Raw genomic sequence first — 56,448 nt, 5'->3', positions numbered from 1 at the left:
CCGCTCGACGTCGTCCGCTGGGACAAGGCCGGCGAGCTGGTCATGCTCGACGCGGCGAAGCTGGCGCGCCAGCTCCCGGGGTCGCCCCAGATCCTGCTGTACAAGAACAACACCGACAACAAGGGTGCCTCCTACGGCGCCCACGAGAACTACCTGATGCGCCGGTCCACCCCGTTCCAGGACATCGTGCGTCACCTGATCCCGTTCTTCGTCAGCCGTCAGGTCGTCTGCGGCGCCGGCCGGGTCGGCCTGGGCGCCGACGGGCGCGACCACGGCTTCCAGGTGAGTCAGCGGGCCGACTTCTTCGAGGTGGAGGTGGGCCTCGAGACCACGCTCAAGCGGCCGCTCGTCAACACCCGCGACGAGCCCCACGCCGACCCGGAGAAGTACCGGCGGCTGCACGTCATCCTCGGGGACGCCAACCTGGCCGAGATCTCGACCTACCTCAAGGTCGGCACCACCTCGCTGGTCCTGGCGATGATCGAGGACCGCTTCATCACCTCCGACCTGTCGGTGGACAAGTCCGTCGCCTCACTGCGGGCGGTCTCCCACGACCCCTCGCTGACCCACCTCCTCACCCTGGGCGACGGCCGGCGCCTGACCGCCGTCCAGCTCCAGTGGGAGTACCTGGAGCTGGCCCGCAAGTACGTCGAGAGCACCGGCGAGACCGACCCGCAGACCGCCGACGTGCTGGCGCGCTGGGAGTCGGTGCTCGACCGGCTCGAGCGCGACCCCTTCCTGTGCGCCGCCGAGCTCGACTGGGTGGCCAAGCTCAAGCTGCTCACCCAGTACCGCGACCGCGACGGGCTCGACTGGGACGACGCCAAGCTGCAGCTGATCGACCTCCAGTACTCCGACCTCCGGCCCGACAAGGGGCTCTACCAGCGGCTCGTCCGGGCCGGGCGGATCGAGCGCCTCCTCGACGACCGGAGCGTCGAGGCCGCGATGCACGAGCCCCCCACCGACACCCGCGCCTACTTCCGCGGCAGGTGCCTGGAGAAGTACCCCGCCGACGTGGCCGCCGCGTCCTGGGACTCGGTCATCTTCGACATCCCCGGCCGGGAGTCCCTGCAGCGCATCCCCACCATCGACCCCCTGCGGGGCACCCGCGCCCATGTGGGGGCGCTGCTCGACCGGTGCGAGACCGCCGACCAGCTCTTCACCGCCCTGACCACTTAAGCCGCCCGTCAGCACGGGCCCTACCGATAAGGTCGCAGACATGTCCCAGGAGCAGAAGCAGCCCCGGAAGTCCTCCCAGGAGGAGGAGCTCGGAGACGAGGTCGCGGCCGACGAGGTGGCCGAGCGCAAGGACGCCCTCGACGACGACGTCGACGCCATCCTCGACGAGATCGACGACGTCCTGGAGACCAACGCCGAGGACTTCGTGAAGTCCTTCATCCAGAAGGGCGGTCAGTGATGACCGACGCCACGCCGCGCCTGCGCGCGGCCTACCTGCAGCCAGGCTCGTCGTCCTTCGCCGACTTCCTCGCCGACCAGGCCCCCGAGCTGCTGCCGTCGCGGCGCGCCCTGCCGCCGATCGACGCCGCCCACCTCGCCCCGCACGGCACCACCATCGTCGCGGCCACCTTCCCCGGCGGCGTGATGATGGCCGGCGACCGCCGGGCCACCATGGGCAACATCATCGCCCAGCGCGACATCGAGAAGGTGTTCCCGGCCGACGAGTTCTCCTGCGTCGGGATCGCCGGCACGGCCGGTCTCGCGGTCGAGATGGTGCGCCTGTTCCAGACCGAGCTCGAGCACTACGAGAAGATCGAGGGCACCACCCTCTCCATGGACGGCAAGGCCAACCGGCTCGCCGCGCTGATCCGCTCCAACCTCGGCCTGGCGATGCAGGGGCTGGCGGTGGTGCCGCTCTTCGCCGGTTTCGACCTGTCCGCCGGACAGGGACGCATCTTCTCCTACGACGTCACCGGCGGGCGCTACGAGGAGACGGCCTTCCACGCCGTCGGCTCCGGCTCCCTCTTCGCCCGCGGGTCGCTGAAGAAGCTCTACCGCGAAGACCTCGACGCCGAGGGGTGCGTCACCGCGGTCGTCCAGGCGCTCTACGACGCCGCCGACGACGACTCCGCCACCGGCGGCCCCGACCTGGCCCGCCGCATCTTCCCGGTCGTCCACGTGATCACCGCCGAGGGCGGGCGCCGCCTCGCCGACGACGAGGTCGCCGAGATCGCCGACCGCATCCTGGCCGGCCGGATGCTGCGACCCGACGGCCCCGCCGCCTCGCTCACGTGATGCGACCCGCCCCAGCCGCCCCTGCCGTCCAGGAGGACCCGACCCGATGAGCATGCCTTTCTACGTCTCTCCGGAGCAGCAGATGAAGGACCGGGCCGACTTCGCCCGGAAGGGGATCGCGCGTGGTCGCTCGGTGGTCGTCGTCCAGTACGCCGACGGCGTCCTCTTCGTCTCCGAGAACCCCTCCCAGGCGCTGCACAAGGTCTCGGAGATCTACGACCGCATCGCCTTCGCGGCGGTGGGCCGCTACAACGAGTTCGAGAACCTGAGGATCGCCGGGGTGCGCCTGGCCGACGTCCGCGGCTACTCCTACGACCGCCGCGACGTCACCTGCCGCGGGCTGGCCAACGCCTACGCGCAGACGCTCGGCACCATCTTCAGCAGCGGCGGGGAGAAGCCCTACGAGGTGGAGCTCTTCGTCGCCGAGATCGGCGACTCCGCCGACGACGACCAGATCTACCGCCTCACCTACGACGGGCAGGTGGCCGACGAGCACGGCTTCGCCGTGATGGGCGGCGCCGCCGACGTGGTCGCGGCCCACCTCAAGGAGCACTACCGCCCGGGCCTGGACCTGGACGAGGCGATCCGTCTCGCGGTGGCAGCCCTGGGGCACTCCGAGTCGGCCGACCGCGTGATCCCGGTGAGCGACCTCGAGGTCGCGGTGCTCGACCGGAGCCGCACCCAGGTGCGCAAGTTCCACCGTGTCCGCGGCGAGCGGCTGAACGTGGTGCTGGGAGGGCGGGGGGCGACCTCTGGTCCCCAGCAGGAGGAGACCCCGACGGAGGCCGAGCAGCCCGCCTCCGCTCCTGCGACACCGCCGGTCGCGCCGCCGATCGCGCCTCCGGTCACACCCCCGGCGTCCCCACCGACCGCGCCGCAGGACCCGGCATCCTCCCCGGTGCGTCCCCAGGAGGACGAGCCGGGGCCGCGGCCGCCGGTAGACCCCCTGGACCCTCTGGCGTGAGAGGCGCGGGAGGGGCGGCTGCAGTCGCCCTGGCCTGCCTGCTTGCCCTCCCCGCCTGCTCCGATCCATCCGGTCCCGGTGACGCGCCACCACGCGCCGTGGCGCCTCAGCCCCGGTCCTCGACCGAGCCCGAGCACCGCGAGCCGTTGGTGGTGATCGGGCATGCCACCCGTCCGCGACCGCGCCTCGGGCTGGGCCGGGCTCGGCGCCTGGTCATGGCCCGCGACACCTCGCCGCCCAGGGCCGAGCTTCGGCGGGTCCTGGGCGACCCAGGGGCGCTCGGGGTGGTGCCGGCGCGGGTGGTCGACGCACGGGTGCGCACCGCGGTGGTCGCCGGGGTCGACCCGCTCCGCGACCCAGGGGAGTACCCGTTCCAGGTGGCCGCGCCCGAGCCGCCGGGGCGCCCGGTCAGCCTGACGGTGGCGGGGGACGTGATGCTCACCCGCGGGGTCACCGACCCGGCGGCCGCCCTGGCCCCGCTCTCCTCCCGCCTGGCGCGGGCGGACCTGACGGTGGCGAACCTCGAGGGCACCCTGTCCCGGGCCGGCGCACCGACCCAGGGCAGCGACTCCTTCGGTGCCGAGCCGTCCGTGCTGGGGATCCTCGAGGCAGCCGGGGTCGATGCCGTCTCGCTCGCCAACAACCACACCGGTGACTACGGCCCTGACGCACTCCTGGAGACCGTCTCTCGGCTGCGGGACTCCTCGGTGGTCCCCTTCGGTGCGGGCCGGAACCTGCTGCGAGCCGCGGCCCCCGCCTTCCTGGAGCGCGGCGGGGTGCGCTTCGGGCTCCTCGGCTTCAACGCGATCGGGGAGACCCCGGCAGCCACCGGGAAGACCCCCGGAGCCCACTCGGTACGGATGCCACCGCGCACCGGTCCGTTGGTGCGCGCCGATCTCGACCGCGTGCTGGCCGGTGTCCGGGCGCTGGACCGCCGCGTCGACGTCGTCGTGGTGCTCCCGCACTGGGGTACCCAGTACACCCATCGAGCCGAGCCGGTGCAGCGCCAGGTCGGCCGCGAGCTTGTCGCGGCCGGCGCGGACCTGGTGGTGGGCGGTCACCCGCACTGGGTGCAGGGACTCGAGTGGCACCAGGGGCGCCTGCTCGCCCACTCCCTGGGCAACTTCGTCTTCGACATGGACTTCATGATCCAGACCCAGCAGGGCGTGCTGCTGGAGGCGGTCTTCTGGGGCGAGGACCTCAAGGGCGTCGAGCTGCTTCCCTACCGGATGGGCGAGGGCTTCGCCCCCCGGCCGGCGGAGCCGTCGGAGGCCGCGGAGATCCTGGGCGACGTGTGGCGCTCCAGCACCGGCCCCTTCGCCCTCAGCTGAGCCGGCCGAGCCAGGCCAGGACGACGCGCCCCGTGCGCAGCAGCTGCGCGCGGCCAACCACCCCGGGTGTGTCGGCGGCGCTGTGGTAGCCGGCGTACGGGGTGCTCCCCAGGCGTACCCCGGGCAGGCCCGCCCGGACGAACGACCAGTGGTCGCTGGCCCTGTTGTCCCGGCACGGTGTCACGGGCGCTCCTGCGCGCGCCGCCGCTGCCAGGACCTGGGCGCGGAGACGGTCGGGGGCGCCGGCGCTGCAGACGGGGACGCGGAGGCCCACACCGACCCGGTCCAGCGACACCATGCCGCGCAGGGCTCGGCGCTGGAGGGCCGGCATGGTGCGGACGTAGTGCCGCGACCCGTAGTGGTGGTCGTCGTCGCCTGGACCGCGCGGCTCCTCGGCACCGAAGGCGACCAGCACGACCGGGAGCCGGCTGCGGGTCGCGGAGAGCGCCCGCGCCACCGCGACGAGCACCCCCACGCCCGAGGCGTTGTCCTCGGCGCCTGGCGCGACGGGCACCGTGTCGAGGTGGGCGCCCACCAGCAGGTGGGGCTCGCCGGGGTCGAAGCCCGGCATGGTGGCCACCAGGTTGGCCGAGCGACCGGCCGGGACGGGCACGCCCCAGGAGTCTCCTGACGGCACGGCGAACCGGGTCGTCCTGGTCTGCCACCCGGCCTCCTCGAGCTCGCCGGCCACCCAGCGGCCCGCCTGCGCGAAGGCAGCTCCGGTGGCGGGACGCGGTCCGATCCGTCCCGCCAGGTGCCGCACGACGCCCACCGCAGTCCGAGGGTCCAGGTCCCCTGGCCGCACCAGCCGGGACGGGGGCGCCGGCTGGGTGGTCGGCTGCTCGGACGGCGTCGCGGCGGGCGTCGCGCTCCGGACCGGTGCCTCGGTGGTAGGTGGGTCCTGCACGCGCGTGCCGGAGTCCTGGCAGGCCGAGAGCAGGCTCGCCAGGACGAGCGGGACCAGGCGGAGGGCGGCTGCGCGCACGCCCCATGGTCGCACCCTCGGACGCTGTGCGGAGAACGATTGCGGTCCGGGTTCCGGGCAAGGTCTGGTGCCTGCCCCTAGGGTGGATTCATGGACCGTCGGATCTTCGGGATCGAGAACGAGTACGGAGTCACGTGCACGTTCAAGGGTCAGCGCCGCCTCAGCCCCGACGAGGTGGCGCGCTACCTCTTCCGCAAGGTGGTCTCGTGGGGGCGCAGCAGCAACGTCTTCCTGCGCAACGGCTCCCGTCTCTATCTCGACGTCGGCAGCCACCCGGAGTACGCGACGCCCGAGTGCGACGACGTCACCGAGCTGGTCACCCACGACAAGGCGGGTGAACGGATCCTGGAGGGGCTGCTGCTCGACGCCGAGCAGCGCCTGCACGACGAGGGCATCTCCGGCGACATCTACCTCTTCAAGAACAACACCGACTCGGCCGGCAACTCCTACGGCTGCCACGAGAACTACCTGGTGGGACGGGCGGGGGAGTTCAGCCGGCTCGCCGAGGTGCTGATCCCCTTCCTGGTCACCAGGCAGATCCTGGTCGGTGCCGGAAAGGTCAGCCAGACGCCCCGCGGGGCGTCCTACTCGGTCTCGCAGCGCGCCGAGCACATCTGGGAGGGCGTCTCCAGCGCGACCACCCGCAGCCGGCCGATCATCAACACCCGCGACGAGCCGCACGCAGACGCGGAGAAGTACCGCCGGCTGCACGTGATCGTCGGTGACTCCAACATGAGCGAGACCACCACGATGCTCAAGGTCGCCTCCTGCGACCTGGTGCTGCGGATGATCGAGGAGGGCGTGGTGCTGCGCGACCTCACCATGGAGAACCCGATCCGGGCCATCCGGGAGATCTCCCACGACATGACCGGCCGCCGCAAGGTGCGGCTGGCCAACGGCCGCGAGGCGAGCGCGCTGGAGATCCAGGCCGAGTACCTCGGCAAGGCCCGGGAGTTCGTGGACCACCGGGGCATCTCCACCCCGCTCATCGAGCGGACGCTCGACCTCTGGGAGCGGGGCCTCAAGGCGGTGGAGTCCGACGACCTCGGCCTGGTCGACCGCGAGCTCGACTGGGTGATCAAGTGGAAGCTGATCGAGCGCTACCGGCACAAGCACTCCCTGCCCCTGGGCCACGCGCGGATCGCCCAGCTCGACCTCGCCTACCACGACATCCACCGCGGTCGTGGGCTCTACTACCTGCTGGAGAAGCGGGGCGCGGTCGCCCGGGTCACCACCGACCTGAAGATCTTCGAGGCCAAGTCGGTGCCGCCGCAGGGCACGCGGGCCCGGCTGCGCGGGGAGTTCATCCGGACCGCGCAGGAGCGACGCCGGGACTTCACCGTCGACTGGGTCCACCTCAAGCTCAACGACCAGGCCCAGCGGACCGTCCTCTGCAAGGATCCCTTCCGAGCCCACGACGAGCGGGTCCAGCGACTCATCGACGGCATGTGAGTGGGTTCGGCGGTTTCTCAGGTCGCCCGGATATGGTGGCCGCGCTCCTACCACCTTCGCGAAAGTAGAACCCTGTGTCTCGTCGTGTCCTGGCAGCCTCCACCCTCGCTCTGAGCCTCTTCGCGCTCGCCGCCTGCGGCGGCGGCGACTCCGACGACGCCTCGTCCGGCGCCGGCCTGGAGGCGGTGACCATCAAGGCTGAGTCCGGGAAGGCGCCCGAGGTCACCTGGAAGGAGCAGCTCGGACCCGACGAGGTCGAGACCGAGGTGCTCCTGGAGGGCGACGGCGAGAAGACGGAGGAGGGCGACCTGGTCGCGGCCCACATCTGGATCGGCAACGGGTTCGACAAGGTCGAGGCCTACAACTCCCACCAGCAGGGTGGCGTGCCCCAGATGATCACGCTCGACGACACCCTCCTGCCCGGTCTGCGCGCGAGCCTGCTCGGCCAGCAGATCGGCTCGACGGTCGCGGTGGCGGCCTCCGCCGAGGACGCCTACGGCGAGTCCGGCAACGCCCAGCTCGGCATCGGCAACCAGGACGGCGTCCTGTTCGTCACCGAGCTCGTCACCAAGGTGCTCGACAGCCCGCAGGGCGAGGAGCGCGCTCCCGCCAAGTGGGCCCCGGAGCTGGTCGAGAAGGACGGCGTGGTCACCGGCCTCGACTTCGCCGGCAAGCCCGCGCCCAACGACAAGCTGTGGGTCACCAAGACCGTCAAGGGGGACGGCCCGGTGGTCAAGAAGGGCCAGACGGTCATCGCCAACTACCTCGGTCAGGTCTACAAGGGCAAGAAGCCCTTCGACGAGTCCTACTCCAAGGGCGAGCCGGTGCCCTTCGAGATCGGTGTCGGCAAGGTCGTGAAGGGCTGGGACCAGGCGCTGGTCGGAGAGACCGTCGGCTCCCGCGTCATCGTCGCGATCCCGCCCGCCCTGGGCTACGGCAAGAAGGGGCGCCCCGACGCCGGCATCAAGGGGACCGACACCCTCTACTTCGTGGTCGACATCCTCGCCGCGGTCTGACGCAGGGACCTGACGGGGGCGAGGCGGACGGTGACCAACCGGAAGAGCGAACGGCTGCTCAACCTGCTCATCATGCTGCTGGTGCAGCAGCGCTTCGTCCCCAAGTCCCGGATCCGGGAGATCCTCTACCCCGGCCAGGGCGAGGACGCCTTCGAGCGGATGTTCGACCGCGACAAGGAGGAGCTGCGCAGCCTCGGCGTCCCGGTCGAGGTGGGGACCCTGGACGCCTACTTCGACGACGAGGTCGGCTACCGGATCCGTCCCGACGAGCTTGCCCTGCCCGAGATCAGCCTGGACGCCGACGAGGCCGCGGTGGTGGGCCTCGCCGGCAAGGTCTGGCAGCACGCCACGCTGGCGGAGGCCACCACGGAGGCGCTGCGCAAGCTGGCGGCCGCCAACGTGCCGGTCGACGTGGCCGCCCTGGACATCGTGGAGCCTCACATCGGCGCCGACGAGCCGGCGTTCGACACGTTCTGGCAGGCGACGCAGGAGCGGCGCGCGGTGGTCTTCGACTACCGGCGCCCGGGCGAGGGCGCGCCGACCACGCGGCACCTCCAGCCCTGGGGCGTGGTGCGCTACTCGGGTCGCTGGTACGCCGTCGGCTTCGACACCGACCGCGGGGAGGAGCGGGTCTTCCGGCTCTCGCGGATCGTGGGGCCGGCCCGGCTGGCCGGGGCCCCTGGCGGCTACGACGTGCCCGAGGGCACCGACATCCGAGTGGTGACCACGCGCCTGGTCCCGGCGCCCGAGAGCGAGGAGATCACCGTCCTGGTGCGCACCGGGACGGGGCACGGGCTGCGCCGGATGGCCGAGAGCATCGAGCAGGGCGTGGCCGGGCCCGACCGGGAGACGCCGTGGGACCGGGTGCGCCTGGTCGGCAGCCCCGCCGCGGTGGCCGACGAGGTCCTGCCCTACGGCGCCAACGCCTACGTGGAGTCGCCCGAGTCGCTGCGCCGGCAGGTCCGCGACCGGCTCGCGGGCCTCGCCCGGAGCGGGGGTGCCTCATGACGTCGGCCGGCAGCGGGGCCCGCGACCAGGTCGCCCGCCTGCTCACCCTGGTGCCCTTCCTGCACGCCCACGGCTCGGTCCGGCTCGAGGACGCGGCCGAGGCCCTGGGCACCACGACCGCGCAGGTCGTGCGCGACCTCAAGGTGCTACTGATGTGCGGGCTGCCCGGCGGCTACCCCGACGACCTCATCGACGTCGACCTCGACGCGCTGGAGGGGGAGGGCGCCGACGGGGTGATCCGGGTCTCCAACGCCGACTACCTCTCCCGCCCGCTGCGTCTCACCCCCACCGAGGCCACCGCGCTCATCGTCGCCCTGCGCGCGGTGCGCGACAGCTCGCCCGGCCCCACCCGCGAGGTCGTCGACCGGACCCTGGCCAAGCTCGAGCAGGCCGCCGCCGACGGCAGCGCCCACCGGCAGGTCGAGCTGGACCCCACCGACCAGGGGGTGGGAGAGATCCGGGCGTCGCTGGAGCGTGCCCTGGACGAGCAGCGACAGGTGCGCCTGACCTACTGGGTGCCCACCCGGGACGAGGCCGGTGAGCGGGTGGTCGACCCCGTGCGCCTGTGGCGGGCCGAGGGATTCGACTACCTGGAGGGCTGGTGCCGCTCCGCGGAGGGACTCCGCGTCTTCCGCCTCGACCGGATCCACGCGCTGGAGGTGCTCGAGGAGCCCGCGGCGCGCCACGACGACGAGCGCACTGACCTCTCGGACGCCCTCTTCGCCCACGCCCGGGCCGGGCGGCGGGTCACGCTCCTGCTGGGCCCCGGGGCCCACTGGGTGCCGGAGTACTTCCCCGTCGAGGCGGTCCGGCACCGCGAGGACGGGCGGCTGGAGGTCGATCTCCTGGTCGGCGACGAGCGGTGGCTGACGCGGCTGGTGCTCCGGCTGGCCCCGCACGCCGAGGTGCTGGCTCCCGCCGAGCTGGCCGAGACCTGTCGGGCGTCCGCTCGAAAGGCCCTCGCCCTCTACGACACGCCCCCGGCGTAGCATGGGAGCGTCTCACCCGCCCACCCGAGGAACGACATGAACCTGAACGCGCAGATCGCCGGTCTCGGTCCGACCGAGCTGCTCCTGATCCTGGCCGTCATCGTCCTCCTCTTCGGCGCCTCCAAGCTGCCCGAGCTGGCCCGGGGGAGCGGGCGCGCGCTGCGGATCTTCAAGGCCGAGACCAAGGGCCTGATGGACGACGACGACAAGACTCCCGAGCAGCGCGAGATCGAGGCCCGCCAGCTGAACGCCCGACGCGACGAGCCGCGTCGCGACGACACCCTCTGAGCCGCACGATGCTGGGAGGCCTCCTCGCGGTGCTGCGAGGGACCCCGCAGCACCCGGTGGGCCCGGACGGCCGGATGCCCCTGAGCGACCACTTCCGTGAGCTCAGGGCCAGGGTGCTGCGGGCCGCGCTGGTGCTGGTCGTGGTCTTCGTGGTCGCGCTCTTCTTCTACGACGAGCTCCTCGGGCTCGTCCTCGACCCCTACAACAGCGCGCGCACCCAGCTCGACGAGGAGGTGGAGACGCTCGCCTACGTGGAGGGTGCCACCGGCCCGCTGCTGCTCCAGCTGAAGCTCTGCGGGGTCGCGGCGATCGTGGCCTCCAGTCCCTACTGGCTCGCCCAGATCTGGGGCTTCATCCTCCCCGGCCTGCACCGCGACGAGCGGCGCTGGTCGCGGATCTTCGCCATGGTCGCAGGTCCGCTCTTCCTGGCGGGGGTGGCCACCGGCTACTACGTGCTGCCCAAGGGTCTGGAGGTGCTGATCGGCTTCACCCCCGACCAGCTCCAGAGCCTGGTCGAGTTCGGCACCTACTTCTCCTTCCTGACCCGGATGCTGCTGGTCTTCGGCATCGCCTTCGAGATCCCGCTCTTCGTCATCATGCTCAACCTCGCCGGCGTGGTCAGCGGGGCGACCCTGGGGCGCTTCCGGCCGTGGATCATCGTCGGGACCTTCGTCTTCGCGGCGGTCGCCACACCCTCCACCGACCCCTTCTCCATGCTCGCCCTCGCCCTGCCGATGCTGCTGCTCTTCGTGCTGGCCGAGGTGGGGGCACGCACCATCGACCGCGTGCGGGCCCGGCGAACGGCCGCGGAGCCGACCTGGGCCGACGACGAGCCCTCCCCCCTCTGAGAGGGTGGGTGCGTGCATCCTCCCGAGATCGTCGACGTCGACCCCTTCGACCTCCCCGAGTGGCTGGGCACCAGCGAGGTCACCTGGACGCCCGACGAAGGGCTGCGTACCGGCCACCTCGTCCACGGAGAGCTCACCAGCCCGGAGCACGACACCCTCGGCTGCGACCTGCTGGCCGTCGACGAGGCCTACCCCGCGCCGGTGGTGGCGGACCAGCCCAGGGCCCGCGCCCACCAGGCCTGGCAGCACGGCCAGGTGCTGCTGGGCCACCGTGACGGCCGGCTCACCCTGGCGGTGCCGGGCACCCGCTTCGACGCCGACCTCGTCCTGGAGTCCCTCGCCAGGCTGGCCCGTGCCGTCGGCGGCTCGCCGGAGCGGTTCGCCGCCCACCTGCGCATCGGGGCCGAGTCACCGCGACGCGGTTCGCCCGGTCGCTAGGGTCGTGGAGTGACCCGAAGCCTGCGTGAGATCGCGTTCCTCACCGACCCCGCCGCCTGCCGGGGCCGGGGGCGGGACCGCTCCCACCGCACCCGGGCCGTCGCCCGGCTGCGGGACAGCGGCATGGTGGTCCGCGACCTCGTCGGCCGCGACGCCGACGAGACGCTCGACCTGGCCCGGAGCTCCGTCGACGACGGGGTGGACGGGGTGGTGGTCTGCGGGGGTGACGAGATCTTCCACCTCGGGCTCCAGGCGGTCGCGGCGACCGGCGTCCCGATCGGGCTGGTCCCGGCCGCCGGCGGCGAGGTCGCCGGCTACTTCGACCTGCCCCGCCACGACCCCGACGCGGCCGCCGACCGCGTCGTGGCCAACCGGGTCCGCACCGTCGACGTGGGCAGGGCCGCCGGCCGCTACTTCGTGACCGTCCTGGAGGCCGGCTTCGGAGCGGGCGTCGAGGAACGGGCCCGGACCGCGCGAGGGCGCGGCGGCCGGGCGCGGCACGGGCTGGCCACCCTGACCGCGCTCGGCGCCACCCGTCCCGTCGGCTACCGGCTCGACCTGGACGGCGTCGGACGCCGGCTGGACGCCACGCTGGTCACGGTGGCCAACGGTCCCTGGCCCGGCGCACGGCGGACCGGGCCGACCGGGTGGGAGGACGGCACGGCGGACCGTCGACGGGACGGGGAGCACGACCGCCTGAGCGACGGGCTGCTCGACGTGGTGATCGTCGGGTCGAGGAGCCGCGCCGCCCTGGCCCGCACCGTGCCCCGCCTGCTCGGCTCCACCCGCCGCGCCCATCCGCCCTACGAGCACCACCGGGTCCGCAAGGTGACCGTCGCGGCGGCGGGCGTCGTCGCCTACGCCGACGGTGAGCGCCTCGGCCCGCTGCCCCTGACGATCGAGTGCGTCCCCGCGGCGCTGAAGGTGTGGTCATGACCAGTCCGTCCGAGGCGTACGCCGCCTACCGCAAGCAGCGTGAGCACCCCGTCCTCGCCGAGTTCGCCGGCAGCTACCCGTTCGGGCTCGACGACTTCCAGCTGCGCGCCTGCCGGGAGATCGAGGAGGGCCGAGGAGTCCTGGTGGCGGCCCCCACGGGCTCGGGCAAGACGGTGGTCGGCGAGTTCGCCGTCCACCTCGCCCTGGCGGGGGGACGCAAGTGCTTCTACACCACGCCGATCAAGGCCCTCTCCAACCAGAAGTACCACGACCTGGTGGAGCGTCACGGGGCCGAGAACGTCGGTCTGCTGACCGGCGACCACACCCTGAACGGCGAGGCGCCGGTGGTCGTGATGACCACCGAGGTGCTGCGCAACATGCTCTACGCCGGGTCGCACACCCTCGCCGGCCTGGGGTTCGTGGTGATGGACGAGGTGCACTACCTCGCCGACCGCTCCCGCGGTGCGGTCTGGGAGGAGGTGATCATCCACCTGCCCGAGTCGGTCTCGGTGGTCTCGCTCTCGGCCACCGTCTCCAACGCCGAGGAGTTCGGCGAGTGGCTGGCGACCGTGCGCGGCGACACGACCACGATCGTCGAGGAACGGCGTCCGGTCCCGCTCTTCCAGCACGTCATGGTGGGCCGGCGCATCCTCGACCTCTTCGCCAGCTCCGACGTCGACGCCAGCGCCGGCTTCGTCAAGGAGGGGGCGCCGGTCAACGACGAGCTGCTCAAGGTGGCCCGCGACGACTGGGCCAGCAGCCGGCTGATGCGCGACCGCCGGTCCTCGCGCAAGGGTGGCCGCGGCGCCCCGGCCAAGGGACCCCGCAACGTCGGCAACGGCCGACGGGTGTGGATCCCCAGCCGGGTCGACGTGATCGAGCAGCTCGAGCGCCGCGGGATGCTGCCCGCCATCGTCTTCATCTTCAGCCGCGTCGGCTGCGACGCCGCCGTCACCCAGTGCCTCTCCGCGGGGGTCCGGCTGACCTCCCCCGAGGAGCGGGACGAGATCTTCACCTTCGTCGAGGAGCGCTGCCGCCACCTCCCCGACGAGGACCTCCAGGTCCTCGGCTACCACGAGTTCCTCGAGGGGCTCACCCGCGGCGTCGCGTCACACCACGCCGGCATGCTGCCCACCTTCAAGCAGTGCGTGGAGGAGCTCTTCGCCCGCGGGTTGTGCAAGGTGGTCTTCGCCACCGAGACGCTGGCCCTCGGCATCAACATGCCTGCCCGCACCGTGGTCATCGAGAAGCTGTCGAAGTGGAACGGCGAGACCCACGCCGAGATCACGCCGGGGGAGTACACCCAGCTGACGGGTCGCGCGGGCCGGCGCGGCCTCGACGTCGAGGGCCACGCGGTGGTCCTGTGGCAGCCCGGTACCGATCCTCGCGAGCTGGCCGGTCTGGCCTCGACCCGCACCTACCCGCTCCGCTCGTCGTTCCGGCCCTCCTACAACATGGCGGTCAACCTGGTCCACCAGTTCGGCCGTGAGCGCTCCCGGGAGCTGCTGGAGATGTCGTTCGCGCAGTTCCAGGCCGACCGCGCGGTCGTCGGTCTGGCCCGCCAGCTGCACAAGGCGGAGGAGGCGCTCGACGGCTACGCCGAGTCGGCCACCTGCCACCTGGGCGACTTCATGGAGTACGCCGCGTTGCGCCGCCAGATCTCCGACGAGGAGAAGGCGGCGGCCCGGGAGCGCCGGTCGAGCCAGCGCGACGAGGCGCTCGTCTCGCTGCAGAAGCTCAAGCCGGGCGACGTCATCGTGGTGCCGGCCGGGAAGTTCTCCGGTTTCGCCGTGGTGGTCGACCCCGGGCTGGGCAACCCCGACGAGCCGCGGCCCTACGTGGTCACCGCGGAGCGTCAGGCCCGTCGGCTCTCTCCGATCGACTTCCCCTCGCCCGTCGAGCCGGTCACCCGGGTCCGCGTCCCCCGCAGCTTCAACGGCCGCAACCCGCAGATGCGGCGCGACCTGGCCAGTGCGCTGCGCTCCCGCACCCACGACCTCACCCCGCCCCCGCCGCGGCGCCGGTCGGCCGGCGGGCAGGCGCCGGGGCAGAGCGCGGCGGAGCGCAGGATCGACGACCTGCGGCGCCGGCTCAAGGAGCACCCCTGCCACCAGTGCCCGGAGCGCGAGGACCACGCCCGCTGGGCCGAGCGGTGGTTCAAGCTCTCCCGGGACTCCGCCACGCTGCGGCGCCGGGTCGAGCAGCGCACCAACACCGTGGCCCGCGTCTTCGACCGGGTCTGCGAGGTGCTGGTGGCCCTGGACTACCTCGAGGGCGACACCGTGACCGAGCGCGGGGGGAGGCTGCGGCGGATCTACACCGACATGGACCTCGTGGCCGCCGAGTCGCTGCGCCTGGGGCTGTGGGACGGGCTCGACCCCTCGGAGCTGGCCGCCGTGCTCTCCGTGCTGGTCTACGAGACCAGGCGTGCCGACGACGTGACGCCGCCCAGGCTCCCGGCCGGGCCCGCGCGTGACGTGATCGGCGAGATGGTGCGGCTCTGGGCCCAGCTGGACGCGCTGGAGAAGGACCACCGCCTCGACTTCCTCCGCGAGCCCGACCTGGGGTTCGCCTGGGCCGCCTACCGCTGGGCGGAGGGCGACGAGCTGGACGAGGTCCTGGGTGCCGTCGACCTGGCGGCGGGCGACTTCGTGCGCTGGATGAAGCAGCTGCTCGACCTGGCCGGCCAGGTGGCCGACGCGGCGGCCGACACGCCCCTGCGCAAGGTGGCCCGGCAGACCGTGGACCGCCTGCGCAGGGGAGTGGTGGCCTACTCGGCCCTCACCGAGTAGGCGCCTGGGCGACGGCCTCGGCGACCGGGGTGTCCCCGGCGACCAGCTCCCACTGGGCGCCGATCCCGGCGCCGGTGTCCAGGACGGCGGCGATGACCGCGGCGACGTCGCCGCGGGGCACGCTGCCGGGCTCGACCTCGGGGGCCAGCCGCACCCGGCCGGTCGCGGCGTCGTCCACCAGCGCACCCGGTCGCAGGATGGTCCAGTCCAGGTCGCTCTCGCGCAGGGCGGCGTCGGCGTCGCGCTTGGCCTCCACGTAGGCGCGCCACACCGGCGCGGTGTCGGCGGGGACCGGGTCGTCGACCGAGATGGCCGAGACCTGGACGAAGCGGGTGATCCCCGCCTCGCGGGCTCCCTGGATCGACTTGAGCGAGCCCTCGAGGTCCACGGTCCGCTTCCGCTCGATGTTGCCGTCGGGGCCGCCGCCGGCGGCGAAGACCACCGCGTGGCAGCCGTCGAACGCCCGCGCGAAGTCCGAGCCGGAGGCGGACTCGATGTCCAGGAGCCGGACCTCGGCCCCCAGGGCCTCCAGGTCGGCGCGGTACTCCTCCTTGCGGACCAGGGCGACCGGTTGGTGACCCGCCTCCACGAGCAGCGGGTGCAGCAGACGGGCCACGTTTCCGTGACCCCCGACGACGGCGATACGAGTCATGCGCCCCACCCTAGGAACCCGCGCCAAGGGCGCCGGCCGGCCTCAGCGCTCGGCCAGCGCGGTCACGGCACGGGCCAGAGCACCTTCGAGGTTCCAGGTGGCGGCCAGCGCGACGACCGCGTCGGGGTCGGCGGGCGTGCGGGGCAGCTCGGTGTCGATCCTGCCCAGCTCGAGGTCGCGCACCACCGCGACCACCCGGGGCGCGACGTCGAGGTAGTCCGCGGCGTCCTTGATCTTGCGACGGGGTCCGGGGGCCAGGTCGGAGTCGGGGTCCTGCGCCGCGGCCCGGATGCCGGCGATGTCGCCGAAGCGCCCGAGCAGGGTCGCCGCGGTCTTGTCGCCGACCCCGGGCACCCCGGGCAGGCCGTCGGAGGCGTCGCCGCGCAGCGTGGCGAAGTCGGCGTACTGGTGGGCGTCGACGCCGTACTTGTCGCGCACCACCGAGTTGGTCACCCGCTCGTGCTTGCCCACGCCCCGGGCGGTGTAGAGCACCCGGACCTGCGCCTGGTCGTCGATCAGCTGGAAGAGGTCGCGGTCGCCGGTGACGATCTCGACGGGCATCGCGGCGTTGGTGGCCAGGGTGCCGATCACGTCGTCGGCCTCGTGCTCGGGGGCTCCGACGACGCGGATGCCGAGCGCGGCGAGGACGTCGAGGATGATCGGGATCTGCGCCTCCAGCGGGTCCGGGACCTCCTCGACGTCGGGCGACGCCTCGCGCTCGGCCACCACCCGGTGGGCCTTGTAGCCGGGCAGCAGGTCGACACGCCACTGCGGCCGCCAGTCGTCGTCCCAGCAGCAGACCAGGTCGGTGGGGCGGTAGTCGGTGACCAGCCGCGCGATGAAGTCGAGCAGGCCCCGGACGGCGTTGACGTTGGTGCCGTCGGGCGCCTTGATCTCGGGCACCCCGAAGAACGCGCGGAAGTAGAGGGAGGCGGTGTCCAGCAGCATCAGGCGCTTCGAGTCGGTCACCCGGGCGATCCTGCCAGAGTCGCCGCGTGGCCTGCCCGGTGCTGCTGGGCCAGCGCGGCCCACGTGGTGTCGAGGGAGCCCTCGTGGGCGGCGCGGGCCAGGCGGCGGTGCAGCACCCCGCCGGCCGCCAGGCGCAACGCCCCGGTGGCCCCGGCCTCGGCCGCGTCCCCGGCCGGTCCGGGCTCGGCACCGGGGTCGGCAGCGGGGTCCGGGCGCAGGTCGAGGATCTGGTCGACGACCCGGTGGTCGCCCAGCACGCCCGGCACCTGCGCGGACGCGTCGGCGCTCAGCTGCTCCACCAGCACCGGCAGCCCGTCGCGGGAGACCGTGGTGCCGGCGGCCAGGCGACCCGGGCCCTCGCCGGTGCGGCCGAGCACCAGGGTCTCGCGCAGCAGGCACGTGGCGTCCCCCTCGAGGGCGACCGTGGTCCGGCGCGCCACCCGGGCGCCCTGGCTGACCACGAGCTCCGGGGCCTGCCACACCAGGAATCCGCCCGGCCGGACCCGGATGTCGACCTCCCAGGACGCCTCCCCGCCGTCCATGTCGTAGGCGACCGTGCCGGCCGGCTCGGTGATCTCCAGGAGGCACCCGGCGCCGACCTCCACCTCGAGCCGCACGTGGTCGCCGGCCAGCAGCAGGGCGGTGGTCGGGACCAGCGCGACGTGGGCGTGCGCGACGTCGCGAGCCAGCACCTGCACCCGGAAGACGCCGCCGCCCATCCGGACGCAGGCGCGACCCGCCCGGGGGTCGGCGTGCAGCGCCACGCGGGTGCTCAGCGGGGTGAGGGCACCGGGCGGGGCCTCAGGCCTGGTCGACGGCACGGGCCAGGGGGCGCGTCTGGTCGTGCGCGTGCGCGTGGGAGTGCGCCGCCATCGGGCCGGGGTCCTGGGGCTCGAGCAGGCCGGTGCGCAGCACGGCCAGCTGAGCCAGCACCCAGGCGGTCAGCGCCGAGACCGACGCCGCGTCGTGCCGGGAGAGCGCGACGACCGTCCGACCGCCCCGGGCCAGCACCGCGTCGGCGACCATCCGCGGCAGGTCCACCCCCACGTGGGGAGCGAGGTCGGTCTTGTTGACCACCAGCAGGTCGGCGCGCTCGATGCCGGGTCCGCCCTTGCGCGCGACGTCACCGCCGCCGGCGACGTCGAGGACGAAGATCTGGACGTCGACCAGGGCGGGGGAGAAGGTCGCGGTGAGGTTGTCGCCGCCGGACTCGACCAGCACGAGGTCGAGCGGGGCGAACCGCTCCTCCAGGTCCTCCACGGCCGTGAGGTTGGCGCTGACGTCGTCGCGGATCGCGGTGTGCGGGCAGGCGCCCGTCTCGACCCCGACGATCCGGTCGGGGTCGAGCACACCGGCCGAGCGCAGGAAGCGGGCGTCCTCGTCGGTGTAGATGTCGTTGGTGACCACCGCGAGGGCGTGGCTGCCGGCCAGCTCGCGGCAGAGCGTGGCGATCAGGGAGCTCTTGCCCGTGCCCACCGGGCCGCACACGCCGAGTCTCAGGGTCTTGCGGGTCTCAGGCACGGAACAACCTCCTGGTGGTGTGGGAGTGGGCCTGTGCCCACTCCTCGATCTGGGGGGCGCTCAGGCACGGGATGTCGGCGGCCTCGCTCAGGCCGGCCACCGCGTCGGCCAGGGCGTCGACGTCGGGGAGGAGCTCCCACGTCCAGACGACGCTGCGCAGCGGGTCGCCGGGGGAGAGCTTCAGCCCGGCGGAGATCACGGTCTGCACGTCGTCGTAGCCGACCACCCGGGCCAGGTCGGCGGGGGCCACCGCGCCGGCCACGGCCAGCGCCCCCAGCACCAGCGGCCTGGCCGTGGGCAGCGACCACGACGCCAGGGCCTCGTCGGCCGGCCAGACGCGCCGGGCCAGCCGCAGCAGGCCGCGACCGAGCTCCAGCGCCGTGGCCCGCTGGGCCTCGGCCGGCGTGCGCGCGGCCCAGTGGGCGTGCACCGCGGCCAGGTCGCCGCCGTGGCGCACGACGTGGGCGGCGACGACGGCGGTCGCGGCCTCGGTGCGCACCACCGTGGCCAGGCGCGTACGGCAGTAGCCGGGGAGCCCCTCGGGGCTCATCCCGTGACGCAGCGCCGGCTCGAGGCCGCCCGACTGGGTGTGCCCGCCGACCGGGAGCCGGGCGTCGGCGAGCAGCAGGGCCACGGTGGCCGAGGCGGGCGGCGGGGAGAGAGGCACCACGGCTCAGAACAGGGAGTAGAGCTGGGCCAGGGGGAGCTCCTCGGCCGGGGCCGGCAGCACCCGTTCGCCGTCGACGTCGATCGCGAAGGTCTCGGGGTCGATGTCGATCCGGGGGCAGACGTCGTTGTTGACCATGTCGGCCTTGCCGACCCCCCGGGTGCCCGTGGCCGCGACCAGACGGCGGGACAGGCCGAGCCGCGCCTCCAGCCCGTCGTCGAGCGCGGCCGACGACACGAACGTGACCGCGTGGTCGCTGCCGTGGCCGTCGACCAGGGTGGGCCGCAGCAGCACCGGCTGCGGGGTGGGGATGGAGGCGTTCGGGTCGCCCAGGGCGGCCCTGACGAGCGCCCCGCCCTTGATCACCAGCTCGGGCCGGATGCCGAAGAACCGCGGGTCCCACAGGACCAGGTCCGCCATCTTGCCGACCTCGACCGAGCCCACCTCGGCGTCGATCCCGTGGGCGATCGCGGGGTTGATCGTGTACTTCGCGACGTAGCGACGCGCCCGCTCGTTGTCGGCCGGCAGCGACTCGCCCAGCGACCCGCGCCGGTGCTTCATCACGTGGGCCACCTGCCAGGTGCGGGTGACGACCTCGCCGATGCGCCCCATCGCCTGGGCGTCGCTGGAGGTGATCGACATGGCCCCCATGTCGTGCAGGACGTCCTCGGCGGCGATCGTGGTCGCCCGGATCCGTGACTCCGCGAAGGCGAGGTCCTCGGGGACCCGCGGGTTGAGGTGATGGCAGACCATCAACATGTCGAGGTGCTCCGCGACGGTGTTGACGGTGTGGGGCAGCGTCGGGTTGGTCGAGCCGGGGATCACGTGGGGGAGCGAGGCGACCTTCATGATGTCCGGGGCGTGGCCGCCACCCGCGCCCTCGGCGTGGAAGGCGTGGATCCCGCGCCCGCCGATGGCCGCGAGGGTGGACTCCAGGAAGCCCGCCTCGTTGAGGCTGTCGGAGTGGAGGGCGACCTGGAGGCCGTGCTCGTCGGCGGCACGCAGGGCGGCGTCGATCGCGGCCGGGGTCGAGCCCCAGTCCTCGTGGACCTTGTAGGCGGCGGCGCCGCCGAGGGCCTGCTCGCGCAGCCCCTCGGCGCTGACCGTGTTGCCCTTGCCCATCAGCAGCACGTTGACCGGGAGCGGGTCCAGCGCCCGGTGGACCGTGCGCAGGTGCCAGGCGCCGGGGGTGACGGTCGTGGCCTTGGACCCCTCCGAGGGCCCGGTGCCGCCACCCCCGACGGTGGTGGTGCCGGTGGCCAGGGCCTCGTGCACCTGCGAGGTGGACAGGAAGTGGACGTGGACGTCGACCGCGCCCGCGGTCAGGATCCGCCCCTCGCCCGACACGACGTCGGTGGAGGGCCCGATGACCAGGTCGGGGTGCACGCCGTCGGCGATGTCGGGGTTGCCGGCTCGCCCGAGAGCGACGATCCGGCCGTCCCTGATCCCGACGTCGGCCCGCACGATGCCCCAGTGGTCGAGCACGACGACGTTGGTGATCACCGTGTCGGGCACCCCCGCGGCCCGGCTCCGGGTCGACTGCGCCATCGACTCGCGGATCGACTTCCCGCCGCCGAAGACCGCCTCCTCGCCCCCGAAGGTGAGGTCCCGCTCGACCTCGATCCACAGGTCGGTGTCGCCGAGGCGGACCTGGTCGCCGGTGGTGGGGCCGTAGAGGGCGGCGTAGTGGGCCCTGCTGATCTCAACCATCCAGGGCACCGCCGTCCTTGCCCGTCTGGAGGCCCGGCACGACGCGCAGGCCGCGCAGCGCCACCAGGTCGACGGTGCGCGAGGCGCCCGGCTCGAAGCGGCGCGACGTCCCCGAGGCGATGTCGAGCCGGAAGCCGTGGGCCGCGTCGCGGTCGAACTCCAGGGCGGCGTTCGCGTCCGGGAGGTGGAGGTGGGAGCCGATCTGCACCGGCCGGTCGCCCGTGTTGAGCACCACCAGGCGCAGGCGCTCGCCCTCGCCGCGGTCGGCGTTGAGCACGTGCGTCCCGGGCGCGGTGCGCACCGCCCCGGGCCCCTCGGTCGACGACGTCATGGGTCTCCTAGCTGATCGGGTCGTGGATGGTGACGAGCTTGCGGCCGTCGGGGAAGGTCGCCTCGACCTGGACGTCGTGGAGCATCTCGGCGACGCCCGGCATGACCTGGTCCCGGGTGAGGACCTCCCGGCCCGCGGTCATCAGGTCGGTCACCGACCGGCCCTCCCGGGCGCCCTCGAGCACCCAGGTGGCCAGCAGGGCCGTCGCCTCGGGGTGGTTGAGCAGGACTCCGCGGTCGAGGCGGTCGCGGGCGACCATGCCCGCCACGGCCAGCAGCAGCTTCTCGGTGTCGGCAGGGGTCAGGTGCACGGGCTCAGACTGCCATCACTGCGCGCACGTCGTCGGCGGCGGCGAGACCGGCCGATCCGCGGGCGACGACGCGGCCGCTGGCCAGGACGTGGTAGTCCTGGGTGGCGCGCAGCGCGAACCCGACGTGCTGCTCGACCAGGAGGACCGACAGGTCGCCCCGGGCGGTCAGGTCGACGATCACCCGCTCGATCTCGGCGACCACGTTGGGCTGGATGCCCTCGGTGGGCTCGTCGAGGATGAGCATCCGGGGTCTGGTCAGCAGCGTGCGGGCGATCGAGAGCTGCTGGCGCTGTCCGCCGGAGAGCAGGCCGGCGCGCCGGGCCAGCAGGCCGGTGAGGGCGGGGAAGGTGTCGAGCACCTCGTCGATGGCGGCCCGGTCGCGCCCGGCCACCAGCTGCAGGTTCTCCAGGGTCGTCAGCTGGCCGAAGGACTGCTGGCCCTGCGGCACGTAGCCGATGCCGCGGCGTACCCGCTGGTGGGGACGCAGCCGGGTGACGTCCTCCCCGTCGAGGAGGACCTGGCCCGAGCGGACGGGCAGCAGGCCCACCGCCGTCCGCAGCAGCGACGTCTTCCCGGCACCGTTGTGCCCGATCACCGATGCGGCGCCGCCCGCGGGCACGCGCAGCGAGACCCCGTGCAGCACCTCGGTGCGGCCGTAGGCCGCGACCACGTCCTTGAGCTCCAGCATCATGCCGCCCCTTCCACGGTGTGGCCGAGGTAGACACGTTGCACCTCGGGGTTGGCGCGGATCTCCTCGACGGTCCCGTGCGCGAGCACCCGGCCGGCGCTCATCACCGTGACCACGTCGGCGAAGTCGCGCACGAAGTCCATGTCGTGCTCGATCACCACGATCGTGCGCTCCTTGCCGATGCGGTGCAGCAGTGCGCCGGTCTCCTGCCGCTCCTCGGCGGACATGCCGGCCACCGGCTCGTCGAGCAGCATCACCCGCGCGTCCTGGACCAGCAGCATCCCGATCTCGAGCCACTGCTTCTGGCCGTGGGAGAGCACGCCGGCCGGCCGGTCGGCGTGGTCGGTGAGGCCGACCGTCGCCAAGGCGTCGTGCACGAAGTCCGGGACGCCGCGGCGGCGCCCCAGCAGCGCGCGGGCGCGCCGGTGCACCCCGCCCGCGATGTCCAGGTTCTGCAGGACGGTGAGCTCCTCGAAGACGGTGGCCGTCTGGAAGGTCCGCCCGACCCCGAGCCGGACGATCGCGTGGGACGGCTTGTCGAGCAGGTTCTGGTTGTCGTAGGAGGCCAGCCCGGTGGCCTTGACCAGCCCGGTCAGCGCGTCCACGACCGTGGTCTTCCCGGCGCCGTTGGGGCCGATCAGGAAGTGCACCTGTCCCTGGAGCAGGGTCAGGTCGACCCCGTCGACGGCCACGAAGCCGTCGAACTCGACCCGGATGCCGCGGACCTCCAGGTAGTCGCGCTTGCCCGTGCTCATGCGTTGACCTCCTGTGCTGCCTCGTCGGTGCTGTCCGGCTTCCGGTCCGCGGCCGCCGCGGCGCCCGGCCCGAGCCGGCGCCGGCCCGGCGAGCGGGACGACCCGGTGCGCTCCCGGAGGGAGCCGACCTTGGAGACGAGCTGGGCCAGGCCGCCGGGGAGCAGCAGCACCACGAAGATGAAGAGCCCGCCCTGGAAGTAGGACCAGGACCCGGGGAACGACTCCGAGAGCGTGGTCTCGGCGTACCCGACGAGCAGGGCGCCCAGGGCCGGCCCCATCAACGAGGCCCGCCCGCCGAGCGCCGCTCCGGCGACCAGCGCGATGGAGGCGCCGACGCCGACGTCCTCGGGGGAGACGATCCCCACGATCGGGACGAAGAGGGCACCGCCGATGCTGGCCAGGACCGCCGCGACCAGGTAGGCGACCAGCTTGACGTCGGCCGGGTCGTACCCGAGGAACCGGACGCGCTCCTCGGCGTCCCGGGTGGCCACCAGGAGCTCACCGAAGCGGCTGCGGTAGAGGTGGCTCATCAGCGCCACCGCGGCGAGCAGCGTCCCGGCGGCCAGGAAGTAGAGCATCCGCTTGTTGATCGGGTCGTAGAGGGAGTAGCCGAAGAAGCTCTGGAAGTTGTTGAGCCCGTTGAAGCCGCCGGTGGTCTTGACCTGCCCGACGAGCAGGATGGCGAAGGCGGCCGCGAGGGCCTGGGAGAGGATGGCGAAGTAGGCGCCCTTGACCCGGCGCTTGAAGATCGCGGCCCCGAGCAGCCCGGCCACCACGACAGGCAGCAGCACGATGGCCAGCAGGGTCACCACCGGGCTGCGGAACGGCTCCCACCACCACGGCATCTCGCCGCCGGCGTAGAGGAGCATGAAGTCGGGCACGTTGCCCGGCCCGGCGTCGGTCAGCTTCAGGTGCATCGCCATCGCGTAGGCGCCCAGCCCGAAGTAGAGGCCCTGCCCCAGGACGAGCATCCCGCCGCGCCCCCAGGCCAGGCCGATGCCGACCGCCGCGATCGCGTAGCAGCAGTACTTGGCCAGCAGCCCCAGCCGGAAGTCGCTCAGCAGCGCAGGAGCCAGTCCCAGCAGCCCGGCGGCGAGCGCTGCCCAGGCCAGCAGCGTGAACAGTCTCGTGCGGCGACTCATGCCAGGCTCCTGGTCCGGACCGCGAAGATCCCCTGGGGGCGTACCTGGAGGAAGACCACGATCGCCAGGAAGACCACGACCTTGGCGATGCTCCCGGAGGTGGCGTACTCGAGGAACGCCTGGATCACGCCGATCGAGAAGGCGGCGATCACCGTGCCCTTGAGCTGGCCGATGCCGCCCACCACGACGACCAGGAAGGCCTCGACGATGTAGGAGGCCCCGATGGTGGGGCCGGTCGAGCCGAGCAGCGTGAGGGCGACCCCCGCGACCCCGGCCAGCCCGGAGCCGAGGAAGAAGGTGATCCGGTCGGTGCGGCGCGTCGAGATGCCGAGGGTCTCGGCGAGGTCGCGGTTGGAGACCGTGGCCCGGACCTGCCGGCCGAGCGCGGTGTGCTTGAGCACCGCGAGGACGGCGAGCAGGCACCCCACGGCCAGCAGGAGCAGGAAGAGCCGAGTCAGCGGGAAGTCGTAGCCGAGGACCGGCACGGACCCGCCGAGCCAGGAGGGCGAGGGCACGTCCTTGGCGGGGGCGCCGAAGATGTCGCGGGCGACCTGCTGCAGGACCAGGCCCACGCCGTAGGTGACCAGGAGGGTGTCCAGGGGGCGGTGGTACATCCAGCGGATGACACCCGCCTCGAGGACGACCCCGAGGAGACCGCCGACCAGGAAGCCGACCGGGAGGGCGACCAGCAGGCCGAGCCCGGCGTCGCCGATCACCACGTTGATCACGTAGGCCGTGTAGGCGCCGGCCATCAGGAACTCGCCGTGGGCCATGTTGATGACGCCCATCTGGCCGAACGTCAGGGTCAGCCCGACGGCGATGAGCAGCAGGACGGCACCGGCCGAGAGGCCGGTGAAGACCTGGGAAAGGAACACCTCCACGAGACGCACCTCCTCGTCAGGAGCCGGGGCTCCGGTCGTTGGGACGGGTGCCGGGGGCGCGGACCGGTGTGGTCCGCGCCCCCGGGGGAGATCAGCGGCTCACTCGCCGTCCCACCAGGAGTAGCCCTCCAGGAACGGGTCCGGATCGATCGGACCGTCGGAGCTCCACACCGTCTCGATCAGCCCGTCCTTGCGGATCTGGCCGACCAGGGCGGTCTTGGCGATGTGGTGGTTGTCCCCGTTGACCGTGACGGTGCCCTCGGGCGCCTCGTAGGTCACGCCGCCGGCGGCCTCGACGACGTCGTCGACCGTGAAGGAGTCGGCCTTCTCGACCATGCCCTTCCAGAGGTGGAGCGAGGTGTAGGCGGCCTCCATCGGGTCGGAGGTCACGGCCTTGGCGCCGTTGGCCTCCTTGAACGCCGCGACGAACTCCTCGTTCACCGGGGTGTCGATGGTCTGGTAGTAGTTCCACGCGGTGTACTGGCCGACCAGGTTGTCGACGCCGACGCCCGGGACCTCCTCCTCCGCGATCGAGACCGAGACGACCGGCATCGCCTCCGCGGTCAGGCCCTTGCCCTTGTACTCCTTGAAGAACGCCACGTTGGAGTCGCCGTTGAGGGTGTTGAAGACGGCGTCCGCGCCGGCCGACTTCACCTTGTCGACCACCGTGCCGAAGCTGGTCGAGCCGAGCGGCTGGTACTCCTCACCGAGGACCTCGATGTCGTGCTCCTCGGCGTACGCCTTGATGATGGCGTTCGCCGTCCTCGGGAAGACGTAGTCGGATCCGACCAGGAAGATGGACTTGATCCCCTTCTCGTCCTTGAGGTAGTCCAGCGCCGGGATGATCTGCTGGTTGGTCGTGGCCCCGGTGTAGAAGATGTTCTTCGACGCCTCGAGGCCCTCGTACTGCACGGGGTAGAAGAGCAGCGCGTTCTTGCCCTCGAAGACCGGGAGCATGGCCTTGCGCGAGCTCGAGGTCCACCCGCCGAAGACCGCTGCCACGCAGTCCTGGTCGATCAGCTTGGTCGCCTTCTCGGCGAAGACCGTCGGCTCGGACTGTCCGTCCTCGCTGACGATCTCCAGCTTCTTGCCCAGGACGCCACCGTCGGCGTTGATCTCGTCGGCGGCCATCGAGAGCGACTTGAAGACCGTGGTCTCGCTGATCGCCATGGTGCCGGAGAGCGAGTTGAGGAACCCGATCTTGATGCTGTCGCCGTCGGTCTGGACACAGGAGTCACTGGCCTCGGACGTCTCGCCGGCCTTGGCGCCACAGCCGGCCAGGGCGCCGGCCAGGGCGACCGCGCCGAGCGCGGCGGTGATGGTGCGGGGGGTTGTGGAGTTCACGGCGTACGACCCTCTCGTCGGACTGCCCGGCGCTGACCGCGGGCGTGGATCCGGAGGCACCAGTCGCCCCCGGAAGGTCTGTCCCTGGGGACGCCTCGAGTTTCACGAGGGCGTGTTTCCGCTGCGGGCGTCCTCCCGTGTCACGGGTGTAACAGCGGGTTTCGGGTTGAGGTCACGTCGCCGGCGGGTGGAACGGCGCCCGCCGCCCCGACCCGGTGCGGTAGAGGCGGCCACGTGCTGAACACCGGCCGCGGACGGGTGCGGTTCCCCTAGGGTCGGCGGGTGAACAACTCGGAGGTCGAGTCCACCGACCGCAAGATCCTCGGTCTGCTGGCGGCGGACGGCCGGATGTCCTACACCGATCTGGGCAAGGCGACCGGCCTGTCCACCTCGGCCGTCCACCAACGGGTCAAGCGGCTCGAGCAGCGCGGCCTCATCCTGGGGTACGGCGCCACGGTCGACCACCAGCAGCTGGGCCGTCCGCTCACCGCGTTCATCTCCGTCACGCCGCTCGATCCCTCCCAGCCCGACGACTACCCCGAGCGGCTGGCCGGGATCGGCGAGGTCGAGTCGTGCTGGTCGGTGGCCGGCGACGAGTCCTACATCCTCAAGGTGCGCGTGGGCACTCCCGCCGACCTCGAGGAGCTGCTCGGCCGCGTCCGCGCCGCCGCCAACGTCAGCACCCGCACCACCATCGTGCTCTCCACCCCGTACGAGAACCGCCCCCTCACCGGGGAGTAGCCCGAAAGGGCGCCCCTCAGTGGGCCTGGAGGGCCGCGGTGCGGCGCGACGCCTCGGCGGCCTCCGCCGCCCGCAGGCTGCTCTCGTCGAGGCGGCCGTGCTCCTCCCACCACTGCTGCCCCGCGGCCGGGAGCGTGTGGATCGGGTCGTAGTACTCGTAGTGCCGGGAGAGCGCCTCGGGGTCGGAGGCCTCGATCGACGTCCGGTAGTTCTTCGTCCAGTAGGAGATGCCGCGCTCGGTGTCGTAGTCGGCGAGCTGGTGGACCCAGCGCTTGCCCACGAAGGGGACGTCACAGACGATCCGCGGGGTGGCGAAGCCGGGCAGGTAGCCCATCAGGTGGTGCTGGAGGCGCTGGGCGTCGGCGACCGAGACCCGCCAGTGCTCCGAGAACGGGATCATGTCGCACAGGTAGAAGTAGTACGGCGTGACCTGGGCCCCGTCGAGCAGCCGGAAGCAGAGGTCCAGCAGGGTGTGCGGGTCGGCGTTGACACCGTTGAGGAGCACACCCTGGTTGCGCACGTCGCGCAAGCCCGCCTCGAGCATGGCGCGCGAGGCGTCGGCCACCAGTGGGGTGATCGAGTGCGCGTGGTTCGCGTGCGTGTGCATCGCCAGCGAGACCCCTCGTGACCGTGCCAGCCCCGCCACCCGGGCGACGCCCTCGACCACGGTGGGCTGGAGCCAGTGCTGGGGGAGGCCGATGAGCGCCTTGGTGGCCAGCCGGACGTCCCGGATGTTCTCGATCTCCAGGAGCTGGACCAGGAACGCCTCGAGCCGCGGCCAGGGCATGTTGGCCACGTCGCCGCCGGAGACCACGACGTCGCGCACCTGCGGGGTCCGCCGCAGGTAGTCGAGCATGTCCTCGAGGCGGTCGTGCGGCCGGGCCGCGAACTTGAGCTTGTCGACGACGGGGGTGGAGTTGCCGACCAGGTCCATCCGGGTGCAGTGCCCGCAGTACTGCGGACAGGTGGGCAGCAGCTCGGCGAGCACCTTGGTGGGGTAGCGGTGGGTCAGCCCCTCGCTGGCCCACATGTCGTGCTCGTGCAGCGAGTCCCGGGTGGCGTGCGGGTGGGAGGGCCAGTCGGTGCGCCGGTCGGAGAAGACCGGGAGCATGTAGCGGCGCAGCGGATCCGCGTAGAAGGCCTCGGTGAGCGAGCCCGCGCCGGCCGGCGTCGTGTCGGGCACCATCGTGTTCATCATCTGCGGCGGGACGAGCATCGACATCGTGGCGCGCTCGGCCTGGTCACGCTCGAGGTCGGCGTAGAACCGGTCGTCGAGCAGGCCGCCCATCAGCTCCCGGAGCTGGCGCGCGCTCTTGACGCAGTGGGCGCGCTGCCACTGCACCGAGCGCCACTCCTCCGCGCTCACCGAGGACCAGCCGGGGAAGCGGGTCCAGTCCGGCTCGGTCAGCTCCACCCGGCGGTAGGCGTAGGGCTGACCGGCGGGGTGGTCGACCGAGGTCGCGATGCTCATGGCCCTCCTGCTGGAGCGACGTGGCGGACCTGAGGTGGTTGTGACCTACGTCGCATTTCTGCCACAGTAGAAGCACGACCTGCGGCCTGTCTAGCGACTAGCAGCAGGATTTCCTGCTCCGCGTGGGCCCAAAGACAGGACTTACTGTTGATTGCTTCGACCTCGCAGGCCAGCGATCCCATCGGCCTGCACCGGGTGCTGGACGAGCCGCGGGTGCTGCCGCAGGCGGCGCGGCGCCTCGACGCCCGCGCCGAGCTCTGGCCCGACGAGGTCCGGGTGCGGGTGGAGCGGCTCAACCTCGACGCGGCCTCCTTCCGTCAGCTCGAGCGCAAGCACGGCGGGGACGGTGCCGCGATCCGGGCCGAGGTGCTCTCGATCATCTCCGCCCGCGGCAAGATGCAGAACCCGGAGACCGGGTCCGGCGGCATGCTGGTCGGGGTCGTCGAGGAGGTCGGCGAGCGCTCCCCCCTGGGCCTGCGGGTGGGGGACCGGGTCGCGACGCTGGTCTCGCTGACCCTGACCCCGCTGGTCGTCACCGACGGCCTGGCCCGCTGGGCCGGCACCGGCGAGCAGGTCCCGTGCGAGGGCCACGCCATCCTCTTCGGGCGCTCGATCGCCGCGGTGCTTCCCGACGACCTGCCCGTCGAGCTCAGCCTCGCGGTGATGGACGTGTGCGGGGCGTCCGCGCTGACCCGCCGCGTGGTCTCGGGGTACGACGACCCCGTGGTCGTCGTGATCGGTGCGGCCGGCAAGTCCGGCAGCCTCAGCCTCGCCGCGGCACGCGAGTCCGGCGCCGCGCGCACGCTGGGGGTGGTGCCCCACGAGGCCGAGGCCCAGGCGCTGCGCCGTGCCGGCCTGGCCGACGCGGTGGTGGTCGCCGACGCCCGCGACCCGGTGGCCCTGCGGGAGGCCGTGCTCGCCGAGGGGGGACCGGCCGACGTCACGGTGGTCTGCGTCGACGTCCCCGGGTGCGAGGGCGCCGCGGTGCTCGCCACCGCCGCTCGGGGCACGGTCGTCTTCTTCTCGATGGCCACCTCCTTCTCGGCGGCCGCGCTGGGGGCCGAGGGGCTGGCCGCCGACGTGACGATGCTGATCGGCAACGGGTACGTGCCCGGTCACGCCGACTACGCGCTCGACCTCGTACGGCGGCACGCCGGTGTCGCCGTCCTCCTGGAGAGCAGGCTGCGATGACGACCCGGACGAACCCCGAGACCCACCCCCAGGTGCAGGCACAGGAACCCGGGAGGCGCGCGTCCCGGCTGGCGCTCCCGGCCGAGGACGTCGCCCGGGCCCGCGCGCTGGCCGCCAGGGCCGGCGCCCCGATCGTCGACCTGGCCCGCCGCCACACCACGGTCTCGGTGGAGCGGGCCACCCTGCGGCTCGCCGGCCTGGCGGGTGCCGACCCCGACGGGATCCCCTGGGTCAACCGGCTCGTCGACGCGGTCCGCGCCGACCTGGACGACGAGGGGGGACTGGCCCACGGGGTGAGCCTGCCGGTCTGGGACGCCCTGGCGCGGGGGGCGGCGCCCGACCTGGCGGGCCTCGCCCGGCTGGCCGGGACCGGCGCCGTCCGCTTCCGGCTGCCGGTCGCCGAGGACGCGCTGAGCGCCCGGCGCGCCGCCCACGACGCGGTCGGCCGCGGCGTACGCCGGCTGGACGCCGCCCGCACCGAGCGCGAGCGCCTCGTCGCGGAGGTGGGCGACGCGCCCCGCAAGCCGTGGATCTACCTCATCGTGGCCACCGGCGACATCCACGAGGACATCCCCCAGGCCCAGGCGGCTGCCCGGGCCGGCGCCGACGTGATCGCGGTCATCCGCAGCACCGGGCAGTCGCTGCTGGACTACGTGCCGGAGGGTGCGACCCGTGAGGGCTTCGCCGGCACCTACGCCACCCAGGAGAACTTCCGCCTGATGCGCGCCGCCCTCGACGAGACGAGCCGCGAGCTGGGTCGCTACGTCCGGCTGACCAACTACGCCTCGGGGCTCTGCATGCCGGAGATCGCTACCCTGGCCGGCCTGGAGCGGCTCGACATGATGCTCAACGACTCGATGTACGGGATCCTCTTCCGCGACATCAACCCGGTCCGCACCTTCGTGGACCAGCGTTTCAGCCGCCAGGTGCACGCCCGCGCCGGCATCATCATCAACACCGGCGAGGACAACTACCTGACCACCGCCGACGCCGTGGAGGCCGCCCACACGGTGACCACCAGCCAGCTCCTCAACGAGTTCTTCGCCAAGGAGGCGGGCCTGGCCGACTGGCAGCTGGGGCTGGGTCACGCCTTCGAGATCGACCCGGAGGTGCCCGACTCCTTCCGCCTCGAGCTGGCCCACGCCCTGCTGGCACGCGAGCTCTTCCCGGAGGCGCCGCTGAAGTGGATGCCACCGACCAGGCACATGACCGGCGACGTGTTCCGCGGGCACCTCCTGGACGGGTTCTTCAACCTCGCCGGCGCCCTCACCGGCCAGGGCATCCTGCTGGTCGGCATGATGACCGAGGGTGTCGTCACCCCCTGGCTCTCCGACCGCGACCTGGCGCTGCAGAACGTCCGCTACGTGATGGGGGCGGCCGGCAACCTGCACGAGGACTTCGCGCCCGCCCCGGACGGCTTCATCGCCCGCCGGGCCCGGCAGGTGCTGGGGGAGTCCCTGGCGCTCCTCGAGCGGATCGTCGGGGAGGACGCCGCTCAGGACACCGGCCAGGGCCACCCCCGTGGACTGCTCGACGCCATCGCCGACGGCACGTTCGGCCTGATGCGGCGTCCCGCCGACCAGGGCCGCGGGCTCGAGGGAGTGGCGGCCAAGTCCGACTCCTACTACAACCCGGCCACCGAGATCCTCCAGGAGTGCCCGTGATCGTCAGGCCCTACGGCGACACCACCGGCGACGGCATGGTGCAGCTCTCCTTCACGTTGCCGCTCGCCCACTCCAAGCTGGCCGAGGGGGCGGCCGAGCAGCTCGCCCACCGGATGGGGATGAAGCCCGCCATGGTGGTGCACGCCCGTCCCGTGGGCGAGGGGTTCACCTTCTTCGTCGTCTACGGACGGGTCGCCCACCTGGTCGACACCGACCAGGTCGAGGTCGTGGCCCGGGACTACCCGCTGCTCGCCCCGGCCGAGGTCGACGCCCAGATCCGCCGGGCGCTGCGCCGTCGGCTCGTGGTGGTGGGGGCCTGCATCGGCACCGACGCGCACACGGTGGGGATCGACGCCATCCTCAACATCAAGGGGTTCGCAGGCGAGAAGGGGCTGGAGTACCACCGTGAGCTGGAGGTGGTGAACCTCGGTGCCCAGGTCTCGGTGCCGGACCTGGTCGCGGCGGCCAGCGCCCGGCGGGCCGACGCCGTCCTGGTCTCCCAGGTCGTCACCCAGCGCGACGCCCACCTGATCAACACCCGGGCGATGTCGGCCGCCTTCCACGAGGCGTTCCCCGCGCACCGGCGCCCCCTGCTGGTCGTGGGTGGCCCCCGGTTCGACGAGAAGACGGCCCAGGAGCTGGGGGTGGACCGCGTCTTCTCGCGTGGCACCACCCCGGGGGAGGTGGCCTCGTTCCTCGTGCACCGCCTGGCCCCGACCGCCCCCACCGCCGAGGCCGACCCCACCGCCGTGGCCGCCGAGGCCCGGCCATGACCGGGGCAGGCGGCGCGCGTCCCCTGCCGGGGGAGTGGGTGGGCCGGCGGGTGGTCCACCGCCGCTACGTGCCCTCCGCGCACGCCCACTACGCCGGCGGCCTGGTCGAGGGGGCCTACGGCCTCGGTCTCTTCGGCGACGCCGCCACCGAGATGTGCATCCGCACCGATGGCGACGAGGGCCTGTTCGCCTCCTACTCCGACGTGCAGTTCCGCGCGCCGGTGCGGGGCGGCGACGTGGTGGAGGTCCACTGCCTGCTGGTCCGGGCCGGCTCCCGGTCGCGGGAGATGGGGTTCGAGCTGTGGGTCGTGGCGCGCGGCGCACCCACCCCGGCGGCCCCCGGTGCCAGCCGGTGGCTCGAGGAGCCGGTGCTCGCCACCACCGCCACCGGCACCGTGGTCGTGCCGCCCCAGGAGGCTTGACCGACCGGCTGCCCGGCGTGCCGCACGGACCGCTGGACGGCGTGTCGCGGCGCTCCCCGGCGTGTCCCGCACAATCGCGCTGAACCGGTTGACAGGGACCCCGGATCCGCCACAGAGTGCGGTGTCCGCCTGTGCAGATCGTGTGCGGCGGACCGACGTCCGGGTGAGCGGGTTGGCGGGTGGGGCACCACCATCCGACCCACCTGGTTCACGGAGGTCGGTCCCGCCGTTGCGAAGGTGGGCACGGGAGGGACGGCAGTTCCTTAGACAACTTCGCGGCGTTCATCTCCAGTGGTCGTCGCGTCGGTCCGAAGCGCTGTCGTCCCTTCCGTCCTCCTGCAGCGGGCCCGCCGCCCGTGTGGCGGCACCCGGTAGGTTGAGGGCGTGCTGCGCCGTTCGATCCTCGCCGGTGGAGCCGGGCTCCTCCTGGCGCTGGCCTCTGAGCCCGTCGGGCTGGCACTCCTGGCCCCCCTCGCCGTCGCCGGCCTGGTGCTCGCGGTCCGTGGCATGTCAGCCAGGACGGCGTGGATCCCCGGCCTGGCCTTCGGCGTGGCCTACTTCTTCGTCCTGCTGTGGTGGATGCGGGCGGTCGGGTGGGACGCCTGGCTCGCCCTCTCGGCCGCCCAGGCCGTGGTCACCGCACCGCTGGGCAGCGCGCTCGCGCTCGTGGGCCGGCTGCGCTTCTGGCCTCTGGCCTCGGCCCTGTGCTGGGTCGCGGTGGAGACGATCCGCGGCGCCTGGCCGCTCGGCGGGCTGCCCTGGGGGCGGCTGTCCTACGTCGTGGCCGACACCTGGTGGGCCGCGAACCTGCCGTGGCTCGGGTTCACCGGGGTGAGCCTGCTGCTGGCCGGCATCGGGAGCGCGCTGGCCTGGTGCTGGGTCGCCCGGCCGCAGCTGGTCCGCGCGGTGCCGGTCGCGCTGACACTCGCGGCCCTCTCGGTGTGGGGGCTGGTCATGCCCTGGGAGCCCGCCTCCGAGGAGTCGATCCGGGTGGCCGTGGTCCAGGGGGACGTGCCCGGGAGCGGGGACGACCTGGTCTCGGTGCACCGCGAGGTCACGCGCAACCACGTCGAGGCGACCGTCGGGCTGGGGGAGCGGATCGACGAAGGGTCCCAGGAGCGCCCCGACCTGGTGCTCTGGCCGGAGAACTCGACCGCGGTCGACCCGTTCCGCGACGACGAGGTCCGGACGGGGATCGAGCGCGCCGTCGAGGCGGTGGGCGTGCCGGTGCTGGTCGGTGCGATGACCGACGCCGCGGCCCCCGACGCCGTCCTCAACCAGGGCATCGTCTGGTCGCCCGGGACCGGCGGCGGCGACAGGTACACCAAGCGCCACCCGGTGCCCTTCGGGGAGTACATCCCGTGGCGCGACACCGTCTTCACCCAGAACTTCGGCAAGCTGCGCCTGGTCGCCCGCGACATGATGAGCGGCAGCCGCGACACCCCGCTGACGGTGGGGGAGACCACGGTGGCCGACGCCATCTGCTTCGACATCGCCTACGACGACGCGATCCACGCCCAGCTGCGCCACGGGGCCGGCCTGCTGGTGGTCCAGAGCAGCAACGCGATGTTCATCCGGACCCACCAGATCGAGCAGCAGTTCGAGATCACCCGGCTCCGGGCCCAGGAGACCGGACGCGCGGTCGCCGTCGCGGCCACCAACGGACTGAGCGGCATCATCGCCCCCGACGGCGAGGTGGTGGACGAGGCCGCCCCCCGGACCACCAGCGTGCTGGTCCAGGAGGTGCCCCTGATCGAGGCGACGACCCCCGCGGTCGCGATGGGTCCGTGGCCCGGACGGGCCGCCGTGCTGCTGTCCGCGGTGGGGTGCTTGATCGGTGCCAGGCGGAGGCCAGATGCCCTATGCTCGCCCGGGCGCTCTGCCGAGCCTTCCGCCAGCTGAGGAGATCCGAGTGAACCCGTCCCGTCTCGGTCGCACCGTGATGGTCGTCCCGACCTACAACGAGGCGGCCAACATCGAGTGGATCATCGAGCGCCTCCGGAAGGCTCAGCCGGACGTCCACGTCCTGGTGGTGGACGACGGGTCCCCGGACGGCACCGGCCGGATCGTCGACGACCTGGTCGGCCGCGACGACCACGTGCACGTCCTGCACCGCACCGAGAAGGCCGGTCTCGGGGCGGCCTACCTGCACGGCTTCCGGGTCGCCCTCGACATGGGCTTCGAGGTGATCGGCGAGATGGACGCCGACGGCTCGCACCAGCCCGAGCAGCTCCAGCGTCTCATCGACGCCCTCGCCGACGGCGCGGACCTGGTGATCGGCTCCCGGTGGATCCCGGGGGGCTCGATCGTCAACTGGTCGCGCGGCCGCGAGGTGCTCTCCCGGGCGGGCAACCTCTACACGCGCATCCTCCTCGGCATGCCGGTGCGGGACGCCACCGCCGGCTACCGCCTCTTCCGGCGCGAGACCCTGGAGGCCATCGACCTCGACACGGTCCGCTCCACCGGCTACGTCTTCCAGACCGACATGGCCTACCGGACCATGCGCCGCGGCCTCAAGGTGGTCGAGGTGCCGATCGAGTTCGTGGAGCGGGAGCGGGGCGACTCCAAGATGAGCCGGTCGGTCGCCACCGAGTCGCTGCGCCGGATCACCTTGTGGGGTCTGGAGGAGCGCCGGGCCCAGCTCCGGGCCCGTCTTGGGCACCGTTCGTCATGATGGAGACATGAGCTCAGGTCGACGTGTCCCGGTAGCGGTCCTCTTCGTCCTCCTGGTCGTCCTCCCGCTGGCCGAGCTGTGGACGCTCATCCAGGTGGGACGGGTGATCGGCGCCTGGTGGACGATCGCGCTACTGCTCCTGATGGGCGTGTTCGGGAGCTGGCTGATCAAGCGCGAGGGACTGCGTGCCTGGCGTGCCCTCACCACGTCGGTCGCCTCCGGCCGGATGCCCGGCACCGAGCTCGCCGACGCCGCGCTCATCGTGCTGGGCGGGGCGCTGATGGTCGCTCCCGGCTTCGTCACCGACGCGATCGGGCTCCTGCTCATCCTCCCGGTGACCCGGCCCGTGGCGCGTCGGCTGCTGGTCGCGGCGCTGGGGCGCCGCGTCGTGGTGAGCCCGATGGTCGGCTTCGGCAGGACGGCGGGCGGACGCCCGGACGCACCACACCCCGGAGCGGGGCCCGAGGGCCCCGTCGTCCGGGGTGAGGTGATCGATCCCTGAGGTGCGCGACCGGCGTACGGCGCGCACCGCGTCAGGCTGAGCGGACGCGCTTCTTGGCGTTGGCGCGGTGGAGGTGGGCCGGGCCGATCTCCCCGCCGCGCAGGAGGTCGAGGCGCTCCTTGAGGATCTCCTCCAGCTCCTTCTCCGAGCGGCGCTCCAGGAGCATGTCCCAGTGGGTGCGCGCGGGCTTCTCGACCTTCTCCTCCGGCACGATCCCCGAGGTGCTCAGCGCCTCGGCACCACAGCGAGGGCACTCCCAGCTCGCCGGGATCTCGGCCTCGTCGGACATGGTGATCTCGAACTCGTGACCGTGCTGGCACCGGTAGCCGACCTGCTGACGGGCCGCGAACTCGATCCCGCGCTCGTCCTCGAAACTCTGACCACCCAGTCGCGCGCCCCGCAACGTGCGCTCCGCCATTGAGCCACCTCCACAAAAGTTCTTCGGTTCACCCGTGGTTGACGGGCAGGGGACGGCCCGAGCCAGGCTCTGCGACGCACAAGGGGAGGGCGCCGGCCGTCGTTTCTTCTTCAACGGTAACGAGACCCAGAAGATTCCACGCCCGCAACATACCCAATGTGGGGCATGGCGCGCGAAAGTGGCTGGCGTCTCAGGTCGGCGGGGCCTGGGTCACCAGGCTCGAGTCCCGGCGCAGCCCGCCCTGGACCGGGAGGAGCAGGGCCAGGCCGGTGCCGAGCACCGCGAGGATGCCGAGGATGCCCCAGTGCATCGCGTCGTCCGAGTCGGTCACCCCGGTGAGTGCGGCGCCGAGGGCGATCGCCAGCGACCAGGCCATCGGTGCCATGAAGCTCACCGCGCGGCCGGTGGTGGCGTAGAGGCCGAAGATCTCGCCCTCCTCCCCCGCGGGGATCAGCCGCGCCAGGAAGGTGCGGGAGGCCGACTGGGCCGGACCGACGAAGATGCAGAGCGTCAGGCCGAAGATCCAGAAGACCGGGGTGCCGCCCTCCTGGAGGGCGAAGACCAGCGAGCCCGCGACCAGCATGCAGCTCAGCGAGATCACGATCACCCGCTTGGGCCCCAGCCGGTCGTCGAGGGCCCCGAAGGCGATGGTGGCGACGCCGGCGACCACGTTGGCCGCCACCCCGAAGATGATGACGTCGCCCGGGGAGAAGCCGAAGGCTCCCGCCGCGAGGACGCCGCCGAAGGTGAAGACGCCCGCCAGGCCGTCGCGGAAGACGGCGGAGGCGATCAGGAAGCGCGCCGTGGTGCGGTCGTCGCGCCACAGGTCGCGGACCGTGCGCAGGATGTGCCGGTAGGAGTCGAGCACGCCCACCCGCTCGGCACCGGTCTGCTCGGCGGGGTCGTCGCGCAGCGTGAAGATCACCGGCAGGCTGAAGAGCACCGTCCACGCGGCGCAGAACAGCATGGCGACCCGCACGTCCATGCCGTCCTCGCCGGTGATCCCGAAGAGGCCGACGTCGGGGTCGATCAGCCCGAAGTAGACGACCAGCAGGAGCACGATCCCGCCGATGTAGCCCAGGCCCCAGCCGAGGCCGGAGACCCGGCCCACCGTCCGGGGCGTGGAGATCTGGTTGAGCATGGCGTTGTAGTTGACCTGTGCGAGCTCGAAGAAGACGTTGCCCGCCGCGAGCAGCAGCAGACCGAGCCACAGGTAGTCAGGGGTGGGTCTCACGAAGAACAGGCCCAGGGAGGCGAGCACGACCAGACCGGTGTTGACCGCGAGCCAGAACGTCCGGCGCCCCGAGCGGTCGGCGCGCTGCCCGCTGACGGGCGCCAGCAGCGCGATCAGGATGCCGGAGAGGGCCATCGCCCAGCCGAACTTGCCGCTCGCCCCGTCCCCGAAGGAGTCCGAGGTGATGTAGACGCTGAAGACGAACGTGGTGATCACGGCGTTGAACGCCGCCGACCCCCAGTCCCACAGGCTCCAGGCGACCACCGGCCACGTCAGCCGCCGCTCGTTGGCCACGGTCGCGGTCGCGCCGTCGTATGACATCTAGCTCTCCCTCCACAGCCCGCGGTGCCGCAGGACGTCCCTGAGTATGTCCGTGCGGTCGGTCATCAGCCCGTCGACCCCACGATCGAGCAGCAGAGCCATCTCCTCGGGGTCGTCGATCGTCCACACGTGGACGTGGAGGCCAGCGGCATGGGCCCGGCGCACCAGCCCGGGCGTGACCACGGTGAGACGGCCTCGCGTGTGCGGCACCTGGAGGGCGTGGCACTGCCTGCTCACCAGCCACCGCGCCAGTCGCGCGCTGGGCAGCAGCCGGAAGGCCACCACCTCCGCCGGGTGCGCCGAGGTGGCCACCCGGGGGCCGGCGAGGCGGCGGAAGGCCCGGAGCCGCCGCGCGGAGAACGAGCCGACCAGCACCCTGTCCCAGGCCTGCTCCTGCTCGATGAGCCGCACCAGGGGCTCGACCGCCCCGTCGGCCTTGACGTCGACGTTGAAGCGGCACCGGGGGAAGGCGCGGAGCAGCTCCTCCAGGGTGGGGATGCGTTCGCGCTGGGCGACGAGAGCCGATCTCACCTCCGCGTGGGAGGTCCGGGCGATCTCCCCGGTCCTGTCGGTGACCCGGTCGAGCACGGTGTCGTGGAAGGCCAGCAGGGCGCCGTCCCGGGTGACGTGCACGTCGGTCTCGAGGTAGCGGTACCCGAGGGCCACCGCGTGGCGGAAGGCCGCCATGGTGTTCTCCAGGCCCTCCAGCCCCGGGTGGTAGGAGCCACCACGGTGCGCGAACGCCAGCAACGGCGCGCCCTCGTCGAGGTAGGGCATACCGGTGGGGGGTCCGTTCACCCGTGCAGTATCCACGACACGGGTGGCCGCCCGGGGTCAGATGTCGCGGAAGGGCTCGATGTTGGCTCCGAGCGTGTTGAGACGTTCGGCGAGGTCCTCGTAGCCGCGGTGGATCACGTAGGTCGAGCGCAGCACCGAGGTGCCCTTGGAGGCGAGCATCGCGAGCAGGATCACCACGGCGGGTCGCAGTGCCGGGGGACAGACGATCTCGGTCCCGGAGAACCGGGTCGGGCCCTCGATCATCACCCGGTGCGGGTCCAGCAGCTTCACGTCGGCCCCGAGCTTGTTGAGCTCGGTGAGGTAGATGGCCCGGTTCTCGTAGACCCAGTCGTGCAGCAGCGTCTGGCCCTGGGCCACGGCGCCGATGACCGCGAAGAACGGGAGGTTGTCGATGTTGAGCCCCGGGAACGGCATCGGGTGCACCTTGTCCAGGGGCGCCCGCAGCTCCGACTTCCGGGTGGTGAGGTCGACGAGCCGGGTACGGCCGTTGTTGGCGACGTACTCGGGGGAGCGGGAGTACTGGAAGCCCATCTCCTCCAGCAGCGCGAGCTCGATCTCCAGGAACTCGATGGGCACCCGGGTGATGGTGATCTCGGAGCTGGTGACGATGGCGGCCGCCAGCAGCGACATCGCCTCGATGGGATCCTCGCTCGGGGAGTAGTCGACGTCGACGTCGATCGACTGCACCCCGGTGACGGTCAGCGTCGTGGTGCCGACGCCCTCGACCCCGACGCCGAGCTTCTGCAGGTAGAAGCAGAGGTCCTGGACCATGTAGTTGGAGGAGGCGTTGCGGATCACGGTCCGGCCGGGGTGGAGCGCCGCGGCCATCAGCGCGTTCTCGGTGACGGTGTCGCCCCGCTCGGTGAGCACGATCGGCCGTTCCGGGGTGATGGCCCGGTTGACCTGGGCGTGGTAGGCGCCGTCGCTGGCCTTGACCTCGAGCCCGAACGGACGCAGCGCGGACATGTGGGGCTCCACCGTGCGGGTGCCGAGGTTGCATCCTCCGGCGTAGGGCAGGTCGAAGGAGGTCGCCTGGTGGAGCAGCGGGCCGAGGAACATGATGACCGAGCGCGTGCGCCGGGCCGCCTCCTCGTCGATCGCGCTCAGGTCGAGCTCGGCCGGAGGGACGATCTCGAGGTCGTTCTCGTCGTTGAGCCAGCGGGTCTGCACCCCGAGGGACTCCAGGACCTCCAGCAACCGGTTGACCTCCTCGATCCGTGCCACCTTGCGCAGGGTGGTGCGGCCCTTGTTGAGCAGCGAGGCGCACAACAGCGCCACGCCGGCGTTCTTGGAGGTCTTGACGTCGATCTGGCCGGACAGGGTGGTGGGCCCGGTGACCCGGAGGTGCGTCGGCCCCGCGCCGACGGCGACGATCTCGGAGTCGAGGGCGCTGCCGATGCGAGCGAGCATCTCCAGGGAGAGGTTCTGGTGGCCCTTCTCGATCCGGTTGATCGCGCTCTGGCTGGTGCCGAGGGTCTCCGCGAGCTGTTGCTGCGTGAGGCCACGGTGCTTGCGGGCGTCGCGGATGATGTTCCCGATGCGTCCCAGGTAGTCCTGCGTCATGTCACTCACGTTATCTCAGATATGAGATAACCCAAGTCGGGGGCGCGCCTCGTCGCCGCCCGTTCCGCTCGCCCGCGTCTCGTGACCAAAGGCCCGTGGCGGGGGTCTTTCGCCCGTGGCAGGCCGCTGACCAGCAGAACTACCTTCGATCCGGGCATCCCGGACGTACCCCTCGGCGGTGCCGGTCCGACGACGAGGCAGGAGCACGACGTGGCAACACTCACAGCATGGAAGTTCGACACTCCCGACGGCGCCCAGCGGGCCGAGGACGCGCTGATCGGGCTGCAGAAGCAGGAGCTGATCAAGGTGCTGGACGCCGCGACGGTGTCGTGGCCCGAGGACAAGAAGAAGCCGAAGACGCGGCAGGCCAACGACCTGCTGGCGCCGGGCATCCTCGGCGGCATGTTCTGGGGCCTGCTGTTCGGGGTGATCTTCTTCGTCCCGCTGATCGGGCTGGTGGTGGGCGCCGCTTCCGGCGCCCTGGTCGGCGCCCTGACCGACATCGGGATCGACGACGACTTCATCGACTCGGTGCGCGAGAAGGTCGTGCCCGGGACCTCGGCCCTCTTCGTGCTGACCACCGGAGCGGTGGTCGACCGGGTCCACGAGTCGCTGCGGGAGCAGGGGATCAGCGGAGAGCTCATCGAGACCAACCTCTCCGCAGAGGACGAGGCCAACCTGCGCTCCATGCTCGAGGAGTCCGACTGAGCGTGCGAGGTGGCCGGCCGGTGTGCACCACCGGCACCCGGCCGGCTCCGCCCGTCAGGCCTCGTGCGCCGCGGCGGCGGCGGGGGAGGGGCGGTCCCCCTCGAACAGGTCGGGGGAGATGTCGCCGAGCAGCGTGACCGCCGTCTGGTTGATGTGCTCGAGCAGGCTCACCACCTCCTGGACCTCCGGCGGGTAGACGCCCTCGGCGTCCTCCGGCTCGGGCAGGGCCATCAGCACCACGCCCGGCACCCGGTCGGCCAGCACGGCGTTGAGCGCCCCCAGGTTCTGGTCGAGGACCCGGCGCATCCCCTCCCAGTCCGGGCCTGAGGCATCGACCTCGTCGGTGACCACCTCGGTGGCGGCGCGCACCAGGCGACGCGTGGCATGGGCCAGCGACCACACGGCCGTGAGCTGTGCCTCGACGCCCCCCGTCTCCAGGGAGCCCCCGGAGCCCCGCAACGGCGCGGCCGTGGAGTTGATCGCCCGGACGTGCTGGTCGACGACCAGGAGCCGGTGCTGGAGCGCCCCGGGGGAGATCGTCCGGCTCCCCGCGAGCCGCTCCAGGCTGCCGGCCACCAGCACCTGGAGGTCGCCGACCAGGGTGGAGACGTCCCGGTTGAGCTTGCGCCGCGTGTGCGTGGGCAGGACCCGCCAGGCGACGAACAGCGCGATCGCGGCGCCGAGGAGCGTCTCGATGATCCGTATCTCCAGGGCGAGGGGGCTCAGTCGGCCGAGGAACTCGTACATCCCGGCGAAGATCAGGGTCGTCCAGAAGGCGGTGTAGCCGGAGGAGACGGGACGGGAGTAGACCGACCCGAAGACGGCCACGGCCAGCACGGCGACCATCAGCCAGGTGGGTGCCCCGGTCCCGATGGCGACCCCGAAGCCCACCGCGGCCCCGGCCACCGTGCCCGTGATGCGCTGCAGCCCCTTGACGAACGTCTCCCCGTCGGTGCCGCCCAGGACCTGGAACGCGGCCAGGGACGCCCAGTACTGGTGGGTGTCGTAGACGGCCTCCGCGAGCACCAGCGACGCCCCCGTGGCGACCGCGGCCTGGACCGCGCGGCGCATCGGGGGTGCGACCCGCTCGGTGGCGGAGGAGGGCTCCGGGACCGACGCGGCCGGCGAGAGGGCGCTCAGCGCGGCCGCCTCCTCGTCCTCGTCGGGGTCGACGACGTCGGAGGGCTCCAACGGGCGCGGCGCGGAAGTCGCTGACTCCCATCCCGCCAGGACGGTGAAGGCCCGGTTGAACTCGTCGATGGCGCGGTGCAGGCGCCGGGCCACGGGCGGCCAGTGCCCCGACACCGGGTCCTGGTCCCAGGGCAGCGGAGCGGGCGGGGCCGTCTTGGCGCCCTCCTCCGACGCCCGGGACGCCAGGCTGCTGCGCAGGTGGGCGGCCAACAGCTCCAGGCGGCCACCGAGCCTGGCCCGCATCTGCAGGGAGAGGGTCGTGCCGGTGACCTCCCGGGCGGCCTGCTGGAGGTTGACCGAGGCGAGCTCGGCGTCGAAGACCCGCAGGCGGAGCCTGGCGCCGTGGCCTTCGTCGACCCCCGTGGCGTCGGCCTCTCCGGTGAGCAGGCCGGCGAGCAGGGCGGCACCCCGGTGCAGCCGTTGCACGTCGTGGGCGGCACGCCGTCGCATCGCCGGGTCCCAGCGGGCCGAGGAGACGGCATCGACCAGGGTGTCGACCAGTGAGACCATCTCGCCCCCGTAGGCGTCAATCCCGTCGCGCAGCACCTCCCGGGGGCGGTCGGGCACCAGCACGTAGACGAACAGGTAGGCCCACACGACCCCGGCCACGGCCGCCCCGGAGAACCAGACCACGTCGTCGAGGTCGAGCTGGAGGATGAGCAAGAAGTAGTAGGCCATGAACGTGATCCGCCCCACCGCCGCCCACCGGCTGCCGAGGCTGCCCGCCGCCATCGCGGCGAAGGCGACGACCACGAGCAGCAGGCCGCCGCCGAGCGGAGCCTCGGACACCAGGGCGCCGACCAGCAGCACCAGGCAGAGGGGCACCACCACCAACAGGGAGGTGGCCTTCCGGCCCCGCAACGTCTTGTCGACGTCGATGCCGGTGCTCAGCATCGCCACGAACCCGCCGAAGACGGCCGGGGGCACGGCCGACTCGCCGAGTGCGTCGTAGAGGAGGTGGACGGTGGCGAACGCGGCCGCGGCCGCCAGCAGCGCCCTGGACGCCGTACGCCGACGCACGTGGCCGGGGTCCACCCGAGCGCCGAGGTCGACGAGCCGGCCCCACCACCTCCGGTACCACGGGAGGGGGCCGCGGCCCGTCGCGCGCACCGCCCAGGGCGTGGCACCCGGGACCTCCTCGACGTTGGCCAGCACCGCCACGTCGCGCGAGACGAGCACCGAGACGGGCCGCTGGGTGAGGATCACCGGCTGGTAGTCGAGGTCCTGGCTCACCGCGAGGAGGATCTGGCGCGCCCGGTAGGCGAAGGGCAGCCATGCCGAGTAGCGGGCGTAAGCGTCGTCGAGGTCGGCCAGCGGGTCCGCCTCGACCAGGGGACGCAGGGCGTGCTCGAGCTCGAGGAACCGGGCGACCCACGGGTCGTGCGGCTCCGGGACCTGGCCGACGGTGAGGTGGGCCAGGAAGGCGTCGCGGGAGACCACCTCGGGGAGGTGGGTGTCGGTCCAGCCCAGCTTGGTCTGCAGGTAGTCCCCGAACTCGAGGAAGTGGAAGGTGAGCGCCGACAGGGCGGGCCCCGAGGCGGCAGGGTGCCCAGTCGGCAGGCCCCAGCGCAGCACGCTGAGGGTCCCGCCGACCATCCCGAGTGCGTAGGGCAGGGCGAACTGGTCGCGCCCGCTCTGGAAGTAGTAGGCCGCGTGGTGCAGCCGCAGGCCGTCGATGTAGGAGGTGAAGGCGTCGGTGACGGCGTCGAGGTGGTCGTCGAGACCCTGGGGCTGTCCGTCCTTGAAGTAGGGCGCGAGGCTGGCCACGGGCGACCCTGCCCCGCGCTCGACGCTGGAGAACTGCCGGCACAGCACGTGGAGGCTGCCGATCACGTCGTAGACCCCGAGCAGGAAGGTCAGGACGAGGGAGACCAGCACGACCCCCGTCAGGGTCTCCACGATGCTGAGGAAGCGCAGTAGGTCGGTCTCCGCGGTGAGGGCCGAGCCCCCGACCGTGGACAGCTGCGCCGCGCTGAAGTACATCGCGTCGAAGAGGTCGAGGCTCGAGCCGGTGCCGCTGACGGAGAAGGCCGACTCCGACATCTTGCCGCGATAGATCAGGCCGTAGCCGGTGATGACGCCGAACAGCCAGACCACGACGACCGCCACCAGCTGGAGCCCCGTGACCTGCCGCAGCCCCAGGGACCGCCAGCGCCGCGGCAGCCGGCGGGTCACGCGGCGCAGCACGTGCCACTGCGCCGACGAGACGCGGCCGGCGATGAAGCCGGCCTCGTCGTAGTTCAGTGCAGTGAGGAAGACGTCGACGAGCGTGGCCCCGAGGACCACGATTCCCAGCCCAAGCCACAGCGTGTCCACACCCACCACTCCTTCTGCCGTCGCGGGCGCCCTCCCCGGATGCCCTCATCTGCTCAGTAGGAGGCGCCCAGCCGGTATCCCAGGAGAGCCAGGGCGACGCTGACGACCAGCACCCCCACGCCGTAGGTGAGTGCCGTCCCGTAGGCCCTGCGCTGCACGAGCTGGACGGTCTCGTAGCTGGCGGTGCTGAACGTGGTGTAGCCGCCCAGGAAGCCGGTGCCGAGCACGGCGCTGGCCTCGGTCGACGCGAGGCCGCCCGCCACCAGGCCGGTGAGCAGGCCCAGCACCAGGGAGCCGGACATGTTGATCAGCGCGGTGGGCCAGGGGAACCGGCTCGTCAGCCGGGAGCGGATGGCGCCGTCGACGACGAACCGCACGCCCGCGCCGACCCCGCCGGCCAGGACGAGCAGCGCGAAGAGGCCCGGGGTCACGACGAGCCCCTCTCGGCTGCCGGACCCTCCGCCGGACCCTCCACCAGGGAGGCGGTGAGGATCCCGAGGAGCGTCGCGCAGGCGCCGAGGACCAGGGTGCCGAGCGCGTAGAGCGCCCCCACACCGATCCGGGAGTCGTCGAGGAGCACGGCGGTGTCGGTGGCCAGGGAGCTGAAGGTGGTCAGGCCCCCGCAGAACCCCGTCCCCACCAGCAGCTTCAGCCGGCCCACCAGCGGCTTGGGGGGTGCGGCGCGGCTCAGACCGGCGTAGAGCAGACCGAGGACGAAGGCGCCCACGACGTTGACCACCGGGATCACCACCGGCACCCGGTCGACCTCGGAGATCATGAGCGAGAACCCCTCGCGCAGGGCGACCCCGAAGAAGGCGCCGAGCACCACCAGGCCGATGGAGGCCGCGTGCAGGTAGTCGGGTCGCTTCGTCACGCCGGGCGGTGCATGGTCGGGCGGCCCGTGGTCGGGCGGTCGCCCCGGCTCGTGCGTCCCACCGGGGACAGCGTCTGGGTCGGCGGCCATGTCTGGAACTTATGGGCGCCGTCACGGCGCCAACAGGTCCCATGTGCCCGGGTCCACCTGCCGAAGGTCCCAGCCCGCAGGGAGGACTCCGGCCCTTCTGGCCCGGAATGAACTTCTGTAGACCTGAGAGCGGAAGGCACGACGACGCTGTCACGCAGTGCCGGCACCAGCCGCACGAGCGGCCGGGCAGCACTGCGTCAGGGTGGCCGACGTGCACTGCGCGACCGGTCCGCGGGACGCGCAGGAGGTATTCGCTCTTCTCGAAAGGTCTGCGCTCCCATGGATCTGACTCCCAAGGAAATCGACAAGCTCTACATCTACCAGGTCGCCGAGATCGCCCGTCGTCGCCGTGACCGGGGCACCAAGCTCAACCTCAGCGAGGCGCAGGCGCTGATCTGCGAGGCGATCCTCGAGGCGGCCCGGGACGGCAAGTCCGTCGCCGAGTGCATGGAGCTCGGCAAGCACGTGGTCTCCGAGGCCGACTGCATGGACGGCGTCAGGCAGCGACTGGCCCTGCTGCAGGTCGAGGCGACCTTCGTCGACGGCAGCAAGCTCGTGTCCTGCCACGATCCCGTGGCCGCGTGAGCATGCGAGCGAGCGCTCCGACCCCCGCCCTGGTGCTGGTCACCGGGCACGAGGCGGCGGGCGACTCGATCGTGCCGTCGCTCGCCGAGGCGAGACCCGGCACGGTCGTCTCCCCGCCGGGCTGGCCGCTGCACGGCGAGGTTGCGCGCCTGCTCGACGCCGGGGACGGCGAGGTCCTGGTGCTGCCGATGACCTGGGGCCGGGACCCGGGCATGGTGGCCGACACCGCCAAGACGCTCGGCTGGCTGGCCACCGGGCCCGCGGCCGGCCGGGTGGCTCTCTGCGACGGCTTCGGGACCGCCGACCACCTCGTGGCCCACCTGCGCCGGGCCGTCCTGGAGACCGGGGCGCGCAGTCCCGAGGCGGGGGTGCTCGTCACGGCTCAGGCCAGCAACCCCTTCGACGACGCCGAGCTGCACCGGCTGGGCCACCTCGTCCGCACCCACGGGGCGGGCGCCGGGGTCGAGGTCGCCTGCGTGCGTGACGCTGCCGACCTCGAGCAGGCCGTGGACCGTTGCCGGCGGCTCGGGACGGCGCAGGTGGAGGTCGTGCCGGCCGGGTTCGCCCGGTCGTGCGCCCCGGCCGGCGAGGCCGGTGGCCTGCCGGACGGCGTCACCTTCCACGGCCCCCTGCTCTCGCTCGCGGCGGCCACCCAGGTGGTGCGTCAGCGGGTGGCGGTGGCCCTGCACCTGCTCGACCACGGCCACGACGGCATCGAGGCGGGGCTGCTGGCCGACCACGGGCACGGCTACGCCCACTCCCACGGGACCGAGGGTCACGACGCAGAGCACGGCCACGGGCACGGGCACGCACACAGCGCCCCGTCGCCCCCCGCACAGCAGATGAGAAACCCATCCGAGAGCTTGGAGGCGCAGCGATGCTAGGCAGCCCGAAGTACCACCACACCGGCGACGACATCGAGATCAACGCCGGCCGGCCCACCGTCACCCTCAACGTCACCAACACCGGTGACCGGGGGATCCAGGTCGGCTCCCACTTCCACTTCTTCGAGACCAACCGCGCCCTGCTGTTCGAGCGTGAGCTCGCCTACGGCATGCACCTGGACATCCCCGCCGGCACGGGGGTCCGCTTCGAGCCGGGTGACACCCGCGAGGTGAGGCTCACCGCCTACGCGGGGTCGCGGCGGGTCATCGGCTTCAACAGCCTCGTCGACGGCGGCCTCGACGCCAGCCACACCCGGGAGGCGGCGATGGTCCGGATGGCCGAACGGGGATTCCAGAACGGGAAGCCCGCCGCGGCGTCCCGCAAGTCGTCGGCCAAGTCGTCGGCCAAGTCGTCGGCCAGTTCATCCGCCAAGGGATCCGCCAAGGGATCCGCCAAGACCAAGAAGGGCAAGAACTGATGGCCATCATCTCGCGCAAGGAGTACACCGACCTCTACGGCCCCACCACCGGGGACCGACTCACCCTCGCCGACTCCAACCTCGTCATCGAGGTCGAGATGGACTACAGCGAGGGGAGCTACGGGGACGAGGTCGTCTACGGCGGCGGCAAGACCGCCCGGGACGGCATGGCGGCGGACCCGGAGACCACGAGCGCCCGCGGCGGCCTCGACCTCGTCATCACCAACGTGGTCGTCCTGGATCCGATCCTGGGCGTGGTCAAGGGCGACATCGGCGTCAAGGACGGCAGGATCGTCGGGATCGGCAAGTCCGGCAACCCGCACCTGCAGAAGAACGTCGACCCGCGCCTGGTGGTGGGTGCGGTCACCGAGGTGATCGCGGGGGAGCACCTGATCGCGACGGCCGGGGCCATCGACACCCACGTCCACTACATCTCGCCGCAGCAGGCCATCCACGCGCTCTCCAACGGCATCACGACCCTCTTCGGCGGTGGTACCGGCCCCACCGACGCCACCAACGGGGTGACCACCACGCCGGGCGCGTGGCACATCCACCGGATGCTCGAGGCAGCCGAGCAGGTGCCCGTCAACATGGGCTTCCACGGCAAGGGCAACGGGTCCCTGCCGACGGCCCTGGTGGAGCAGATCGAGGCGGGTGCCTCCTCGTTGAAGGTCCACGAGGACTGGGGGACCACGCCGGCGGCGCTCAGCAACGCCCTCACGGTGGCCGACCAGTACGACGTCCAGGTCTCGGTCCACACCGACAGCCTCAACGAGGCGGGGTTCGTGGAGGACACCATGTCCGCGATCAACGGCCGGACCATCCACACGTACCACACCGAGGGCGCCGGGGGCGGGCACGCGCCGGACATCCTCAGGGCCGCCAGCCACTCCAACGTGCTGCCGTCCTCCACCAACCCGACGCTGCCCTACACGGTCAACTCGATCGACGAGCTGCTCGACATGGTGATGGTCTGTCACCACCTCTCCCACGACATCCCCGAGGACGTCGCGTTCGCCGACTCCCGGGTCCGCGCGGAGACGATCTCGGCCGAGACGGTGCTGCACGACGAGGGCGTGCTGTCCATGTTCTCCTCGGACTCCCAGGCGATGGGCCGCATCGGGGAGAGCGTGACCCGCGCCTTCCAGACCGCGCACCACAACAAGGACAAGCGGGGCAAGCTGCCGGAGGACGCCGAGGCCAACGACAACTTCCGGGTGCTGCGCTACCTGGCCAAGGTCACGATCAACCCCGCCATCACCCAGGGCATCTCCGACTACGTCGGCTCGCTGGAGGACGGCAAGATCGCCGACATCGTGCTGTGGCGGGTCGACTCCTTCGCGGTGAAGCCGAAGATGGTGATCAAGGGAGGGCTCATCAACTGGGCCCTGATGGGGGACCCCAACTCCTCGCTGCCCACGCCTCAGCCGGTCTACTACCGGCCGATGTTCGGGATGTACGGCAAGGCGCTGCAGAGCACGAGGGTGACCTTCATGTCGCAGGCCGGGGTGGACAACGGCGTCCCCCAGCAGCTCGGCCTGGAGAGCCAGGTGCTGCCGGTCAAGCGCTGCCGCACCATCGGCAAGGACCACATGGTGCGCAACGACCGGACTCCCGTCATCGAGGTGGACCCCGAGACCTACCGGGTCACCTTCGACGGTCAACCGGCCCAAATCGAGCCGGCCCAGAGCCTGCCCATGAACCAGCTCTTCTACCTGGCGTGAGCCCGGTGATCGAGGTGGCTGACGAGACCCGGACGGCGAGCACCAGTCTCCTGGCCAGTCTCCAGCTCTCCGACTCCGCCTTCCCGAGCGGCTTCTACACCATGTCGCACGGGTTGGAGGGGTTCAGCCAGGCCGAGCTGGTGGAGCGCGAGGGCGTGGAGGACCTCCTCCGGGGCCTCCTGCTGCACTCGGTGGGGCCGGGTGACGCCACCGCGCTGGCCCGTGCCCACGACGCGGCGCGCGAGGGCGACTGGGACCGGGTGGTCCTCGTCGACCAGATGCTGCACGCCGCCAAGCTCAACACCGAGATGCGCAAGGCGTCGGTCCGGAGCGGCCACCAGCTCACCAGCCTCACCCAGGAGGCCTTCGGGGGGCCGGAGCTGGAGGAGTGGGCCCGCCTGGTCGGCACCAAGGAGACCCCGGGGTGCCAGCCCGTGGCCTCGGCGGTGGCCTACCTGGCCGCCGGGGTCGACGCCCGCCAGGCGGCGCTGTCGGACATGTCGGCGTTCGCCGTGAGCTTCCTGGGGGCGGCACTGCGGCTCCGGCTCACCGACCACCGGCACATGCAGGTGGTGCTGCACGCCGTGGCGTCCGACATCGCCCGCGCCGCGGAGGAGGCGGTGACGCGCCCCCTGGCCGACATGGGGGGCTTCGTCCCGATGTCCGACGTGATGTCGGCGCAGCACGAGCGCGCGGAGGCACGGCTCTTCGCGAGCTGAGACACCTCTCTGGCACCGACCGGCACCAGAGAACAAGACACCGACGACAACGACGACAACGACGAGAGGTTGGCATGACCGAGAACATCTTGAGGATCGGGATCGGGGGCCCGGTGGGGTCCGGCAAGACCGCGCTCACCGAGGCCCTGGTCCCCAGGCTGATCGCAGCGGGCCGACAGCCGGCCGTGATCACCAACGACATCTACACCCAGGAGGACGCGCAGCACGTGCGCCGGGAGCTGGCCGGGATCCTCGACCCCGACCGGGTGGTCGGGGTGGAGACCGGCGCCTGCCCGCACACCGCGGTCCGAGACGACCCCACCATGAACCTGGCGGCGGGGGCCGAGATGGTGGAGCGGTTCCCCGCGGTCGACACGCTGATCTACGAGTCGGGGGGAGACAACCTCACCTTGACCTTCTCGCCGGTGCTGGCCGACGTCTTCGTCTTCGTGCTCGACACCTCCGAGGGCGAGAAGATGCCGCGCAAGCGCGGGCCGGGCATCACCGACTCCGACATCCTGGTCATCAACAAGATCGACATCGCCCAGTACGTGCGCACCGACCTGGCGGTGATGGAGTCCGACGCCCACCGGGTGCGCAACGACAAGCCGGTGGTGCTCACCAACTCGCTGACCGGAGTGGGTGTGGACGAGCTCCAGGACCAGATCATGGCCTGCTGGCACCGCCGTACCGGGGCCCTGGTCACGTGAGAGCCCCGAGATGAGCCGGATGCCGGTGCGCGACCCCGCCGTCGGCTACGGCGGCCCCAGGCTCCAGCCCTTGCACTACGAGCCGGAGCGGGTTCCGGGTGTCGTCGCCCGCCACCGTGGGGTGCCCGACACCCTGCCGACCGGCAGTCCCGGCAAGATCGGGCTGCTCCAGCTGGCGTACGCCCGGTGCGGCGAGCAGACCCAGCTGGTGGGGCACTACCAGAAGGCGCCCCTGCAGATCATGCACCCGCTCTACTACGACCAGCTCCGGCCCGACATGCCCTACACCTACCTGATGTCGACCGGCGCGGGCATCCTCCAGGGGGACAGGCTGCGCACCGACCTGGCCTTCGGCCCCGGGTCGTCGGCCCACATGACCACCTCGGCCTACACCAAGGTGCTCAAGATGGAGCACGACTACGCGGTGGCGCAGGTCAACCTCGACATCGAGCCGGGCGCCTACGTCGAGTACCTCCCGGACCCGATGATCGCCTTCGCCGGTGCCCGGCTCTACCAGCGCACCCGGGTGCGCCTCGCGGAGTCGGCCACCCTCCTGGCCGGGGAGACGGTCATCGCCGGCAGGCTGGGCCGGGGGGAGCGGCACCAGTACACCGTGCTGGCCGCCGACTTCGAGGTGCACCGCCCGCACGGCCGGGTGGTCGCCCTCGACCGGGTCCGGCTCACCCCCGAGGGCGGATCGACCGGCGGGGCGGCGGTCCTGGGCGACCACGACGTGCTGTCGATGCTCTACTGCTTCACCCTGACCGTCCCGGCGGCCGAGCTCCTCGAGCTCCTTCACGACGCCGTCGTGCCGGCGTACGGCGCCCGGCTCCACCTGGGCGTCAGCGAGCTGCCGGACCGGGCCGGGGTCTGGGCCCGGATCGTGGGGGACGACTCGATGTCGGTGGCCCGGGCCAACACCGCCGCCTGGCGGGCACTGCGCCTGCGGCTCACCGGGACCGAGGCTCCGGCCATCCGCAAGTCCTGAGCCGGCGGCCACGGGCGCCTCGCACCACACCTAGGAGAAGCCATGTCAGGGATCAACGCCTCCACCGACGTAGCATCCAGCCTGCACGCCGTGACCTGGCGCTCGCTGTGCCACGGCATCTCGCAGATCTTCTTCCAGGCCAACCCGTGGACGGGCCTGCTCATCTTGGCGGCGTTCGCCGTCGCCGACTGGCAGATGGCGCTGCTGGCCGCGATCGGCACCGTGCTGTCGACGCTCGCCGGGTGCGCCCTGCGGGTCTCCACCGACAACGTCGCCCTCGGGATGCAGGGGTTCAACGGCTGCCTGGTCGGCGCGGCAGTCTTCGCCGCGTGCGGGGGACAGGCGTGGTCCTACGTGCTGACGGTGGTGGGAGCGCTGCTCTGTGCCCCCGCCACCGCCCTGTTCGGGTGGCTGCTGGCGACCCCGGCGCTCAAGGCGTTCAACCTGCCCTCGACCACCGCGCCGTTCTGCACCGTCGCCTCGATCCTCTACGCGGCGTCCACCTCCGTGCATGTGACCTCCTCGACGAAGCACGTGACCGACGGGACGGGTGACGCGCTGCTGCGCTCGGTGCTGACGAACGTCTCCGAGGTGGTGCTGGTCAACAGCGTGTGGGGCGGGGCACTGATCCTGCTCGGGCTCTTCATCGCCTCCTGGCAGGTCGGCCTGGCCGCCGTGATGGGGAGCGTGGTCGGGAGTGCCTGCGCGCTGGCGCTGGGGGAGAGCGCAAGCACCATCGAGGAAGGGCTGGCCGGGTACGCCGGTGTACTGACGGCGATCGCGCTGGCGGTCGTCTTCCACCACAGCAGTGTGGCGTCCTGGTGCTACGCCGTCGTGGGCACCGCGGTGACCGCGGTGGTCACGCTCGCCATGAACGACCTCACCACGTTCCCGCACTACACGTGGCCCTACATCCTCACGACCTGGGTGTTCCTGGTGGTCGGCGCCTCGATCGCCGCCCTGCGGCGCACGTGAGGCAGACCAACGTGCCCGCTCGCCCGCGCTCCGCTAGTTTCCTGGCATGGACGAGCCTCGCACGCCTGACCGACCGCACCCGGCGGACACCCACGACCTGATCCGGGTCCACGGAGCGCGGGAGAACAACCTGCGCGAGGTCAGCCTCGAGATCGCGAAGCGGCGCCTGACCGTCTTCACCGGCGTCTCCGGCTCCGGCAAGAGCTCGCTCGTCTTCGCCACCATCGCGGCGGAGTCGCAACGGCTGATCAATGAGACGTACAGCGCCTTCGTCCAGGGGTTCATGCCGACCCTGGCCAGGCCCGACGTCGACCACTTGGAGGGCCTGACCACCGCGATCATCGTCGACCAGGAGCGCATGGGTGCCAATCCCCGTTCCACGGTCGGCACGGCGACGGACGCCAACGCGCTGCTCCGCATCCTCTTCAGCCGTCTCGGGGACCCCTACGTCGGTCCGCCGCCGGCGTTCTCCTTCAACATCCCGACGCGTCGCGCGGGTGGGGTGATGACCACCGAGAAGGGCGGCCGGGTCGAGAAGAAGGTGGTGCGCGACGCCGTCTACCTGGGTGGGATGTGTCCCCGGTGCGAGGGGATGGGCAAGGTCAACGACATCGACCGCAGCGCGCTCTACGACGACTCCAAGTCGTTGAGCGAGGGTGCGCTCACCGTCCCCGGCTACTCGATGGACGGCTGGTACGGCAGGCTCTTCGAGGGCGCCGGGCTCCCCATGGACAAGCCTGTCCATGCCTTCACCGCCAAGCAGCTCGACACGATGCTCTACGCGGAGCCGACCAAGATCAGCGTCGACGGCGTCAACCTGACCTTCGAGGGGATCATCCCCAAGATCCAGAAGTCGATGCTCTCCAAGGACCCCGAGGCGATGCAGCCGCACGTGCGCCGCTTCGTCGAGCGAGCCGTGACCTTCCAGGTCTGCCCGGAGTGCGAGGGGACGCGGCTGAGCCCGGAGGCTCGCTCCTCCCGCATCCGCGGCAAGAGCATCGCCGACCTGTGCCAGATGCAGATCAGCGACCTCGCCCGGTGGGTGGAGGAGCTGGCCGAGCCGTCCGTGGCGCCGCTGCTCAACGGGTTGGGCCACCTGCTCGACTCCTTCGTGGCCATCGGCCTCGGCTACCTCTCGTTGGACCGGCCGGCCGGCACCCTGTCCGGGGGAGAGTCCCAGCGCACGAAGATGATCCGCCACCTCGGCTCGCCGCTGACCGACGTCACCTACGTCTTCGACGAGCCCACCATCGGCCTGCACCCGCACGACATCGAAAGGATGAACCGGCTCCTGCTGCAGCTGCGGGACAAGGGCAACACGGTGCTGGTCGTCGAGCACAAGCCGGAGACGATCGCGATCGCCGACCACGTGGTCGACCTCGGACCCGGCGCGGGGGACGACGGCGGCACCGTCTGCTTCGAGGGCACGGTCGAGGGACTGCGCGAGAGCGGCACCGTCACGGGTCACCACCTCGACGACCGGGCGCAGCTGAAGCCGACCGTGCGCCCGCGCACCGGAGCACTCGAGGTCCGGGGCGCCTCGACGCACAACCTGAAGGACGTCGACCTCGACGTGCCGCTCGGTGTGCTCTGCGTCCTGACCGGCGTGGCCGGGTCGGGGAAGAGCTCACTGGTGCAGGGGTCCGTCGCACCGCGCGAAGGGGTGGTGGTGATCGACCAAGGGGCGATCAAGGGGTCGCGCCGGAGCAACCCGGCCACCTACACCGGGCTGCTGGAGCCGATCAGGAAGGCCTTCGCCAAGGCCAACGGGGTCAAGCCGGCGCTCTTCAGCGCGAACTCCGAGGGGGCCTGCTCGACCTGCAAGGGAGCGGGGGTCATCTACACCGAGCTGGGCGTGATGGAGACCGTCGCCACCACCTGCGAGGAGTGTGGCGGCAAGCGGTTCCAGGCCGCTGTCCTCGACTACAAGCTGGGCGGGCGCGACATCGCCGAGGTCCTGGCGATGTCGGTCTCCGAGGCGCTCGGGTTCTTCGCCGCGGGGGAGTCCAAGGTGCCGGCCGCACACAGGATCCTGGAGCGGCTCCAGGACGTGGGCCTTGGTTATGTCAGGCTGGGACAACCCCTCACCACGCTCTCCGGGGGAGAGCGGCAGCGACTCAAGCTCGCCACCCAGATGGCCGAGACGGGCGACGTCTACGTCCTCGACGAACCCACCACCGGACTCCACCTGGCCGACGTCGAGAACCTGTTGGGGCTGCTGGACCGGCTGGTGGACTCGGGCAGGTCGGTGATCGTCATCGAGCATCACCAGGCCGTGATGGCCCACGCCGACTGGATCATCGACCTCGGACCCGGGGCGGGACACGACGGCGGCCGGATCGTCTTCGAGGGCACACCGGCCGACCTGGTGGGCGACCCCAAGACCCTCACGGGCCAGCATCTCGCCGCGTACGTCGGGGTCTGAGGCGCCGCCCACCGGGGATCCTCAGCCCAGGGACCTCAGCCCAGGGACCTCAGCGCAGGGTCGCCTTCAGCTTGACCTTGCCCGAGGGGCCACCGGCCACCTTGATCTCGGCCACGCCCTTCACCATGCTGCCGATCTCGTAGATGTTCCCCTCCAGGAAGAAGGGGTCGCGCCAGTAGCCCGGACCGCCGATCCCACCGCTCGAGCCGAGATTCCCCTGGGCGTCGTAGTCCTTCCACTTCAGGCCGGCCAGGGTCGAGTTGGTGCGCAGCCTGGGCACGGGGGTGATCCGGATGCAGAAACCGAGCTCGTCGCCGTTGCGGGACCCGAACGCCTGGACCGTGCCGAGCTTGGCCCCGCTGCCGGAACGGATGGCCTTCTTCTTGCTCAGCGCCCCGCTCAGGCACTTCCCAGCCGCCCGGGCCGCGGACGAGGACGCAGCCTCGGCCCTCTCCTGGTCGGGCACCGTTGCGGCGGTGGACGGGGCGGAGGCGAGGAGCGCCAGGACGAAGGCGGCCACGGGGGCGGAGGTGCGCAGGGTCATGGAGGGGAGGGTAGCGAGGGGAGCACCCCGGCCCTCTGCTGTCTCGCCCTGGTGTCGCGGAGCCACGACGAGCATCATGGGGGAATGATCCGCGTCTCGGCCGCATCCGCGGCGCCCGCCCACCGCCTGTGGCTGGTCGCGAGCGAGATCGAGCGCTGGGGGGAGCGACTCTCCACCGTCGACTCGGTGCGCGCCCTGGGCGAGGGGCCCGTCGCCGTGGGATCGAAGTTCGAGGTGCGTCAGCCCGGGTTGCCCCGGGCGCTCTGGACGGTCACGCAGTGGGAGCCGGGGTCGTCGTTCACCTGGGTCTCGGCCAGCCCCGGCGTCCGCACCCGAGCGGTGCACTCGGTACGCGACGACGGCGACGGCGCCACGCTCGAGCTGGTGCTCGAGTGGTCCGGCCCGCTGCGCCCGGTGGTGGAGCGGCTCCTCGGACGCAGGACCCGGGAGATGGTCGCGACCGAGGCGGAGACCTTCGCCCGGCTCGCGGAGCAGACCGGCCCCACCGCCTGACCGGTCTGCCCACATCCGCACGCGCGCGTGGCGGGCCGGCTACCAAGGGTGCCGGCGCATCTCCTCGGCGAGGGCGGGATTGCTCTCATCGAGCTGATCGACGATCTCGGCGACGACCTCGGGGGGCTTGTTCTGGCTCAGCTTGGCGCGGGCATCGAACCGGACGACCTTCATCCTGAGGCCCCGGGTGCCCCGTGCGGCTCTCCGGGTGCCCTCCTCGTCCTCGTCCAGGCTGCGACCGTGAGGGTAGTGGCGCTCGAAGTGCTCGGTGAGCTGGCGCAGCGCAGCGTAGTTCTCGGCGTCCGACAGGATCTGCGGCGTGCCGTAGAGGTGGGCCGTGACGTGGTTCCACGTCGGGATCACCTCGCCGGGCGGGTACCAGCTCGGTGAGATGTAGTCGTGCGGGCCCTGGATGATGACGAGCACCCGGTGCTCGCCGAGCTCGTGCAGCTCGTCGTCGGGCCTGCCGAAGTGACTCACGATGGTGATGTCGGAACCTTGGGAAGCCGCCTCGTCCAGCATCACGGGATAGTGCGAGGCGACGAGCTCGCCGTTCACCGGCGACACGAAGGTCGCCCAGGGGTGCTGCCTGATCAGCCGCTTGACCTCGTCCGGGTCGGCCATCAGGAAGGACGGTGTGTGACGCATCCTGCTACTTCACCACATGCTCGTCGGTTGCGT

At 72.1% G+C, this 56,448-nt stretch carries 57 protein-coding genes (1 of these 57 cut by a window edge); 33 read left to right on the top strand and 24 right to left on the bottom strand.

Features of this window, described 5'->3' with window-relative positions; genetic code table 11:
* The 5 genes from dop to AC4BG9_RS16760 form a co-directional block, all read left to right on the top strand.
* A protein-coding gene (gene dop, locus AC4BG9_RS16780; RefSeq protein ID WP_490572263.1) for a depupylase/deamidase Dop crosses the window boundary here: on the top strand, positions 1-1,179 show its 3' portion. The gene continues 324 nt to the left of window position 1, outside the view; only the last 1,179 of its 1,503 coding nucleotides appear in the window; its start codon lies off the left edge, out of view; its stop codon occupies positions 1,177-1,179.
* A 40-nt stretch (positions 1,180-1,219) separates the two neighbouring features.
* On the top strand, positions 1,220-1,417 hold the full coding sequence (locus AC4BG9_RS16775) for a ubiquitin-like protein Pup (protein WP_490572262.1): 198 nt from the start codon (positions 1,220-1,222) through the stop codon (positions 1,415-1,417).
* On the top strand, positions 1,417-2,253 hold the full coding sequence (gene prcB, locus AC4BG9_RS16770; RefSeq protein WP_490572261.1) for a proteasome subunit beta: 837 nt from the start codon (positions 1,417-1,419) through the stop codon (positions 2,251-2,253). The genes AC4BG9_RS16775 and prcB overlap by 1 nt, the downstream gene beginning before the upstream one ends.
* Positions 2,254-2,299: 46 nt before the next feature.
* Positions 2,300-3,217, top strand: coding sequence for a proteasome subunit alpha (gene prcA / locus AC4BG9_RS16765; protein WP_490572260.1), 918 nt, complete (start codon positions 2,300-2,302; stop codon positions 3,215-3,217).
* A gap of 98 nt (positions 3,218-3,315) precedes the next feature.
* Positions 3,316-4,548, top strand: coding sequence for a CapA family protein (locus tag AC4BG9_RS16760; protein ID WP_490572259.1), 1,233 nt, complete (start codon positions 3,316-3,318; stop codon positions 4,546-4,548).
* Here AC4BG9_RS16760 and AC4BG9_RS16755 read toward each other — a convergent pair.
* On the bottom strand, positions 4,541-5,533 hold the full coding sequence (locus AC4BG9_RS16755) for a M28 family metallopeptidase (RefSeq protein WP_490572258.1): 993 nt from the start codon (positions 5,531-5,533) through the stop codon (positions 4,541-4,543). The two genes, AC4BG9_RS16760 and AC4BG9_RS16755, sit on opposite strands and share 8 nt — an antisense overlap.
* 90 nt (positions 5,534-5,623) lie before the next feature.
* Here AC4BG9_RS16755 and pafA point away from each other — a divergent pair, with 90 nt between their 5' ends.
* From pafA to AC4BG9_RS16710, 9 genes are all read left to right on the top strand, one after another.
* Positions 5,624-6,985 carry a Pup--protein ligase gene (pafA, locus tag AC4BG9_RS16750; RefSeq protein WP_490572257.1) on the top strand — a complete coding sequence of 454 codons (1,362 nt, stop codon included), beginning with the start codon at positions 5,624-5,626 and terminating at the stop codon, positions 6,983-6,985.
* Positions 6,986-7,059: 74 nt separating this feature from the next.
* On the top strand, positions 7,060-8,001 hold the full coding sequence (locus tag AC4BG9_RS16745; RefSeq protein WP_490572256.1) for an FKBP-type peptidyl-prolyl cis-trans isomerase: 942 nt from the start codon (positions 7,060-7,062) through the stop codon (positions 7,999-8,001).
* 30 nt (positions 8,002-8,031) lie between these two features.
* The gene (locus AC4BG9_RS16740; RefSeq protein ID WP_490572255.1) at positions 8,032-9,009 is read left to right on the top strand and encodes a helix-turn-helix transcriptional regulator; all 978 of its coding nucleotides are present in this window, start codon (positions 8,032-8,034) and stop codon (positions 9,007-9,009) included.
* A complete protein-coding gene (locus AC4BG9_RS16735; protein WP_490572254.1) occupies positions 9,006-9,998 on the top strand; it encodes a helix-turn-helix transcriptional regulator in 993 nt (330 codons plus the stop codon). Before AC4BG9_RS16740 ends, AC4BG9_RS16735 begins: the two co-directional genes overlap by 4 nt.
* Positions 9,999-10,034: 36 nt before the next feature.
* Complete coding sequence (gene tatA, locus AC4BG9_RS16730; RefSeq protein ID WP_490572253.1) at positions 10,035-10,286, top strand: twin-arginine translocase TatA/TatE family subunit; 252 nt, start codon at positions 10,035-10,037, stop codon at positions 10,284-10,286.
* 8 nt (positions 10,287-10,294) lie between these two features.
* Positions 10,295-11,134: a twin-arginine translocase subunit TatC gene (gene tatC / locus AC4BG9_RS16725; RefSeq protein ID WP_490572252.1), complete on the top strand. Its 840-nt coding sequence runs from the start codon at positions 10,295-10,297 to the stop codon at positions 11,132-11,134.
* Positions 11,135-11,146: 12 nt separating this feature from the next.
* Positions 11,147-11,572 (top strand): hypothetical protein, encoded by a 426-nt coding sequence (locus AC4BG9_RS16720; RefSeq protein ID WP_490572251.1) that lies wholly within the window; start codon positions 11,147-11,149, stop codon positions 11,570-11,572.
* A 9-nt stretch (positions 11,573-11,581) separates the two neighbouring features.
* Entirely contained in the window at positions 11,582-12,508 is a 927-nt protein-coding gene (locus AC4BG9_RS16715) for a diacylglycerol kinase family protein (protein ID WP_490572250.1), read from the top strand.
* Complete coding sequence (locus tag AC4BG9_RS16710; protein WP_490572249.1) at positions 12,505-15,300, top strand: DEAD/DEAH box helicase; 2,796 nt, start codon at positions 12,505-12,507, stop codon at positions 15,298-15,300. Before AC4BG9_RS16715 ends, AC4BG9_RS16710 begins: the two co-directional genes overlap by 4 nt.
* Here AC4BG9_RS16710 and AC4BG9_RS16705 read toward each other — a convergent pair.
* From AC4BG9_RS16705 to urtA, 13 genes are all read right to left on the bottom strand, one after another.
* A complete protein-coding gene (locus AC4BG9_RS16705) occupies positions 15,290-15,952 on the bottom strand; it encodes an SDR family oxidoreductase (protein ID WP_490572248.1) in 663 nt (220 codons plus the stop codon). The genes AC4BG9_RS16710 and AC4BG9_RS16705 overlap by 11 nt on opposite strands.
* Before the next feature lie 42 nt (positions 15,953-15,994).
* Positions 15,995-16,900 carry a 5'-3' exonuclease gene (locus tag AC4BG9_RS16700; RefSeq protein WP_490572290.1) on the bottom strand — a complete coding sequence of 302 codons (906 nt, stop codon included), beginning with the start codon at positions 16,898-16,900 and terminating at the stop codon, positions 15,995-15,997.
* Positions 16,901-16,917: 17 nt separating this feature from the next.
* Positions 16,918-17,742, bottom strand: coding sequence for an urease accessory protein UreD (locus AC4BG9_RS16695; protein ID WP_490572247.1), 825 nt, complete (start codon positions 17,740-17,742; stop codon positions 16,918-16,920).
* The gene (ureG, locus tag AC4BG9_RS16690) at positions 17,723-18,442 is read right to left on the bottom strand and encodes an urease accessory protein UreG (RefSeq protein ID WP_490572246.1); all 720 of its coding nucleotides are present in this window, start codon (positions 18,440-18,442) and stop codon (positions 17,723-17,725) included. The genes AC4BG9_RS16695 and ureG (AC4BG9_RS16690) overlap by 20 nt, the downstream gene beginning before the upstream one ends.
* Positions 18,435-19,109 carry an urease accessory protein UreF gene (locus AC4BG9_RS16685; protein ID WP_490572245.1) on the bottom strand — a complete coding sequence of 225 codons (675 nt, stop codon included), beginning with the start codon at positions 19,107-19,109 and terminating at the stop codon, positions 18,435-18,437. The genes ureG (AC4BG9_RS16690) and AC4BG9_RS16685 overlap by 8 nt, the downstream gene beginning before the upstream one ends.
* A 6-nt stretch (positions 19,110-19,115) precedes the next feature.
* On the bottom strand, positions 19,116-20,819 hold the full coding sequence (locus AC4BG9_RS16680; RefSeq protein WP_490572244.1) for an urease subunit alpha: 1,704 nt from the start codon (positions 20,817-20,819) through the stop codon (positions 19,116-19,118).
* Positions 20,812-21,150 carry an urease subunit beta gene (ureB, locus tag AC4BG9_RS16675; RefSeq protein ID WP_490572243.1) on the bottom strand — a complete coding sequence of 113 codons (339 nt, stop codon included), beginning with the start codon at positions 21,148-21,150 and terminating at the stop codon, positions 20,812-20,814. The genes AC4BG9_RS16680 and ureB overlap by 8 nt, the downstream gene beginning before the upstream one ends.
* Positions 21,151-21,157: 7 nt before the next feature.
* Positions 21,158-21,460: an urease subunit gamma gene (locus AC4BG9_RS16670; protein ID WP_490572242.1), complete on the bottom strand. Its 303-nt coding sequence runs from the start codon at positions 21,458-21,460 to the stop codon at positions 21,158-21,160.
* A 4-nt stretch (positions 21,461-21,464) separates the two neighbouring features.
* Complete coding sequence (locus tag AC4BG9_RS16665) at positions 21,465-22,148, bottom strand: ATP-binding cassette domain-containing protein (RefSeq protein ID WP_490572241.1); 684 nt, start codon at positions 22,146-22,148, stop codon at positions 21,465-21,467.
* Complete coding sequence (gene urtD, locus AC4BG9_RS16660; RefSeq protein ID WP_490572240.1) at positions 22,148-22,903, bottom strand: urea ABC transporter ATP-binding protein UrtD; 756 nt, start codon at positions 22,901-22,903, stop codon at positions 22,148-22,150. Before urtD ends, AC4BG9_RS16665 begins: the two co-directional genes overlap by 1 nt.
* Complete coding sequence (gene urtC / locus AC4BG9_RS16655; RefSeq protein WP_490572239.1) at positions 22,900-24,045, bottom strand: urea ABC transporter permease subunit UrtC; 1,146 nt, start codon at positions 24,043-24,045, stop codon at positions 22,900-22,902. The genes urtD and urtC overlap by 4 nt, the downstream gene beginning before the upstream one ends.
* Entirely contained in the window at positions 24,042-24,926 is an 885-nt protein-coding gene (gene urtB / locus AC4BG9_RS16650; protein ID WP_490572238.1) for an urea ABC transporter permease subunit UrtB, read from the bottom strand. Before urtB ends, urtC begins: the two co-directional genes overlap by 4 nt.
* A 99-nt stretch (positions 24,927-25,025) precedes the next feature.
* Entirely contained in the window at positions 25,026-26,270 is a 1,245-nt protein-coding gene (gene urtA, locus AC4BG9_RS16645; protein WP_490572237.1) for an urea ABC transporter substrate-binding protein, read from the bottom strand.
* A 282-nt stretch (positions 26,271-26,552) separates the two neighbouring features.
* On the opposite strand from urtA, the gene AC4BG9_RS16640 reads away from it, so the two are divergent.
* Positions 26,553-27,011: an Lrp/AsnC family transcriptional regulator gene (locus AC4BG9_RS16640; protein WP_490572236.1), complete on the top strand. Its 459-nt coding sequence runs from the start codon at positions 26,553-26,555 to the stop codon at positions 27,009-27,011.
* A 16-nt stretch (positions 27,012-27,027) separates the two neighbouring features.
* Here AC4BG9_RS16640 and AC4BG9_RS16635 read toward each other — a convergent pair whose 3' ends face one another.
* Positions 27,028-28,482 (bottom strand): KamA family radical SAM protein, encoded by a 1,455-nt coding sequence (locus tag AC4BG9_RS16635; RefSeq protein ID WP_490572235.1) that lies wholly within the window; start codon positions 28,480-28,482, stop codon positions 27,028-27,030.
* Positions 28,483-28,629: 147 nt separating this feature from the next.
* On the opposite strand from AC4BG9_RS16635, the gene kdd reads away from it, so the two are divergent.
* From kdd to AC4BG9_RS16600, 7 genes are all read left to right on the top strand, one after another.
* The gene (kdd, locus tag AC4BG9_RS16630; protein WP_490572234.1) at positions 28,630-29,673 is read left to right on the top strand and encodes an L-erythro-3,5-diaminohexanoate dehydrogenase; all 1,044 of its coding nucleotides are present in this window, start codon (positions 28,630-28,632) and stop codon (positions 29,671-29,673) included.
* On the top strand, positions 29,670-31,337 hold the full coding sequence (gene kamD / locus AC4BG9_RS16625) for a lysine 5,6-aminomutase subunit alpha (protein WP_490572233.1): 1,668 nt from the start codon (positions 29,670-29,672) through the stop codon (positions 31,335-31,337). Before kdd ends, kamD begins: the two co-directional genes overlap by 4 nt.
* Entirely contained in the window at positions 31,334-32,110 is a 777-nt protein-coding gene (gene kamE / locus AC4BG9_RS16620) for a lysine 5,6-aminomutase subunit beta (RefSeq protein WP_490572232.1), read from the top strand. The genes kamD and kamE overlap by 4 nt, the downstream gene beginning before the upstream one ends.
* Positions 32,107-32,532: a 3-aminobutyryl-CoA ammonia lyase gene (gene kal / locus AC4BG9_RS16615; protein ID WP_490572231.1), complete on the top strand. Its 426-nt coding sequence runs from the start codon at positions 32,107-32,109 to the stop codon at positions 32,530-32,532. Before kamE ends, kal begins: the two co-directional genes overlap by 4 nt.
* A gap of 384 nt (positions 32,533-32,916) precedes the next feature.
* Positions 32,917-34,434 (top strand): apolipoprotein N-acyltransferase, encoded by a 1,518-nt coding sequence (gene lnt / locus AC4BG9_RS16610; RefSeq protein ID WP_490572230.1) that lies wholly within the window; start codon positions 32,917-32,919, stop codon positions 34,432-34,434.
* A 10-nt stretch (positions 34,435-34,444) separates the two neighbouring features.
* Positions 34,445-35,206, top strand: coding sequence for a polyprenol monophosphomannose synthase (locus tag AC4BG9_RS16605; RefSeq protein WP_490572229.1), 762 nt, complete (start codon positions 34,445-34,447; stop codon positions 35,204-35,206).
* Positions 35,207-35,213: 7 nt separating this feature from the next.
* Positions 35,214-35,708 carry an FxsA family protein gene (locus AC4BG9_RS16600; protein WP_490572228.1) on the top strand — a complete coding sequence of 165 codons (495 nt, stop codon included), beginning with the start codon at positions 35,214-35,216 and terminating at the stop codon, positions 35,706-35,708.
* A gap of 31 nt (positions 35,709-35,739) precedes the next feature.
* On the opposite strand, the gene AC4BG9_RS16595 is transcribed toward AC4BG9_RS16600, so the two are convergent.
* From AC4BG9_RS16595 to AC4BG9_RS16580, 4 genes are all read right to left on the bottom strand, one after another.
* Complete coding sequence (locus tag AC4BG9_RS16595) at positions 35,740-36,126, bottom strand: RNA polymerase-binding protein RbpA (protein ID WP_490572227.1); 387 nt, start codon at positions 36,124-36,126, stop codon at positions 35,740-35,742.
* A gap of 190 nt (positions 36,127-36,316) precedes the next feature.
* On the bottom strand, positions 36,317-37,681 hold the full coding sequence (locus AC4BG9_RS16590; protein ID WP_490572226.1) for an MFS transporter: 1,365 nt from the start codon (positions 37,679-37,681) through the stop codon (positions 36,317-36,319).
* Entirely contained in the window at positions 37,682-38,479 is a 798-nt protein-coding gene (locus tag AC4BG9_RS16585; RefSeq protein ID WP_490572225.1) for a glycerophosphodiester phosphodiesterase family protein, read from the bottom strand. It lies immediately after the preceding gene.
* Positions 38,480-38,515: 36 nt separating this feature from the next.
* Positions 38,516-40,042, bottom strand: a complete 1,527-nt coding sequence (locus tag AC4BG9_RS16580) for a helix-turn-helix domain-containing protein (RefSeq protein WP_490572224.1) — start codon at positions 40,040-40,042, stop codon at positions 38,516-38,518.
* Between the two features lie 210 nt (positions 40,043-40,252).
* Here AC4BG9_RS16580 and AC4BG9_RS16575 point away from each other — a divergent pair, with 210 nt between their 5' ends.
* Positions 40,253-40,750, top strand: a complete 498-nt coding sequence (locus AC4BG9_RS16575) for a DUF1269 domain-containing protein (RefSeq protein WP_490572223.1) — start codon at positions 40,253-40,255, stop codon at positions 40,748-40,750.
* 54 nt (positions 40,751-40,804) lie between these two features.
* On the opposite strand, the gene AC4BG9_RS16570 is transcribed toward AC4BG9_RS16575, so the two are convergent.
* From AC4BG9_RS16570 to AC4BG9_RS16560, 3 genes are read right to left on the bottom strand one after another with little or no spacing between them, the layout of a single operon-like run.
* Positions 40,805-44,257: an FUSC family protein gene (locus AC4BG9_RS16570; RefSeq protein WP_490572222.1), complete on the bottom strand. Its 3,453-nt coding sequence runs from the start codon at positions 44,255-44,257 to the stop codon at positions 40,805-40,807.
* Positions 44,258-44,310: 53 nt separating this feature from the next.
* Entirely contained in the window at positions 44,311-44,688 is a 378-nt protein-coding gene (locus AC4BG9_RS16565; protein WP_490572221.1) for a fluoride efflux transporter FluC, read from the bottom strand.
* Positions 44,685-45,131 (bottom strand): fluoride efflux transporter FluC, encoded by a 447-nt coding sequence (locus AC4BG9_RS16560; RefSeq protein WP_490572220.1) that lies wholly within the window; start codon positions 45,129-45,131, stop codon positions 44,685-44,687. Before AC4BG9_RS16560 ends, AC4BG9_RS16565 begins: the two co-directional genes overlap by 4 nt.
* 369 nt (positions 45,132-45,500) lie before the next feature.
* Between AC4BG9_RS16560 and AC4BG9_RS16555 the strand changes: the two genes are divergently transcribed.
* The 9 genes from AC4BG9_RS16555 (at position 45,501) to AC4BG9_RS16515 (ending at position 54,710) form a co-directional block, all read left to right on the top strand.
* Entirely contained in the window at positions 45,501-45,806 is a 306-nt protein-coding gene (locus tag AC4BG9_RS16555) for an urease subunit gamma (protein ID WP_490572219.1), read from the top strand.
* Positions 45,803-46,690: a sirohydrochlorin chelatase gene (locus tag AC4BG9_RS16550; RefSeq protein ID WP_490572218.1), complete on the top strand. Its 888-nt coding sequence runs from the start codon at positions 45,803-45,805 to the stop codon at positions 46,688-46,690. Before AC4BG9_RS16555 ends, AC4BG9_RS16550 begins: the two co-directional genes overlap by 4 nt.
* Positions 46,684-47,169: an urease subunit beta gene (locus AC4BG9_RS16545; RefSeq protein WP_490572217.1), complete on the top strand. Its 486-nt coding sequence runs from the start codon at positions 46,684-46,686 to the stop codon at positions 47,167-47,169. Before AC4BG9_RS16550 ends, AC4BG9_RS16545 begins: the two co-directional genes overlap by 7 nt.
* Entirely contained in the window at positions 47,169-48,893 is a 1,725-nt protein-coding gene (gene ureC, locus AC4BG9_RS16540) for an urease subunit alpha (RefSeq protein WP_490572216.1), read from the top strand. Before AC4BG9_RS16545 ends, ureC begins: the two co-directional genes overlap by 1 nt.
* Positions 48,890-49,612 (top strand): urease accessory protein UreF, encoded by a 723-nt coding sequence (locus AC4BG9_RS16535; RefSeq protein ID WP_490572215.1) that lies wholly within the window; start codon positions 48,890-48,892, stop codon positions 49,610-49,612. The genes ureC and AC4BG9_RS16535 overlap by 4 nt, the downstream gene beginning before the upstream one ends.
* A gap of 74 nt (positions 49,613-49,686) precedes the next feature.
* On the top strand, positions 49,687-50,322 hold the full coding sequence (gene ureG, locus AC4BG9_RS16530; protein ID WP_490572214.1) for an urease accessory protein UreG: 636 nt from the start codon (positions 49,687-49,689) through the stop codon (positions 50,320-50,322).
* A gap of 10 nt (positions 50,323-50,332) precedes the next feature.
* The gene (locus AC4BG9_RS16525; protein ID WP_490572213.1) at positions 50,333-51,310 is read left to right on the top strand and encodes an urease accessory protein UreD; all 978 of its coding nucleotides are present in this window, start codon (positions 50,333-50,335) and stop codon (positions 51,308-51,310) included.
* Positions 51,311-51,352: 42 nt separating this feature from the next.
* Complete coding sequence (locus AC4BG9_RS16520; RefSeq protein WP_490572212.1) at positions 51,353-52,285, top strand: urea transporter; 933 nt, start codon at positions 51,353-51,355, stop codon at positions 52,283-52,285.
* Positions 52,286-52,331: 46 nt separating this feature from the next.
* Positions 52,332-54,710 carry an ATP-binding cassette domain-containing protein gene (locus AC4BG9_RS16515; protein ID WP_490572211.1) on the top strand — a complete coding sequence of 793 codons (2,379 nt, stop codon included), beginning with the start codon at positions 52,332-52,334 and terminating at the stop codon, positions 54,708-54,710.
* A gap of 49 nt (positions 54,711-54,759) precedes the next feature.
* Here the strand turns inward: AC4BG9_RS16515 and AC4BG9_RS16510 are convergent, their stop codons facing one another.
* Complete coding sequence (locus tag AC4BG9_RS16510) at positions 54,760-55,254, bottom strand: hypothetical protein (RefSeq protein WP_490572210.1); 495 nt, start codon at positions 55,252-55,254, stop codon at positions 54,760-54,762.
* Between the two features lie 84 nt (positions 55,255-55,338).
* Here AC4BG9_RS16510 and AC4BG9_RS16505 point away from each other — a divergent pair, with 84 nt between their 5' ends.
* The gene (locus AC4BG9_RS16505; RefSeq protein ID WP_490572209.1) at positions 55,339-55,767 is read left to right on the top strand and encodes an SRPBCC family protein; all 429 of its coding nucleotides are present in this window, start codon (positions 55,339-55,341) and stop codon (positions 55,765-55,767) included.
* 39 nt (positions 55,768-55,806) lie between these two features.
* On the opposite strand, the gene AC4BG9_RS16500 is transcribed toward AC4BG9_RS16505, so the two are convergent.
* Complete coding sequence (locus AC4BG9_RS16500) at positions 55,807-56,415, bottom strand: FMN-binding negative transcriptional regulator (RefSeq protein WP_490572208.1); 609 nt, start codon at positions 56,413-56,415, stop codon at positions 55,807-55,809.
* Positions 56,416-56,448 lie beyond the last annotated feature (33 nt).

Source organism: Nocardioides sp. Z40_12 (assembly GCF_058215795.1).
The sequence above is the reverse complement of the archived record's forward strand: the minus strand, read 5'-3'. Positions and strand labels throughout refer to the sequence as shown.

Coding starts and splice junctions, on each gene's coding strand:
- ureG (WP_490572214.1), top strand. CDS start 49,687: ATGACCGAGAACATCTTGAGGATCGGGATCGGGGGCCCGGTGGGGTCC.
- AC4BG9_RS16555 (WP_490572219.1), top strand. CDS start 45,501: ATGGATCTGACTCCCAAGGAAATCGACAAGCTCTACATCTACCAGGTC.
- AC4BG9_RS16580 (WP_490572224.1), bottom strand. CDS start 40,042: ATGACGCAGGACTACCTGGGACGCATCGGGAACATCATCCGCGACGCC.
- AC4BG9_RS16525 (WP_490572213.1), top strand. CDS start 50,333: ATGAGCCGGATGCCGGTGCGCGACCCCGCCGTCGGCTACGGCGGCCCC.
- AC4BG9_RS16595 (WP_490572227.1), bottom strand. CDS start 36,126: ATGGCGGAGCGCACGTTGCGGGGCGCGCGACTGGGTGGTCAGAGTTTC.
- prcA (WP_490572260.1), top strand. CDS start 2,300: ATGAGCATGCCTTTCTACGTCTCTCCGGAGCAGCAGATGAAGGACCGG.
- pafA (WP_490572257.1), top strand. CDS start 5,624: ATGGACCGTCGGATCTTCGGGATCGAGAACGAGTACGGAGTCACGTGC.
- urtC (WP_490572239.1), bottom strand. CDS start 24,045: ATGAGTCGCCGCACGAGACTGTTCACGCTGCTGGCCTGGGCAGCGCTC.
- AC4BG9_RS16705 (WP_490572248.1), bottom strand. CDS start 15,952: ATGACTCGTATCGCCGTCGTCGGGGGTCACGGAAACGTGGCCCGTCTG.
- AC4BG9_RS16680 (WP_490572244.1), bottom strand. CDS start 20,819: ATGGTTGAGATCAGCAGGGCCCACTACGCCGCCCTCTACGGCCCCACC.
- AC4BG9_RS16700 (WP_490572290.1), bottom strand. CDS start 16,900: ATGCTGCTGGACACCGCCTCCCTCTACTTCCGCGCGTTCTTCGGGGTG.
- AC4BG9_RS16665 (WP_490572241.1), bottom strand. CDS start 22,148: ATGCTGGAGCTCAAGGACGTGGTCGCGGCCTACGGCCGCACCGAGGTG.
- AC4BG9_RS16775 (WP_490572262.1), top strand. CDS start 1,220: ATGTCCCAGGAGCAGAAGCAGCCCCGGAAGTCCTCCCAGGAGGAGGAG.
- AC4BG9_RS16515 (WP_490572211.1), top strand. CDS start 52,332: ATGGACGAGCCTCGCACGCCTGACCGACCGCACCCGGCGGACACCCAC.
- ureC (WP_490572216.1), top strand. CDS start 47,169: ATGGCCATCATCTCGCGCAAGGAGTACACCGACCTCTACGGCCCCACC.
- AC4BG9_RS16520 (WP_490572212.1), top strand. CDS start 51,353: ATGTCAGGGATCAACGCCTCCACCGACGTAGCATCCAGCCTGCACGCC.
- AC4BG9_RS16710 (WP_490572249.1), top strand. CDS start 12,505: ATGACCAGTCCGTCCGAGGCGTACGCCGCCTACCGCAAGCAGCGTGAG.
- kal (WP_490572231.1), top strand. CDS start 32,107: ATGACCGGGGCAGGCGGCGCGCGTCCCCTGCCGGGGGAGTGGGTGGGC.
- AC4BG9_RS16735 (WP_490572254.1), top strand. CDS start 9,006: ATGACGTCGGCCGGCAGCGGGGCCCGCGACCAGGTCGCCCGCCTGCTC.
- AC4BG9_RS16545 (WP_490572217.1), top strand. CDS start 46,684: ATGCTAGGCAGCCCGAAGTACCACCACACCGGCGACGACATCGAGATC.
- tatA (WP_490572253.1), top strand. CDS start 10,035: ATGAACCTGAACGCGCAGATCGCCGGTCTCGGTCCGACCGAGCTGCTC.
- AC4BG9_RS16500 (WP_490572208.1), bottom strand. CDS start 56,415: ATGCGTCACACACCGTCCTTCCTGATGGCCGACCCGGACGAGGTCAAG.
- AC4BG9_RS16505 (WP_490572209.1), top strand. CDS start 55,339: ATGATCCGCGTCTCGGCCGCATCCGCGGCGCCCGCCCACCGCCTGTGG.
- kamD (WP_490572233.1), top strand. CDS start 29,670: ATGACGACCCGGACGAACCCCGAGACCCACCCCCAGGTGCAGGCACAG.
- AC4BG9_RS16600 (WP_490572228.1), top strand. CDS start 35,214: ATGAGCTCAGGTCGACGTGTCCCGGTAGCGGTCCTCTTCGTCCTCCTG.
- ureB (WP_490572243.1), bottom strand. CDS start 21,150: ATGACGTCGTCGACCGAGGGGCCCGGGGCGGTGCGCACCGCGCCCGGG.
- AC4BG9_RS16510 (WP_490572210.1), bottom strand. CDS start 55,254: ATGACCCTGCGCACCTCCGCCCCCGTGGCCGCCTTCGTCCTGGCGCTC.
- AC4BG9_RS16635 (WP_490572235.1), bottom strand. CDS start 28,482: ATGAGCATCGCGACCTCGGTCGACCACCCCGCCGGTCAGCCCTACGCC.
- prcB (WP_490572261.1), top strand. CDS start 1,417: ATGACCGACGCCACGCCGCGCCTGCGCGCGGCCTACCTGCAGCCAGGC.
- tatC (WP_490572252.1), top strand. CDS start 10,295: ATGCTGGGAGGCCTCCTCGCGGTGCTGCGAGGGACCCCGCAGCACCCG.
- AC4BG9_RS16590 (WP_490572226.1), bottom strand. CDS start 37,681: ATGTCATACGACGGCGCGACCGCGACCGTGGCCAACGAGCGGCGGCTG.
- urtD (WP_490572240.1), bottom strand. CDS start 22,903: ATGAGCACGGGCAAGCGCGACTACCTGGAGGTCCGCGGCATCCGGGTC.